The organism is Prolixibacter sp. DSM 2831, from assembly GCF_056493735.1.
Map to the genome: position 1 here is coordinate 2,998,916 of NZ_CM151379.1, position 57,671 is coordinate 3,056,586.

At 42.2% G+C, this 57,671-nt stretch carries 39 protein-coding genes (2 of these 39 running past the window's edge); 10 read left to right on the forward strand and 29 right to left on the reverse strand.

The annotated features are described in order from the left end of the window. The 6 genes from AC060N_RS12275 to AC060N_RS12300 all read left to right on the forward strand — a co-directional run. A protein-coding gene (locus AC060N_RS12275; RefSeq protein ID WP_479524047.1) for a phage integrase SAM-like domain-containing protein crosses the window boundary here: on the forward strand, positions 1–874 show its 3' portion. The gene continues 356 nt to the left of window position 1, outside the view; 874 of the gene's 1,230 nt are visible here — the last part of the coding sequence; the start codon falls outside the window, past its left edge; its stop codon occupies positions 872–874. A 48-nt stretch (positions 875–922) separates the two neighbouring features. After that, positions 923–1,678, forward strand: a complete 756-nt coding sequence (locus AC060N_RS12280) for a hypothetical protein (RefSeq protein ID WP_479524048.1) — start codon at positions 923–925, stop codon at positions 1,676–1,678. Positions 1,679–1,761: 83 nt separating this feature from the next. Continuing rightward, complete coding sequence (locus AC060N_RS12285; protein WP_479524049.1) at positions 1,762–1,929, forward strand: hypothetical protein; 168 nt, start codon at positions 1,762–1,764, stop codon at positions 1,927–1,929. A gap of 276 nt (positions 1,930–2,205) precedes the next feature. After that, complete coding sequence (locus tag AC060N_RS12290; protein ID WP_479524050.1) at positions 2,206–2,553, forward strand: MerR family transcriptional regulator; 348 nt, start codon at positions 2,206–2,208, stop codon at positions 2,551–2,553. A gap of 174 nt (positions 2,554–2,727) precedes the next feature. Continuing rightward, positions 2,728–3,429 carry a hypothetical protein gene (locus AC060N_RS12295; RefSeq protein ID WP_479524051.1) on the forward strand — a complete coding sequence of 234 codons (702 nt, stop codon included), beginning with the start codon at positions 2,728–2,730 and terminating at the stop codon, positions 3,427–3,429. Between the two features lie 24 nt (positions 3,430–3,453). Then, a complete protein-coding gene (locus AC060N_RS12300; protein ID WP_479524052.1) occupies positions 3,454–4,782 on the forward strand; it encodes a replicative DNA helicase in 1,329 nt (442 codons plus the stop codon). A 153-nt stretch (positions 4,783–4,935) separates the two neighbouring features. Here the strand turns inward: AC060N_RS12300 and AC060N_RS12305 are convergent, their stop codons facing one another. Together AC060N_RS12305 and AC060N_RS12310 are read right to left on the reverse strand one after the other, a co-directional pair. Then, on the reverse strand, positions 4,936–5,175 hold the full coding sequence (locus AC060N_RS12305; RefSeq protein WP_479524053.1) for a Rha family transcriptional regulator: 240 nt from the start codon (positions 5,173–5,175) through the stop codon (positions 4,936–4,938). 819 nt (positions 5,176–5,994) lie between these two features. Beyond that, positions 5,995–6,171 carry a hypothetical protein gene (locus AC060N_RS12310; protein WP_479524054.1) on the reverse strand — a complete coding sequence of 59 codons (177 nt, stop codon included), beginning with the start codon at positions 6,169–6,171 and terminating at the stop codon, positions 5,995–5,997. Here AC060N_RS12310 and AC060N_RS12315 point away from each other — a divergent pair. Then, a complete protein-coding gene (locus tag AC060N_RS12315; RefSeq protein ID WP_479526994.1) occupies positions 6,163–6,375 on the forward strand; it encodes a KilA-N domain-containing protein in 213 nt (70 codons plus the stop codon). The genes AC060N_RS12310 and AC060N_RS12315 overlap by 9 nt on opposite strands. A gap of 445 nt (positions 6,376–6,820) precedes the next feature. Here the strand turns inward: AC060N_RS12315 and AC060N_RS12320 are convergent, their stop codons facing one another. The 5 genes from AC060N_RS12320 to AC060N_RS12340 form a co-directional block, all read right to left on the reverse strand. Continuing rightward, positions 6,821–8,179, reverse strand: coding sequence for a restriction endonuclease subunit S (locus AC060N_RS12320; protein WP_479524055.1), 1,359 nt, complete (start codon positions 8,177–8,179; stop codon positions 6,821–6,823). Further along, on the reverse strand, positions 8,172–9,797 hold the full coding sequence (locus AC060N_RS12325) for an HsdM family class I SAM-dependent methyltransferase (protein WP_479524056.1): 1,626 nt from the start codon (positions 9,795–9,797) through the stop codon (positions 8,172–8,174). Before AC060N_RS12325 ends, AC060N_RS12320 begins: the two co-directional genes overlap by 8 nt. Continuing rightward, positions 9,794–12,892, reverse strand: coding sequence for a type I restriction endonuclease subunit R (locus AC060N_RS12330; RefSeq protein WP_479524057.1), 3,099 nt, complete (start codon positions 12,890–12,892; stop codon positions 9,794–9,796). The genes AC060N_RS12325 and AC060N_RS12330 overlap by 4 nt, the downstream gene beginning before the upstream one ends. A 370-nt stretch (positions 12,893–13,262) precedes the next feature. Next, positions 13,263–14,327: a hypothetical protein gene (locus tag AC060N_RS12335; protein WP_479524058.1), complete on the reverse strand. Its 1,065-nt coding sequence runs from the start codon at positions 14,325–14,327 to the stop codon at positions 13,263–13,265. 89 nt (positions 14,328–14,416) lie between these two features. Continuing rightward, positions 14,417–15,292 (reverse strand): hypothetical protein, encoded by an 876-nt coding sequence (locus AC060N_RS12340; protein WP_479524059.1) that lies wholly within the window; start codon positions 15,290–15,292, stop codon positions 14,417–14,419. Between the two features lie 763 nt (positions 15,293–16,055). On the opposite strand from AC060N_RS12340, the gene AC060N_RS12345 reads away from it, so the two are divergent. Together AC060N_RS12345 and AC060N_RS12350 are read left to right on the forward strand one after the other, a co-directional pair. Next, positions 16,056–17,219, forward strand: coding sequence for a M20 aminoacylase family protein (locus AC060N_RS12345; protein WP_479524060.1), 1,164 nt, complete (start codon positions 16,056–16,058; stop codon positions 17,217–17,219). Positions 17,220–17,455: 236 nt separating this feature from the next. Continuing rightward, positions 17,456–18,100, forward strand: coding sequence for a trimeric intracellular cation channel family protein (locus tag AC060N_RS12350; RefSeq protein WP_479524061.1), 645 nt, complete (start codon positions 17,456–17,458; stop codon positions 18,098–18,100). A gap of 558 nt (positions 18,101–18,658) precedes the next feature. On the opposite strand, the gene AC060N_RS12355 is transcribed toward AC060N_RS12350, so the two are convergent. The 14 genes from AC060N_RS12355 to AC060N_RS12420 all read right to left on the reverse strand — a co-directional run bounded on the left by AC060N_RS12355 (position 18,659) and on the right by AC060N_RS12420 (position 43,473). Next, the gene (locus AC060N_RS12355; protein ID WP_479524062.1) at positions 18,659–20,977 is read right to left on the reverse strand and encodes a family 20 glycosylhydrolase; all 2,319 of its coding nucleotides are present in this window, start codon (positions 20,975–20,977) and stop codon (positions 18,659–18,661) included. Positions 20,978–21,144: 167 nt separating this feature from the next. Further along, positions 21,145–22,242 carry a phosphotransferase enzyme family protein gene (locus AC060N_RS12360; RefSeq protein WP_479524063.1) on the reverse strand — a complete coding sequence of 366 codons (1,098 nt, stop codon included), beginning with the start codon at positions 22,240–22,242 and terminating at the stop codon, positions 21,145–21,147. A gap of 18 nt (positions 22,243–22,260) precedes the next feature. Then, entirely contained in the window at positions 22,261–25,443 is a 3,183-nt protein-coding gene (locus tag AC060N_RS12365; RefSeq protein WP_479524064.1) for a glycoside hydrolase family 31 protein, read from the reverse strand. Positions 25,444–25,509: 66 nt separating this feature from the next. Beyond that, entirely contained in the window at positions 25,510–27,324 is a 1,815-nt protein-coding gene (locus AC060N_RS12370; protein ID WP_479524065.1) for a glycoside hydrolase family 35 protein, read from the reverse strand. A gap of 26 nt (positions 27,325–27,350) precedes the next feature. Continuing rightward, complete coding sequence (locus AC060N_RS12375; RefSeq protein ID WP_479524066.1) at positions 27,351–28,016, reverse strand: GDSL-type esterase/lipase family protein; 666 nt, start codon at positions 28,014–28,016, stop codon at positions 27,351–27,353. An 18-nt stretch (positions 28,017–28,034) separates the two neighbouring features. Beyond that, on the reverse strand, positions 28,035–29,297 hold the full coding sequence (locus AC060N_RS12380) for an MFS transporter (protein ID WP_479524067.1): 1,263 nt from the start codon (positions 29,295–29,297) through the stop codon (positions 28,035–28,037). 55 nt (positions 29,298–29,352) lie between these two features. Next, positions 29,353–30,531: a n-acyl-d-glucosamine 2-epimerase gene (locus AC060N_RS12385; RefSeq protein ID WP_479524068.1), complete on the reverse strand. Its 1,179-nt coding sequence runs from the start codon at positions 30,529–30,531 to the stop codon at positions 29,353–29,355. A 25-nt stretch (positions 30,532–30,556) separates the two neighbouring features. Next, positions 30,557–31,729, reverse strand: a complete 1,173-nt coding sequence (locus AC060N_RS12390) for a hypothetical protein (RefSeq protein ID WP_479524069.1) — start codon at positions 31,727–31,729, stop codon at positions 30,557–30,559. Positions 31,730–31,753: 24 nt separating this feature from the next. Further along, complete coding sequence (locus tag AC060N_RS12395) at positions 31,754–32,680, reverse strand: dihydrodipicolinate synthase family protein (RefSeq protein ID WP_479524070.1); 927 nt, start codon at positions 32,678–32,680, stop codon at positions 31,754–31,756. Between the two features lie 14 nt (positions 32,681–32,694). Then, a complete protein-coding gene (locus tag AC060N_RS12400; protein ID WP_479524071.1) occupies positions 32,695–34,791 on the reverse strand; it encodes a GDSL-type esterase/lipase family protein in 2,097 nt (698 codons plus the stop codon). 21 nt (positions 34,792–34,812) lie between these two features. After that, entirely contained in the window at positions 34,813–36,909 is a 2,097-nt protein-coding gene (locus AC060N_RS12405) for a family 20 glycosylhydrolase (protein WP_479524072.1), read from the reverse strand. 11 nt (positions 36,910–36,920) lie between these two features. Further along, complete coding sequence (locus tag AC060N_RS12410) at positions 36,921–38,540, reverse strand: sialidase family protein (RefSeq protein WP_479524073.1); 1,620 nt, start codon at positions 38,538–38,540, stop codon at positions 36,921–36,923. A 175-nt stretch (positions 38,541–38,715) separates the two neighbouring features. After that, a complete protein-coding gene (locus AC060N_RS12415; protein ID WP_479524074.1) occupies positions 38,716–40,212 on the reverse strand; it encodes a RagB/SusD family nutrient uptake outer membrane protein in 1,497 nt (498 codons plus the stop codon). A gap of 24 nt (positions 40,213–40,236) precedes the next feature. Next, the gene (locus AC060N_RS12420) at positions 40,237–43,473 is read right to left on the reverse strand and encodes a SusC/RagA family TonB-linked outer membrane protein (RefSeq protein WP_479524075.1); all 3,237 of its coding nucleotides are present in this window, start codon (positions 43,471–43,473) and stop codon (positions 40,237–40,239) included. 138 nt (positions 43,474–43,611) lie between these two features. Between AC060N_RS12420 and AC060N_RS12425 the strand changes: the two genes are divergently transcribed. Continuing rightward, entirely contained in the window at positions 43,612–44,322 is a 711-nt protein-coding gene (locus AC060N_RS12425; protein ID WP_479524076.1) for a FadR/GntR family transcriptional regulator, read from the forward strand. Positions 44,323–44,562: 240 nt separating this feature from the next. Here the strand turns inward: AC060N_RS12425 and AC060N_RS12430 are convergent, their stop codons facing one another. From AC060N_RS12430 to AC060N_RS12465, 8 genes are all read right to left on the reverse strand, one after another. Continuing rightward, positions 44,563–46,548, reverse strand: coding sequence for an MGH1-like glycoside hydrolase domain-containing protein (locus AC060N_RS12430; RefSeq protein ID WP_479524077.1), 1,986 nt, complete (start codon positions 46,546–46,548; stop codon positions 44,563–44,565). A 10-nt stretch (positions 46,549–46,558) separates the two neighbouring features. Continuing rightward, positions 46,559–49,729 (reverse strand): beta-galactosidase, LacZ type, encoded by a 3,171-nt coding sequence (gene lacZ / locus AC060N_RS12435; protein ID WP_479524078.1) that lies wholly within the window; start codon positions 49,727–49,729, stop codon positions 46,559–46,561. Positions 49,730–50,109: 380 nt separating this feature from the next. Further along, positions 50,110–51,264, reverse strand: coding sequence for an ATP-NAD kinase family protein (locus AC060N_RS12440; protein WP_479524079.1), 1,155 nt, complete (start codon positions 51,262–51,264; stop codon positions 50,110–50,112). 82 nt (positions 51,265–51,346) lie between these two features. Further along, the gene (gcvPB, locus tag AC060N_RS12445) at positions 51,347–52,900 is read right to left on the reverse strand and encodes an aminomethyl-transferring glycine dehydrogenase subunit GcvPB (protein ID WP_479524080.1); all 1,554 of its coding nucleotides are present in this window, start codon (positions 52,898–52,900) and stop codon (positions 51,347–51,349) included. Positions 52,901–52,944: 44 nt separating this feature from the next. Next, positions 52,945–54,342, reverse strand: coding sequence for an aminomethyl-transferring glycine dehydrogenase subunit GcvPA (gene gcvPA / locus AC060N_RS12450; protein WP_479524081.1), 1,398 nt, complete (start codon positions 54,340–54,342; stop codon positions 52,945–52,947). Positions 54,343–54,375: 33 nt separating this feature from the next. Beyond that, on the reverse strand, positions 54,376–55,167 hold the full coding sequence (locus AC060N_RS12455) for an SDR family NAD(P)-dependent oxidoreductase (protein ID WP_479524082.1): 792 nt from the start codon (positions 55,165–55,167) through the stop codon (positions 54,376–54,378). 205 nt (positions 55,168–55,372) lie between these two features. Then, positions 55,373–56,863: a RagB/SusD family nutrient uptake outer membrane protein gene (locus tag AC060N_RS12460; RefSeq protein ID WP_479524083.1), complete on the reverse strand. Its 1,491-nt coding sequence runs from the start codon at positions 56,861–56,863 to the stop codon at positions 55,373–55,375. Positions 56,864–56,887: 24 nt separating this feature from the next. After that, positions 56,888–57,671 carry the 3' portion of a TonB-dependent receptor gene (locus AC060N_RS12465; RefSeq protein WP_479524084.1) on the reverse strand. It continues 2,594 nt past the right edge of the window, so 784 of the gene's 3,378 nt are visible here — the last part of the coding sequence; its start codon lies beyond the right edge, outside the window — the gene reads right to left on this strand; the stop codon is at positions 56,888–56,890.

A 57,671-nucleotide genomic window follows, 5' to 3' on the forward strand; every position in this document is an offset into this window, starting at 1 on the left:
GTATATTGACCGTTTGAACATGAATGTTAGAAACAAGGCTGGCATCAAAAAGGAAAACCGAACGGCACAAATCTACCAATGGACGCGTGAGACGCTGTGGGATTATACTCGGACAGACATTCCTTTCTCCGAAATCACACCTCAATTCCTGGAATCTCTTTTCATTAACCTCAGCAACCTGGGAAATTCGGTGAATACGATCTCCATTCACATGAGGAACATCCGGGCTGTTTTCAACAAAGCCTATGAGTGGGATTACCTGGAATACGGAAAATACTACCCTTTCAAAAAATACAAGATCAAGAAAGAGGAAACAGACTACCGGGACATGTCTTTGGAAGAACTCAGAAAATTTATCCAATACCAGGCTCCGGACGGTCGTCGCCAAACAGCCAAAGACTTTTTCCTCATCAATTTCATGCTCGTTGGAATTAACGTGATTGACCTCGTCCATCTCACGGAAGAGGATATCAAGAATGGACGCTTAAAATACACACGATCGAAGACCGGTCGTAAGTACAACCTTAAAATACATGACCGGGTACAACCCCTGCTGGAAAGATACAAAGGGGAATCACATTTGCTCCGTTTTATTGAGTTGAGCAACGACCATAAATACATCACCAAAACGCAGAACAAGTGGTTGAAGAAAATCGGAGAAGAATTGGAAATCGGTCCGATTACCACCTACTGGGCGCGATACACCTGGGCCAACATCGCCCGTAACGTGTGCCGGTTACCCATGGATGACATAAGACGTGCCCTGGGGCATGGTCCGAAAACAACAACCGATATCTATGTGAACGAAGATTACCGGATTATTGATGAAGCGAATGCGAAGGTAATCGAGACGGCATTCGAAGGTTTTGAATAAACCACTAAAACCGAAGAACGTAATCAACAACTCTAATTAGTCTGTTTTATGATTGAATTCTTATACTTCTTTGACTTATATCAGAACGAATCAGAACGCAAAGAGAAGGTCAATTTGCACTCGGATGAATTCTGGCATGATGTGATTCTCTTCTATTGCAAGCATGAACACGCCAGAAAGAAATTACTCAGCGGAATCAGGATATTGGCCCTTAGTGAGGATCTTGCGGGTTTTAGGGACATTGAATTGACCCTGGAAAGGAATAGATCACTAATGGGGTTAAAAACGCTCACATGTCCCAGCAAGGTCAAAAACGACTTTTGGGAAAAGTTAAATGAGGTTTTGGAAGCAGTCAAAGGCAAAGTTTTAAAGAGAGAATTCAGACAATTAAATCAAAACCAAACGCAGAATGCCTCCCAAAGCCCCATTGGGTTTACGTGTAAAATCCCGAAGCGCAAACTAACTGAGATCTATGATTTCATGACTGCCGAGAAATATATTCAGACTCCGAAAGAGAACTTTGAAAAAGTCTTTAACTCACATCCAACCGAAGCCCAAGAACCAATTATTTGGCTTATTAAAAGCGATCGCGGCCAGATGGCGGGGCGAGGTAACAAGATTGCTCTGTTTGTCTTTTTGGAATTAATGCTTGGAAAACTATCTAATGTGGACCTCAAAAAGACCGCAAGACTGTTCGTTGATAAGAAGGGACCATTCATCTCTGATAGTCTCAAGCGCCCCCAAAAAGACCGTATCAATTTTTATGGTTTTGAAGACACCATAAATTCCATATTAGATCAGTGAGAAGGTGCTCAATTATAGAATACCCTTCAGCCAATTCCTAGCTGGAATCACTGAATTTCGTTAATCCCTAAAAAACAATACCCATGAAGCCTAGTAAAAAATACAGTAAAGAATCAAGAATGAATTTCGTTCGACAGCTTATTCGATTAAAAGCAGAGGCAACCGGAAAATCCCCAAGGGAAGTTGCTGCGGAGATGGCTGAAGAACTGCGACAACGGAAGGAGCAAAGAATGAAGCTACGTCAAAATTGACAAAATCACCATCACATTTATTCCCCACCGCCGATTTCTTTCGTCAAAGAAAACTTATTAATGACATTAGGTCTTTGAATTGGTCGTTTTCCTATTAAAAACCGGGAAAAAGTGGACCACCTACAACCAACCGCAAAACACTCTTTTTCTGACTATTATATCCCTAACCAATAAAAGTAGACCACCTAAACTGGTCGACTTAATTTCGTATAAGTCTTCCCACCGGGTCAACTTCCTACAGTATTATTGTGGTGTAAATTTTAAAACACTTTTACCATGAGAAATTTTAAAACCACCACTTTCATCTCTGAAGTTGAAAAATCAATTCTCAATATTGCCAGGGAAATAGCCGGAAAAATCAAGGATTCGAAAACGAAGGAATACAACGAATATGAATTCTTTCCTGGGGAGAAAGTGAGAATAAAAAAAGGAAACCGGGACGATAAACTAGTCACTCGGAAAGAAGCTGCCAAAAACTTCTATATTGACAAGCACACATTACGAAATTGGGAACGTTTCGGAATACTTAGTAGCTTCCTGGTAAACAAAAGGCGTCGATATCCGGAGAAGGAAATCGAACAGTTAATCGCATTAATGCACGAAGGGAAAGTAGCTCCATTTTAGTAAAACCAACACACGTAGCTACCTGCTATATTGGATTTGCCCATAGCAGGTAGTTGACTTCTCCAAATTCATCTCTGCAGAGACAATTATCTCTTTTCAATATCATCATCCGCCCGGGTAAGGATGATCTATTGAATCCCTCGTTTACTTATAACCTCAAAAACAACAACATCAATGAACCAAGGATGGATAAAACTCCACAGGAGTTTATTAGGACATGATCTGTGGTTATCCGAACCATTTACCCGAGGTCAGGCGTGGGTAGACCTGCTTATGTTAGCGAATCATAAGGATGGATTTATCCGTGTAAAAGGCCGGCGGGTACCAATAAAGCGTGGCCAGGTGGGTAGCTCGCAAACAACCCTTGCACAAAGATGGCAATGGAGCAGGAAGAAAGTATCCAATTTTCTGAATGAACTCAGGAATGAAGAACAGCAAATTGAGCTCGACACCAGTTCCGCAACGACCATAGTCACAATACGAAACTATGACCGGTATCAACAAGCTGACCTGCTTCAGGAACCGCAAAAGAACAGTGAAAGAACCACAGAGGAACTGCAAAAGAACACTAACAAGAATGAAAAGAATGATAATAAAGATCATTTAGCACTGAATGTTCCCTTTGTCGATTTCTGGAACGCCTATGGAAAGCAGCAGGGAAATAAAATCCAAGCGGAAAGATTATGGACCAAACTAACTGACATTGAACGCACGAAAGCGATGGAACATATTCCTGTTTATATAGATGAAACCCCTGACACAAAGTACAGACAGAACCCGGTACGATATCTAGATGAAAAGACATGGGAAAACACTCCGCTCAGCAAAGTCAGGACATCTTCCCACAGAAATAAGCTCATTATTGAAAACTGGTAATTAATTGCATAAAATATTAAGCATATGTTTGACAAAGTACCCCCTCAGGCCCCGGAAATTGAGAAAGCTGTTCTAGGAGCAATATTACTTGAGCCAGAAAAAATCGAAGAAATCAGCGACAAACTTAAACCTGAACATTTTTACCTGCCAATACATCAACACATTTACAGAATTATACTGGAGATGCTTCAGGCCTCCAAGGCAATTGATTTAGTTACCGTAACTGAGGAATTAAAAACTAGAGGCAAATTGAATGAAATAGGCGGTCCAGTATATCTGTCAGGTTTAACCCAGAGAATTGGAACCACGTATCACTTGCCAAATCATACCAATATTGTTATTCAACGCTATCTTCAACGAACCATCATCCAAAAAGCACGAGAGACCGAAGCAAAAGCATATGATGATTCAATGTTGGAGCACCTACCTAGTTTATGGGGAGAACTGGAAGAAGAGTTCAACAATATCATCTTCGGCAATGATACAGGAACCAGTCAGGCTGATGTCCTCAGAGAAACCATTATTGAGTTGGAAGAAGATGCCCAAAAAGTCAAAGAGGGAATCGTACCTGGCATAAATACAGGATTCCCATCGCTTGATAAGCTAATAGGTGGATGGCGAAAAACGAATCTGGTTTACCTGGCTGCCAGACCAGGGATGGGGAAAACCTCCCTTGCTTTGAAGTTTGCTGTAATGGCAGCTAAGGCAGGATATCATGTTAACTTTTTCTCGTTTGAAATGAAAAAAACCGATCTGATGCGGATATTACTTTCTGCGCATTCAGATGTCAAACGAACCAACGTACGCGATGGAAATATCGAAAAAAAGAGTTGGAAGAGCTTAAACCAAGCCGCTACTGAACTTGAAAGACTCCCTATTGAATGGAATGATTATGCAGGTACAGATGTCAATCAAATTAAGTCCATCGTTCGACGTAATCGCAAAGCAAATCGCTGTGATTTGGTTATCATCGATTACCTTCAATTAATCATCCCTTCCACGGCATCCAAATTCAGGGAACAGGAAGTAGCCCAAATCAGTCGATCCCTGAAAACAATGGCCCTTGGAGAAGATCTCCCCGTCATATGCCTCGCCCAACTTAACCGGGAAGCAGACCGGGAAGAACCCAGACTATCACATCTGCGTGAATCAGGTTCATTGGAACAGGACGCAGACATTGTATTATTTCCCTGGCGCCCGGGATATATAAAAGAAGGAGCCGAGACCGAAGACAAAACTCCGATTCCTTCCAATGAAATAAAATTAATCGTTGCAAAGAACAGACGGGGCAGCTTGGGTAGTGTTAAAATCAGGGCCAATGAAGAAATGACACGTTTTGAAGAAATCTCCTAACTACCCATCAAAAAATCGCCTCACTTGACTCCTGTGTTTTCTATTATTCACACATGCACAAACATGTATACACTGAAAAACCGTAAAGCAAAGATTATCTGCAAGAAAGAAGCAACTAATTATACAATTATGTTACAGCTTTTTGAACCACTATTACAGAAGAAGCTTCGTTACACCGGTAATCTTATCGGTCATGAAATTGAAAGTCTGCATTCGGGTTAATTGGTACTCCTCGTATTTACGACCGTTTTCACCTTTGTAATCGCAGTCCCCAATTTTGGGGAGTGACAAATTCTCGTACTTTTTGTTTAGAGTGTCACAGTCTCGACAAACATGGTCGTGTCTTTTCCCTGTCAGTCGTGCAATTTCACGGCAGACAATTTTGCCACGCACTTCTCAAAGAGCTTTATCGACTCACTATCAGACGTTAGGAATATTGTCCGAGCGGACCTTGTTTTTTCAAGAGTAGGAGGCCCTGATAAAGGAACACGAATGCACAAAGATGTAGCCATGGAGTTTGCCCGATGGCCTTGGGGGAGTTTCATATATTTCACTCCTGCGTATCGGCAAAAGTCATAAAATCGAAAGTCTGCATTCGGATTAATAGGTACTCCTTGTATTTTTGACCGTTTTCACCTTTGTAATCGCAGTATCCAACTTTGGATAGTGAAAGCTCCTCTTATTTTTCTTTAAATATGCCAATATCACGTAAGACGTGATTGTGATGTTTGCCTGTCAGTCGTGAAATACGCTGGAATTTCAGCGCATTATTTATTGAGGTATTTTCCAAAGTGAGAAATCACACTTTGACTGATTTAGTGGAGGTTGCTGAAAAAGATTCCGGTACCTGGATGCACAAAGGTGTAGCAATGGAGTTTGCCCGATGGCTTTTGAGAGAGGCTCATAGCTTTCATTACTCCGCAGTTTTTTCGGTCATCAAATCGAAAGTCTGCATTCGGGTTAGTAGGAACTCTCTGTGTTTCTGTTTACCTGTGCTTGGGATAGTATAAAACGTTTCTATGATCAATGGATATTCATCAACATCAAACCTTCCGCATCCTTCTTCAATCGTCTCCTTTTTTAAATAGTTATACTGTTTGCGCTGGCCTCTGTCATATTGTACCTCTCCTCCGATGTGAGGAAGGGTCAAATTTTTGTAATGCTCATTTAATTTGTCGCAATCTTTTAAAACATTATCGTTTCTTTTCCCTGTCAGTCGTGCGATTTCACGGCAAACAATGCGGTCTTGCCCATATCAAAGAATTTTATCGACTCATTATCAGCCGCACGGGGAATTCCCCGTGCGGACCTGGCTGCATTAAAGTAAGGTGGTTCGGTTAATGATGGTATCTCGATAGTGTCAAAGTAAATGCCACTGAAATCGCTCATAATTTCGGAAGACAACCAAGTGATTGGACTAAAACCACGCAGGCAAAAGAGTTTTTGCGCATATTATCAACGTCACGGAATATTGTCCGTGACCACCTTATTTTTACAAAAACGGTGGGTGAAAACCACAATCGGGGAACCTGGATGCACAAAGGTGTAGCGATGGAGTTTGCCTGTTGGCTTTGGGGGCATGACATTTACTAATCCGGATCAGCTAAGGTCATTAAATAGAGGTCTCATTCAGGTTATTTAATACTCTTTGAATTTCTGATAGTTTTCCACATTGTATTCGCATTCCCCAATTTTGGGGAGTGGCAAATTCATGTACTTTCTGTAACAATATAGATTCCGATGAAGCTATGGGAAAATCCCATAGGTTTGGATTGGTCCAACTCTACCCGTTCGGAAGATATTCCGTGCGGCTAATTTCAAGCACATTAGGAGGACAGTTCTATAACTATTCAACAGCACTTAACACCAATCGGAATGCTCATCCAATAGCCTCAGAGCACTATCAATGAGGAAATATAATTCTACTTTTGTGGGCATAAATACCGTTTGGGGAATACCCCTAGCGGGCTGAATCAATAGCCATTCAACCCAGCTAATTAAACCAACGTAAAAAGGACAACCTGATGGCTGTCCTTTTTTAATGTTTTCCATACCCCGTTTCCGGCTCCGCGGCCATCGCCTGCCTTACGTCTTCCTCCGCCCCCGTCACCGTTACCTGCCCGTTCATCAGCATCGGCAACAACCAGTCGCGAAGAGTAGCGAGTTGTTGGTTTTGTTTTTGATTAATACTAATCAAAGTATAAGAATCGTCGAGTTGCTTATTTATGGACTTAAGTAGATTACTTAATTTATCCTTTGGTAACGCTATTCTTAATTCAAGTATGTCTGTTGGAGAAATAGATGGATATGCAGAAACTGAAAGTTCAGCAATCTGTTGCAATCTAGTAGTTACCCAATGAGAGGAAATAAATGTATATATCAAATCATTGCTTACCCCATGCTCTTTTGAACTTAATTGCACAAAACCAGTGGAGGCAATCATGTTTTCAGTTGGTTCTTTGATAATACCGAAATGGCACTGATTTGGTCTGACAGTTGAATATAAAATATCATTCTTTGAAACAATACGTTGAGCCCTGCTAGGTATCTTGTCTGTTAAGCAATTTATATATTGCAATGATGAAATACGATTTTCTGTCAAGCTACTAGTGTCCAGATATTTTATTTTAGTGAAACTTTTAGATCTTGAGATTGAATTATAATTATGCTTTAAATAGTCTTTCAATTTTTTCACTTCCCACCCCTCCGGAATCTCCCGTTTCAACTCAGCATTGTACACCATCTTTCCACCGGACGATTTGTAGGGCTTTCCTTCGAGTTCCGGTTTTCCCATGGCTGCAGCCTGTTCGGCCGAAATGGGGAAATCGAACTGTACAAACCAGTAATCGTACAGAGTTTTGGCCATCTGCTCCAACTCAGCATTGATGTGGTTGTTGAGTTCGATTTTGGTATCGAGAGATTTAAGTACTTTGGAAATTCGTCCTTGTTCTGGTATTGTAGGAAAAGGAAGCTCAAAGTATTTTAGAGTATTCTCATTTACACGCTTTCTTCCTGAAGTGCCCTCCATACAACTTATAGCTCTTTTTCGAAAAGTCGGGCTTATGGCTAAGTAATAAATAAAATCGGATATGGTCCGCGTAGTTTCCCTCAAAACGATGAATTCAGAAGAACCAAAAGCAATTTCATCTTCACCAAGAATATCTACTTGAGCCGTTTTCCCATTTTCCAGCGAAGGAGTTATTTTGGCAAGTAAAGTATCACCGTTTCTAAACTTTGGGCCACTATTATAGTTACTGATTTCAAATCCATTAATTTTTCGTTGAAACTCAGTTAACATACCCATCGGAATTTTTTTTGCCAGGGTTCCCTTTTTCAACTTTTCCGTTGGATTAAAATTAACCGCCTGACCAATCTGTAATTTCCTCCACTTATTCATACTCTAATCCCTCCACCTGCTTTCGAATTTCATTTTCCAATTCAGCCGACTCCCGAAACAGTTGATTAAGGTTGCTTTTGTAACCGTTCATTTTGGCTTCGAACTCCTCCGGAGTGATGTCAACATATTCAATTTTCACCTCGAAATATTGTCCGGCGCTGAGGGAATAGTTTTTGGTCTTGATTTCGTCATATTGAACCACCACAGAGAAGTCATCCTCCGGAACTTTCCTGTTGAAATTGCTGATGATTTTGTCTTCTTCAGCTTCAGAAAGTAATGTCTTCTGGTTTTTACCATCCTTGATGGTTTCGCCCAGGCTGGAGGCATCGATAAGCACCACGCCATCCTTATTGGTATCGTCGATAAACAGTATGGAAACATTGGTATTTGTAGTAGCAAAGATATTGCTGGGCATGGAGACTACTCCGGCCAGCATCTTTTTGTCCACCAGTTTCTGCCGTATCTTTTTGTCAATCCCACTTTGGGCGGTAACAAAACCAGTAGGAACCACCACAGCCGCTTTTCCCCCTTTTTGCAAACTGTAAATGATGTGCTGCAGGAAGAGTTGATATATAGCCATCTTGCTTTTATCCTTTGGGGGTATAGTTGGAATACCCGCAAAAAAGCGCGCGTTGTTTTCCTTCGTATCCAAATCGTCGCGAAAATCGGAAAAATCGAGTTTGAATGGTGGGTTGGAAACGATGTAATCGAACTTCGCCAGTTCCCCTTTATCATCCGTGTGGTACGGGCTCAGAATGGTGTTGCCCTGGATGATGTTTTGAATGGAGTGCACCAGGTTATTCAGGACCAGGTTCAATCGTAGCAAGGTTGACGATTTTTGTGAAATATCCTGCGAGTAAATGGTACAACTGTCCTCACCAATAGCATGTGCTAAATTCATTAATAAGGTTCCGGAACCCGCAGACGGATCATAGCAGGTCACATTCTGCACCGGTTCGTTAACCAAAATGGCCGCCATGATTTTTGCTACGGCATGGGGAGTAAAATACTCAGCATAAGTACCCCCACTGTTGCTATTATAGTCCTTAATGAGGTACTCGAAGATGGTGGCATAAAAATCGAACTTCTGATTGAAGATGTGCTCGAAACTAAAGCCGGTAAGTTTGTTGATAAGCGCCCGGCAAAAGTCATCCCGTTTGGAAGTATCAGAAATGTACTCGCTCAACCGGTCGAAGAGGGTCACTTTGGTACCCCCGGCTGTCTTTACCGAGAAAATGTCGTTGTTTCTGATGGCAATGTCGCGCAACGTATCGTCGAAGGTTTTGGCAAAATCGGGTTCGTTCTGCAGGTCGAACAGGTGCGATATGAAATGTTCGGGTTTCAGCCGGGCCGTATCGGCATTCAGCTGCATCAGCAACATCTCATAATCGTTTTCCGAATAGGTACTCAGTTCCTGTTCCCAGTTTTCCGCTTTGGCGAGCTTATCGTCCAGCTGCTTTACCTCGTAAGCAAATTTGTCGTTCAGAAATTTATACAGGAAAACCTGAGTGATGATTTTGAACTCGTTCCCGTCGTTTCCCAGTCCATAATTGGTACATACACCCTTCAGGCTATCGATTAACTGTTTGGTTCTGTTTTGAAATTCGATGGTTGTCATGCAACTACTCCGTTATATTCGTCCATATATTCTTTTACCACTAACCGGTTAATAAACCGTGAACTTTCCACATCCAGCTGAATGTGGTTTTCCGTCACAAACTTGTTAACGACCAGCCGGACCATCAGCTGTTCAAAATAGCTTTCGGCCTCTAAAATATGTGTATTTTTCAACACTGTCTCATCCGCTTCTTTCTTGATACTCTCCAACGCGTCAAAAAGTTCACTCTCCCGTTTCGAAATATTGCCCCGTTCCACCAATCGCTTATGGATACGGGCATATTTTTCATCCTGGTGGTATTTGTCGCGTAATAAATTGTTCTGCCGGTTCAGCTCTTTAATCTTCTCATGAATCTTCCGCAAACTGGCAATGTTGGCTTTCATCTCCTCCTGCGATATTTCGTTGAGCTTTTTGTTCTTAAACAAACGCTCCAGCTCTTCCTTCAAGGAAACAAAGTACGGGTCCTTTTTATCGAAATTGCCGGCCAGTGCCTCGCGTGTTTTTCGCAGGGTTTCTTTTAACTCGTCAGCAATAATCAGCTCCTCTTCCGAAATCTTGGTAAACATGAACAGCACATCCTCCAGGGCCACATTCAGCAAATTAGTGGTGTCGGCACTGCTTTCGATGTGTTCTTTCAGGTTCAGCAAATTCAGGTGGTTGCAGGCTTCGCGGTACAACACATTCACCTTTTCGAAGTCGTATTTCTCAATTAAATCGTAATGACCAAAAAGACGAATCAGGTTGTACAGGCTCCGGTAATTCTCCAGGGCCTTCTTGATGGCCTGCATCTTCCCGATGTCGCTGATTTGGCTAATCTGTTGTGAGAAGATTTCGGCATTGGTCGTATCGAAATGAAACAGAAGCTCCTTTATTTCGGCAATTTCGCCTTCAATCTCTTCTTTCGATTTAAAAAGGTTGGAATAGTGCTCCAGTTCATCCCCCAGTTCCGACTGTAACTCTTCGAAATACGCTTTGTTGGTGGCATCAAATTCTTTTCGGATATCGGCAAAATCGACCACATAGCCGTATCTGAAATCTCTGTAAGGCCGATTGACCCGTGTAAGCGTCTGCAACAGGTTGTGTTTTTTAATGACACGTCCCAGGTACAGTTTTTTGAGCCGCTTGGCATCGAAACCGGTTAGCAGCATATTGTAAACAAAAAGGAAATCGATTTTCCCGTCCTTGAAATCTTCCACCCGGGCTTTTCGCTCTTCCTGAGTGCCCTCATCGTGCAGGATTAAGGCAGCAGTTGTTGCTCTTCTGTCGTTCCTCGTTTTCGTATGATAAGGTGTTTCACTGTCGGCAGCCGCTTTTAACGCCTCTTCCTGTTGGGGAGCCTCTAAGTGAATGGTTTTAGATGCATACTTTTCGTTGAAGATGTGGTACAGTTGCCGGGCCTGTTCCGAACTATCGCAAACAACCATGCCACCAATGGTGCTGTCGTTATACGTCAACCGCCCTTTTTCAAAATCTTCAACAATGTAATCGAGCATCGGCTCCACAAATTTATGATGCGCAAAAATAACCTTCTTGTCGACATCTCCCTTCAAAACCTCCACTTCATCCAACGCTTTTTCGAGCACCATCTTGTAGTTGGTCGAAATCTCCTCGCGGATTAAACGAAGAGTGTACCCATCGGCTATGGAGGCATTGTAGTAATATTTGTGGATATAGTTCCCGAACAAAGCACGTGAGTTATAATCATCGCCCAGGAGCGGCGTTCCGGTCAATCCAATTTTAATGGAGTTCGGATCCGATTCTTTCAGGTTGGCCAGGAAACTACCTTTGGGATTGTAGCTCCGGTGAACCTCATCGAGGAAGTACACCCGCTGTATGTTAATATCGTAATCCTTCCGGGAAACCACATCCGGATCATCCTTGAACTTATGAATATTGACCACGGTAATTTCCGGCTTACCCGAATGATTGTGGATAGCCGTTGTCTTTTTGATTTCCCGGGAAAACTCATCTCTCGAATTAACAATATGCACCACCAGACCACGACTGGCAAACTCCCGCTTGGCCTGCGTCAGCAAATCCAAACGGTCTACGATAAAATAGAACTTGGGAACCACCGGTTTATCCTGTTTCTGAAAATAATCAGTCAGGTATTTCACATTATAAAACGTCAGCGCTGTTTTACCACTTCCCTGGGTATGCCATATGATTCCTTTCTTCACCCCCTCGTTTAACTTAGCCTCAATGGCCTTGGTGGCGAAAATCTGCGGATACCGCATCACGTGCTTTTCATATCCCTTGTTGCCTTTTACATAAGCGATGGAATATTGCAGCATGAACTTCAAACGTTCACGGCCAAACAACGAAGTCGAAAGCCGGTTGGTCGGGGTATTCGGGTCTTTATTAGTCAGGAACTCCGGATTGTGTTTAATGATGGGCAGATTGTTGTCTTTCAGGATAAAGTTTTCCAGCTCATCATCTTCCGGAATCAGTAGCTTATCCAGCTCCAGGTTCTCCTCCTCCCGAAAGTAATTGAAAATAGGTTGGTGATACGATGACGATGCATAGAACGCTCCCTGGATGGGGTCAGTCGATTCATCGTCGTATTCCATATTGTTGGAGAAAACCATCAACTGCGTGATATTAACAAACCGTCTGAATTTCTTGTTACTGAACCGCCTGTTGATTCGGTCTCTCTCCGCCAGAACACCTTCCCGGTTATTCGGCTTTTTCACTTCAATAAAAGCCAGCGGCATACCGTTAACCAATAAGATGATATCGGGGCGGAACTCTTCGTCACCGTTTTTGTAGGTCAGCTCAGTAACGACATGAAACGTGTTGTTGTCAAAATTCTCGAAGTCGATGAGTTTGGTTCCTGACTTTTCCGTCAGTTTTTCATAAAAAGCCTTTCCCAAATCCTCGTTGTCTAAGGTCAGGAACGTTTCCTCGGTTAGTTTGTCAATTTCGTCCTCATCAACATCTGGGTTAATTCGGGAAATACTTGTCTTGAAAATATCCGTAAAGATGTTGGTCGTTTCATCCCATTGGGCATCCTTCAACGACAGGTAGGTATAACCCAATCGGGTCAAATGGATGATGGACGGGATTTTAACTCGTGAGTCTTCGTTAAATTTCATTGGTGTAGGTCTATTCAAAAATACTTCCTAAGATACATTTTTCGAAACACAATTATGTTCCATCAAAAACAGAATTCAATTTGCCTTTCCTATTAGCTCATTGAGAAGACCTAAGGAAATAATTGACAACACATAAAAAAATGAGTTGTACACATATGTTTCAGAACGTTGTGACTGTCAATTATACGAAGCTTAGTTGAAGAAATGTGGCCCAACAAATATTCTAAACTGGATACGATTGAGAAGCTGGCTAAATATCTCGGTTTTTTATGAAAGACTACCGGTAGAAAATTTACCAGCAGTCTGTTATCGTACTGTCAAACACCAATCGGAACTAAATCAAGTCAGAAATAATACCAATCGCTATAAACTAGTTATTTAGTGTATTTTTAATATACATCAACCTTTTGAACGACTGTGGGTAATTCAGCTTAGTATTGAAATAATTATATGATATTTCTAACCTGGAACTATATTTACTTTCGTAAGGATCGATATTTTTAAAAAGCTTCATTTTACTCGCATTTAGAGAGCTTGATTTTCTAAATTTTTGCAAATATGCCCTTAATTCTTCCAAAAGCATAAATGTTGACGTTAGCCGCGTCTCGATTGGTCCGCCATATAAATACCGAAGGGGAAACTCTGACTCTTCATCCGTCCACGCGTCCCTAAACGACAACATTAAAGAAGTATTTGTAATCGCTTTCCAAAGTTCTGCAACCAAATGTTCCACGGTGAACTCCATATTATATTTACCGGATATTCCATTAATTTTGCTTTCGAACAAATAAATATTTTCTCTTTGAATTTTAGAGTTATCAATTAGCCTACACAGATCTAATAAATATCTCAATTTCCTAGCTTTATCCTCAACAATACCAAATAATTTAAGCCTCCTCTCTAAGGCTATTTGACTTGGCCTTTTTCCTTCGACCTTGGCCTCTGCCAAAATTTCGTCTCTTACAGGCATTGGAAAAGTATTTAGTTGTACTCCGTCGCTCGTAACCATCGACGCCAAGGTTTCGTCCAATCCAGGCCATGGGATAGAATTAAATTTTTCCACATCTTCTATGAAATCCTTCCCTGCTGAAGAAAAAATAGAATTAAAGGCGTCTTCATAGTGTTGCCAAAAATGAATAAATCTCTGTTCGATAGATTCCAGGTCTTGACTTATGTATAGATTATTAATCTCTTTCTTGTGTAACTTACATTTTTTTTGGAAAACCTTCAGCAAGAAATAGACTTGGAAGACAATTGAAATTGACACAATCACAAAAAATAAGGATTCATTTGATTTGCGAGGCATAGTGCTTGCATGAGCAATTAGGTTTTCACCAAATCCTATCATAGCAGCAAAAAGATTCGGTTTAAGCAAAAAAATGATTGTAAAAAATATAATAATAAAACTAAACAGATAATACTTCTTTTCTTTCATATTGAATTTTTTAACTCAGTTAAATCGCAAAGAATCAACCTGTCTCTTATATCCTTTAGCATAAAGGGGGGTAGATTCCTCAGTTAAAATCAGCGCCGCACATTAACGTTGATTTCGAGAATGTTATCAAAGATTCTTTCTGTCTTGGGAATTATGCTTTCTAATATTCTTTGGTAGGTATCAGACATATCGAATCCCTCTTCTAACTGAAAAATTGCATTTCTATTTTCTGCCAGCCATGATTTACGAAGCCTTTGAAGTAAGTCAGAATTCTCATAATGACTAGATAAAAAAACTAATGTTTCTTTTACATTCCTTAGCACCTGAATAAATCTATACTCTTCCTCCCAATAAAAAATCTGTTCAAAGATGGCAGAGCGAACAAAATAACTTGCATTTCCGCGATCAAGTAGTTCAATTATTGTGAAAAAAGGTGAAAGGCTTGAAAGTGAGCGATAAAATGCTCGGTAACTATTAAAAAAATCCTCTTCCTCAATACTATTGAAAGTGATAACCCCATACTTCTTAGGTGCAATATGATATTCGTACCCCTCCCTTATTTGAATCAAGTCCCTAAGTTTAGTAGATAAAACATCAAGGCCCTCGGTTTCTGACATAAACAACTTTCTAAAATCGATTTGATAACTTTCCTGTAATTCTCTAAACAAATCGAGTAATCTTTTATCGTCATTATATTGTTCTCGCTCGGCGAACCATCGTTTTTCATTCATAAAGTCTCGATATGACTTATATGTAAGTAACAGTAGCAAAAAACTCACAGACAAACCGACAATTATTAGCCAATATCCACCTGCAAAAATTTTTTCGGTGGAAACTCCCAAAAATGTTGTTGAAAAGTTTCTTGCCGCACTCTTTAATAGGAGGTAAAGCACAACCAGGTTAATAATTGAAAATACAAGATATTTGTATGTTGATGAAGTGAAATGAGTAAAATAACGTTTCATAAAAATTAATTGCATAGTACTTTGTATAAAAAAGCGATTAATACTTATACCACTCTAATTAACGTAACAATTATTGACTTCTTATATTTGAGACCAAAATTTTTCAATGGATATCAAATTGGTCGAGCGACCCGAGGATGCAATAACATAAATAGAAACATCTCAATTCCAGCCCCTTCTATTCCTTTGTTTTAAGCAAGAATTCCATCCAGCTTTCCATTTTCCTAAAATGAATAGTTGGGAGTGGTCAATCACATCTCAGGAAGGCTTTCAGATGGGATTTGCGTCCTCTCCTGTCGAAATCTGCCCCCAATTCGTGTAATCCTTTTAAAATCTGCGTAATCCGTATTTCCTTAATTCGTGCAATTCTGACAAAATTCTCATAGCCCCTCACTCACCCCTTCACCTTTTCTCAATTTCTCCCATTCTCATCCAAACCTCATCCTTATTCCGCTTATTCCTCCCCATCCCTTTGATGAAGTACAGCTCCCATTGTCCCCAAAGTTGATTTTCAGGGAACTGATTTTAGTGTAGGTACTTCTGAGCAGTTTTTCTCAATCCTTAAAGCAAGTAGAACATTTACGGGTGAAACAGTGTTTTTACTTTGTCAAACAATGAAATATTCTGGTCATTTGCTGAGCAGCATCATATTGCTCACGATGTTAATCGGTGAACAATTGCGGAAGCAGTTTTAAGTATTATAACTACCATTCCTAAACAGACCCAACACCTAACGTAGTAAGAACTATATAATACTTATACGATGAAAAAGCAACTATTAGATGACTTACACAACCTGGCTCCAGACATGAAGTCGTGGATGAGTCAGATGCACGAAAATCCGGAAGTTTCGATGCATGAGGAAAACACTTCACAATTTATAGCAGGTCTGTTAAAAACATTTGGCGGATACGAAATAGTTGAAGGCGTTGGTAAATACGGTATGGTAGCTACGCTAAAAGTAGGCGAAGGCAACAAAACCGTAGGCATTCGTGCTGATTTTGATGCCTTACCCATTCAGGAAGAAAACGATCTGCCCTACAAAAGTAAAATCGTTGGAACGTCGCATCTGTGCGGACACGATGGACATTCAACAATGTTATTGGGTGCGGCAAAATATCTTGCACAAACCAAAAACTTTAACGGTACCGTACGGCTTTTTTTCCAACCGGGCGAAGAAACTATGCAAGGTGGCCCTGCCATGATTAACGATGGTTTATTTCAACGTTTTCCTGTAGATGCAGTTTATGCCATGCATAACATACCCGGATTGGAATTTGGGAAGTTTTACTACCGTGAAGGGGCCACCATGTCGGCAGTAGACAATTGGGAAATTGAATTGAGGGGAAAAGGCAGCCACGGGTCGATGCCCGAGTTAGGAATAGACCCGATTGTGTGTGGTTCTTCATTGGTCATGGCGTTGCAAACCATCACCAGCCGCAATGTATCCCCCTGGAAAAATACGGTTGTCAACATAGGTTCGTTCCAGTCGGGCAATGCCGGAAATGTGGTTCCGCAAACGGCACTGCTTAAACTCAGTGTCCGCAATATGGACAACAAGGTGCGTAAAATGGTACTTGACAAAATAAGAATAATAACCAAAGCACAGGCAGAAGCGTTTAACTGTAAATATGAAATTCGTGAAGGAATTCCGGGAACGGTGTTAATGAATACACCTGAGAACACAAAATGGGCTTCTGAAGTTGCCCGGAAAACGTTTGGTGATGACCAGGTGATAACCAATGCCAATCCCCTGATGAGTAGCGAGGATTTTGCTTTTATGCTTGAAGAATGTCCGGGTAACTACGTGATGTTGGGAGGCGGAGAAGGCTTTATGGTACACCATCCTAATTATGTATTCAATCAAGACCTTTTACCTATCGGAGCAGCTTATTGGGTGAGTCTGGTTGAAGAGTATTTGAAATAGCTGTTTTAAGCTCGTCATTAAGTTTTGTTTATTAAATTGATAATCAAAAATTCGAACAATGAATTCAGGTTTACACTTTTATAAGCATTAAGTTGTTGACATTTTCCACGTTTTCCGGAAACAAAAACGAAATTTTCAACAAACGGGATAATTGAAAATGATGAATATCGGAGAAAGATAGTAGCGAGGTAAAAGCAGACTTATGATTTGAAGATTGTTTTCTAAAAGAGATTAATATGATTCACATATGTTTTAATAACTTATTCGTAGAGCATCTTCAAAATAATTTGCCGGTTATTTTAGACCACTTGGGTACTTTTGCTTTTGCAATCAGTGGAATTCGTCTTGCATCTGAAAAAAACTTCGACTGGTTTGGAGCTTATATTGTAGGGCTTGTCACTGCTATCGGAGGTGGAACAACCAGGGATATTCTGCTGAATGTAACCCCTTTTTGGATGCAAAACAGTTCATATCTTATTGTTACAGGGATTGCACTTATCGCTTTTCTTTTGTTCAGGAAACTTATTTTCAAACTAGAAACAACGCTATTTCTGTTTGATGCTATCGGGCTGGGACTTTTTACCGTTGTCGGAATCGACAAAAGTTTAGACGCTCATTTTCCGTTTTGGGTAGCCATTTTTATGGGAATGATAAGTGGGGCTGTTGGCGGTGTTATACGTGATGTAATGATAAATGAGGTGCCATTAATTCTCAGAAGAGATATTTATGCTTTAGCTTGTATTCTGGGTGGAATCGTTTTCGGAATTTGTATGTATTTTTCAATTTCACCATACTTAACCAATATCATATCGGTATTAACTGTGATAATAACTCGACTTTTAGCCGCTCATTTTCATATTCAGTTGCCTACAGTTAAGTGACGATTCCAAGCACATAAAGTAATTACTTTGGGGTAGACAGTCATATATTGCAATTAGCTTCCAGTACTTATACAACCGGTGGTGTTTGGGTCACACTTTTTGTGGGTCACTGCCCTCGCATTACAGCACTTTGCCTTTCGATAATTGGAGGTTTCAGTGCGTTTTACCGAGTGCCAGTCCATCCTTCTAATAAGCAGTCTTAGGAGCGCTGTCAAAAAGCTGTATCCTTCATAGATATCCCACAAAAATACTGTTACCCTAATAACAAATCCCCAAAAGCAATGAGAACAGAGGTATTAAAAACTTTCTTTTTATGGGTTCAATTTTTATTTCTCGACTTACCAAACACGTCTGGCCACCTTCATCCGATTCTTTTCAACACAACATGGCAACTCTGTGTATCCGCTTGTTAGTTCCTAGGTTTTACTCGATTTTATTTAAATAGATAGTTCTACCAAGCATGTGCCGATAGAACTATCCATATGCTTCGGCAGACATCAACTATTTAGTCTTATACTGATGAAACAGAACCTCTGTTTAACGGAATACACTACTTTGCTATTTCCTGTAATATACATTGACAGGGCTAAGCTTTGCTGAATTTTTATCGCCTTTCCACTCCCTAAGCTGAATACGGAAATCGGCCCAGGAAGACGGGAATCCGCCCCACACATTGTTCAGTATAGTCATCTGAATCGGATAATAACCAGCCTCCAAAGGAACAGTAATATCTGTAGGTACCGATTTCTTTATTTTACCATCGTTGTCGATCAATAATTGATTTCCAATCCGCAATTCATCCGCATTGCAATGCACCTGATATAAACCTGCCTTGTCAACTTGCAAATAACCCGATATAATTCCAGCTCCCTGAGGTTCTCCTGCAATACTCTTTCCATCGTTGTAAACAGGAATTAGTTTGAATAGCTGATTAGGCAGAGAAATAACGGTATCCTGCCAATTTTTAACACTTTCGAGCTGGCTTACGTATTTATAGTATCCTTCACCTGTATACTTCAAACGAAGCCCTTGTTGCAGATGAACAGCATGTATGGAAGGTATCGGCTCGGTTTTTATCAGGTGAATCGTCCGTACAGGACTCATTTTCCCTTGGGGCAGAACGGAACACAATTTCAACGTCGTAGTTTTTGTAACAACAATCGGCCTTGTATACGTTTTTGAATTTTGAGTCGGCGTGCTGCCATCTTCAGTATAAACAACCTGTACCGGCCGATTTGTAGTGAAGCCTAAACGCAGTGAATCGGCAAATTCCATGTGATTCAGATTCCCTTCCGGCATAGGAATGTAATACTTAATTTGATGCTCATCCAGGCGTATCTGCTGATCATCGATTCTTCGGATAAAATCCTTTACATTCTTTAAGTCAGGATGGGTCCATCCAGTTTCAGCCACAGCCAAAGCTCGGGGGAATAACTGATAGTCAAACTGGTTTGGCTGATAAAGGTATTCTGACCAAAGATTGCCTTGCAGTCCCAAAACGTGATGGCCCATTTGGGGATTAATTTCCTTTGGAATCGGATGGTAGGCATAGATCTGCTGCAACGTGGTCAGTCCTCCAATCTTTACAGGCTCGCATAGCGGGCTACCCTGATAGTGATCCAAATAGAGTGCCGATCCAGGCGTCATGATTACATCGTGTCCGGCATTGGCCGCTTCAATACCTCCCTTTTCTCCCCGCCAGGACATAATCGTGGCCGATGGAGCGATCCCTCCTTCCAGAATTTCATCCCAGCCAATTATTTTCCTACCCTTTTGTTCCAGAATCTTCTCCATCCGCTTGATGAAATAGCTTTGGAGCTCGTTCACATTTTTCAGCCCTTCCTCTTTCATTCGGGCCTGACCTTTGGGACAAGATTCCCACCGGACTTTAGGACACTCATCTCCCCCTATATGAATATATTTCGATGGAAAAAGGGCACATACTTCATCCAACACATTGGATAAAAAGGCAAATGTTGAATCGTTCCCGGCACAATAAACATTATTTTCCACGCCCCATACAGTCCGTGGCTTAAACGGACCACCAGTACAGGAATACTGAGGATATGCCGATAGTGCTGCTAATGCATGACCAGGCATTTCTATTTCAGGAATGACCACAATATGCCGGGCCGCAGCATATTTTACAATATCTTTTATCTGGTCCTGGGTATAGTATCCTTTGTATGTGTCACCGTTTGCATTCGTCCTAGAGGACCCAATTTTTGTCAATTCCGGATACCGTTTGATTTCAATACGCCATCCCTGATCATCAGTAAGGTGCCAGTGAAAACGGTTGATTTTGTACATGGCTAACACATCCAGCAACTTCTTAATGTGATCGGCTGGTAAAAAGTGCCGGCAAACATCCAGCATGATTCCCCGATAAGCGAATTGGGGACTATCATCTATACTTACACAGGGTAATACCCAGCTTGCCTTCACCAGCCTGGTGCTTTCAATTTGAGGAGGCAGTAATTGCAGCAAGGTTTGCACACCATAATACAAACCGGTCTCTGTCGCCGCCTTGATGCTAACCTGACTGGTGGTTACAGACAAACGGTAACTTTCCGAACCATGAACTGCCGTAGTATCGATTGACAGTAAGAAATCCGCACCTCTTATTGAAGTTGCTGATTTCAAATGAATTCCGGCAGCAGTTTCCAGTTTTGAAGTCAAAAGTGAAGCAGCTCCGCTCTTAGAAGGAGCCAATAGAGACATGTCGTTTTTGACAACGAAGTGCCCTTTCCGTTCTACTAAGTGATTGGGTTTTGGCACAACATTAATCGTTGAGTTGACAGCCGAATAGACCGACTGTGGGAAAATCAGACTAAAAATCCAGGTAGGAAACAGTAAAACAAGAAAAAGCTTCTTCATATCTTTTAAATTATCTTTTTACCAGAGAACATCATCTCCATTTTCTGACCTCTTGTCGGAAAGCAAGATTAGGGTGACCGCTCACTTACGCTCCGGCTATTTCAAATTAAATGAATGACTAAATTTAATGAACAAAATTCAATGTATTGTTTCATGATTAGAGGTATCTATATCTTTGCCGTGATGGTGGATTCCATCATGGCACTATTCATCTCCAGCACCTCCAGATACCGTAACTGATTTTTCGCCCGAACCATGTTATGTTCCGGATAACTAATTTTGTAATAAACATCTCCGTTTAGGTAATCGGTCAAAAAACGAACAGCCTGCTCCCAAGCCATATACCGGCAGGCAAACGCCAGGTTTTCCTTCTCTTTTTTGGTTATGAACTTGTCGGCTTCCGACAGATATCCCCGGGCAAACGCGTTATAGATATCGGCAGCAAAGTCGACCTTCGACAGGTCCGGCTCATCTTCAGCCGCCGTATTGCCAATGGTGCGGATGGCATCGCCAAAGTCATACAGGGCACTGCCCGGCATCACGGTGTCGAGATCGATGATGCAGAGCGGCCGATCCGCCTCGTCGAAAAGGATATTGTTGATCTTGGTATCGTTGTGGGTGATCCGAAGCGGCAGCTCACCGTTGTCCAGCCACACCTGCAGGCGAGTCATTCCGGCACTTCGCTCAAGTAACTGTTCGATGATTTTCGGGATCCCTCTTGCCCGGTTTTGACAGTCCGATTCGATAGCTTTTTCAAAAGCATCCAAACGACTTAGTCCATTGTGAAAATCCGGTATCGTTTCGATTAACTGTTCACCGGAAAGATCTGACAGTTGGTACTGAAAATGCCCAAATGCCTGTGCTGCCAAAAACGCCTGGTCCGGATTCTTAATGTTTTCTACACTGTGGCTCCCCGGAATATACAAAAACAACGTCCAGTAATTCCCCTGGTTGTCTTGGGCAAACAATTCGCCCTTAAGGGTACGAAGATACGTCATCACCCTGCGGTCGACATCGCTTATACCTTGTTCCTGCGTTACATTACGGATATGACCAGTGACTATCGATATGTTTTTCATCATTCCGGGAATATTTTTGAATATTCCGTGATTCTTCCGTTGCAGGATGTAGTCGGGCCGATTTGAAACGGCTGTCTTGCCCAAAAAAGTATCATTGATATGACCGTTTCCAAATGCCGTCCAATGCTCGATACGAACGTCCTTGAGAAATTTATCAACGACCTGATTTAATTGTTCATTCTTCATGACAAAATGTTTTTTCAACTAATTCCTGATGATCTCCAGCCTGGAAGTATGATCAGTAGATAAAACCGGCGTGCAGATGTGAATCAGTCCTTTCATTTGGTTTTCATCAAAATACCAGCCAGTCTTCTCCGTTCCCCCGTCGCTTCGCGTCCGTCTCTTTTTTAATTTCTTTCCGTTCAAAACCACTTTTTTAGGAACCGTGCGACTAACAATATCAAGCAAGTACGTGCGTTTTTTCTCCCTTCCATGGAAATCCCCCTTCGCAGCATTAAGCGTCACCCGGATGGAGCCGTTTCCAGTTGTTGGAGAGGAAACTTCAAATCGGGTAGTAGCATAAATTCCTTTGCGGTAGTCCCGGGTCAACCCGTCGTCTTCGTACATGGAAAAAGAACTTGTCCCATATGGGAAGATTCTCAAGGTCAATGTATCTTTCAGATGTTGCCAGTCATACATCATCGGCTGGTACATAGGAATAATAGCTCCTCCTTTGACAAACAATGGCAACTTATCCAAGGGAGCCGGATAATCCATCAGCGTTTGTTTTCCCTGGTATTTCGTTCCCTCCCAGTAGTCAAACCATTCCCCGGCAGGCAGATAAATACTGTCACGTTTTGCCTCCGATTTGAATACCGGTGCCACAAGTAAATCCTTTCCCAGTAAAAACTCATATTTGGCCCGGTTGCCCCAGGTAACTGAATCGTTAGGATATTCCAGAACAAGGCCCCGAACAGCCGGAACACCGGTTTGATGGGCAACCGCACATAAAGTATACATATACGGAGTCATCCGTTGCTTTAGTTGCAGATATTTCCGGTTAATTCTGGTAAAGGGTTCCCCGAATAACCAGGGCTGCTTATCTTTAATACCGTTTTTATTGTTGGTGGCCCAGCCGGACATGGACATAAACGCCGGGATAAAACATTTCCACTGTAAATCCCTTACATACGTTGAATCACTTCCGCCAAAGATTCCATCAACATCGCTTGTTGCACAATTCTGGGCCGACAAGCCTGAGCCAATTACAGTTGGGATATGCCAGCGAATATAATCCCAACTCCCGTTTTGATCACCCGACCACAACACGGCGTTACGCTGGCAACCAGTCCATCCGCAAACCATCCATACAAATCCCCGTGCATTGCTGTTCTGCTCGATTCCTTGATAGGCAGTTCGTGCTGCATCCATTGCAAACTTATATCCAGGTCCTACCCAGGCAACATCCAATTTACAAAGACGAGACCCGTACTGTCCTACCTCTTTGGCAATTTTACTCACCCCATTTTCTGTCCAAAGTCCCGTATAAAAACCTCTTTTATGTAATTCCTTGATAACCATCTCCAAATCGGTATATCCACAACCATAACCATCGTTGGGAATAATCCAGCCACGCGGCATATCATGTTTGATGTACTGATCTGCAATCAATGGAATAACGCTGGGGGTCAAACCATCAAATCCTGTCGTTGTCGAACCGTTCGTCGGTCCTGATTTTGCTCCCCGGTTATAGCAATTGGAGTCTCCCATGCCGAGTCCCCAACGCGGCATCAAAAAAGGTTTTCCGGTGATATCGGTGTAATCACCAAGAATATCCTTCAGGGATTTTCCAACAAAATAATAGCAGTCGAAACGACTTTCATCCTGAGATAATTTCAAGGTGTCTTTGAACGAATAAGAACCCGGGGCAAATGTGTTTCGCATAGCACCGTACCCCTTAGTACTCATATAAAAAGTAGCAGGATTGGGATTCCCTCCGTCCTTCCAATTGTAATCGATATCCAGCTTAATGGTCTTTCCACGGTGCGAAAAGCGTCCATTTTGCATTCCGCCTCCAAAGAACTGCTCTCGTGCACCTCTCTTCAAATATTGTATGGTCTCCTTACCGTAAGTGATTCCGCGGGTTTCTTCCCATACCAACGTTTTATTATCACCACGGTACAAGGAAAAATGCAGTGGTTGTTTATAGGCCCTAAGAGCAAAAAGAGGCGTTTTTATCAGGTAATAACTTTCCTGATCGCTCCAATCGGCATTTACTGTATCTGTAGGAGTATGGATAACAATCTCGTCACCGGCCGGATTGGTAAAGTCGCCATCGTAAGCCATCCAAATCCGAAATATATCGTCACGAAGAATCTGCACCCGAAAATGCGCATGGTCACAATTTATGCTGAAATGGTTACCTGACGCTTTAAATCCGGTAATATTTCCAACGCTGCAGGCTTTGGAGTAAAGCTCTCTGCGGATGGTATCATTCGATTGGCGTGCATCATCTGCCATCGCCGTATAAAAAACAACCTTGTGTAGTCCTATATTGGCCAGATCAAGACCGGGAAAAACCACCCGGACTGTATCAATAATTCCTATAGGATGTCGTCGGGATGCAGTGATGGTAGTTTCTTTTAATGGACGGTTATCAATCTTCAGAAAACATCGCACCGGTTGTGTAACGGGTTTCGCTCCCAGGTTGACCACCCGGAATACCAATGAATCGTTGGTTTGGAAAACATTACCCGTACTTTTCCTCCCTCCCATGGCCAGTGATTGTAGATCCTTTTCCGGCCCTTCAGAAAGAGCAATATCGTCAATCATCCAATACCACTGGTACATATTCCGCCACCAAAATCTCAGGTAAACTGTCTTTTCTCCGGCAGCGGCACGTGTTATATTCAGTTCCACGTTCATTGGATTCGGACAATCAGTCGCCGAACCAATGCCGTTGTGCACGTCATAGAACATCCAATTCTTTTTGTCATGACTCACACCCACCATCAAACCAGCCTTGAGCCCTCTCTTCTCCCACTCACCCCAAAAGAAATTCTGCTGAAAAGTCAGTATCACTGATGATTTATGGGAGCAATCAATAGCAGGAGTTTGAATATATGCATTCGGAACAATTCCAGCTTTTTTCCATTTCCGGATATTTTTGTCGACCCGAACTCCTGGCGCAATCTGTAAGAAATATCCACCGCTCTCGGAAGAGATAGGTGGCGCCTGATAATTTCGTCCGTATGATCCCGGATAGGGCTGGTCAGTAACAAACCAGGTCGAACTACTGTCATTCAATGCGACATTTTCCCAACCGGCAGGAAGTTTTCCGGTACTGAAATCCTCTTTCCAAAAGACATTATGTGTGCTATCCTGGCCATAAGCTATGGACAAGCAGTTAAATATAATATATATAAATACAATCGTTAGTTTTTTCATTCCTATCCCCTCGATTAGATTGATTGAAATGTGATTAGCTCGCTTATCTCACAGTTCATTAAAAAGTTACTGAAGCTTCCCCACCCCATTTATTGTTTCAGGTTTCAATGCATGCATATCGAAAAGAATAATACTATTTTCTCCTTTCTTCAGCCATGCACCAGGACAGAAGAGCCGTGTCTGAGGTCCCCGGTTCCAATACCGCCCCAGGTTATGGCCGTTTACCCATACCACACCTTTTTTCCATTTGCTCATATCCAGGTATGTATCCCCAATTTTCTTCAGAGTGAATGTGTCACGAAAAAAGATGCCCGGTCGCTTTTGACTATTATCTGAAAAATGAAGATGACGAATGTAGGTAGTATCCATCGGAAGATTATACACGTCCCAATTCATCAGCGTCATTCCATTCAACGTAACCCGGTCGGTTATCCCTTTCCTGTCGATTAGATATTGTCCGTAATTAATGCGTCCCATTCCCTCAACCAAAATATCGAGTTGTGGAAAGCGACTATCAGTTTCAGGTAGTTTTATACTGTTTTCTCCTTTGCTTCGGTCAAGCGTACCCACATAATGTCCATCGATGAACACTGTCGCATAGTCATGCAGGGATGTTATATGCAAAGTGCCGCTTTTGTGTCCGACCAGTTTGGTGCGATACAAGATATAGCCATGACTCTGACCATACATTTCCATGGGGCGTGGCTGAGCAGATTTTTTCGGTTCCGGCAGATTATCCCACAGAGAAGCCATATGACCGGGTTGTAGATTACTTATCTCAATTACAGGCGGAGTTTTGGGCACCGGCGGAAGTTTCTTTCCATTCGGCAAATAACCTGCAATCAAGCGACGAAGGGCAAAATATTTATCGGTGGGATGCCCCATTTCATTAATGGGGGCATCATAGTCATAACTCGTTATATCCGGTTGGTATTCTCCTGAACCGGTAGCATTCGCACCGGCATAAAATCCAAAATTCGTTCCACCATTAATCACATAAAAGTTAAACGACTTTTGATGGTCCATGAGCCATCGAACGTTTTTTAAGAGTTGAGTAGTATCAGTTCGTGCCCATTTTTCACCCCAGTGGGTCAACCAACCGGGATACAATTCACTGCAGAAAGAGGGCACATCCGGATTCATTTTCGTGGCCTCAGCAAATGCAGCTTCACCAGCTGCCGGATCTAATCCAATAGCTGCTCCTTCCAATGAACCGGCCTCGAGCATATAAGGAGCGGCACCGTCAGCCGTATAAAACGGCACATCAATTCCGTTTTGACGCCAAAGATCGGCAAGCCAATGAATATAGTTTTGGTCATTTCCATAACTTCCATACTCATTTTCAATCTGAACCATGAGGATAGGCCCACCGTGACTCGCCTGCAAATCTTTCACCTGTAGTGCCAGGTTCGCGATGTATCGCTTCACTGCCCGGGTATAGCGTGGGTCCATGCAGCGCACTTTAATATCAGGTATTTTAAGCAAATAGGGGGGCAAGCCGCCAAAATCCCATTCTGCACAAACATACGGCCCTGGTCGCAAGAGCACCCACATCCCCTCTTCCTGTGCTATGCGAATAAATCGGGCAATATTGTGGTTCCCTTCTGTAAAGTCGAAAACTCCTTTTTTCGGTTCCTGGTAATTCCAAAAAATATAGGCTGCGATCGTATTACATCCCATTGCTTTGGCCATCCTGATACGGTTACGCCAGTAAGCCTCAGGAATGCGGGCCGGATGCATTTCACCGGAAATGATTTGAAAGGGCTTACCGTCCAGTAGGAAGTTGTGTTTTGAAAAGGCAAATGAATGTGAAACGGACTGTCCCCGTAACGATATAAAAAGAGTTAGAATTAAACCAGTAAGTATCAATTTTCTATTCATAGGTATCGTACAAGTTTAGCTTTGAATTATTGTGCATCGACATAAGGTCGGATTAACCGGGTCCATTCCATATAACCTGCCCCGGTTAGGTGAAGACCGTCATTGGTATAGGATGGATTTAACCTGTTTTCATTTGCAAGGGCAAAATGTGAGAACAAATCGATGTAATTAAAACCGTTGTCATGGCACCAATCTTTCAATTGATGGTCGATCCATTCCACATCTTTTTCTTTGTCCACATGATTAGGAAATTTATGAAAATGGTCGTTAACCGGAAGAAGACTTTCTATATAGACGGTCGTTTTAGATGAAGCATCCCGAATCTTTTTGGCAATCATACAAATGTTGTCAAATACCTGTTCTTTTTTTACTCCTGCAGCCAGATCATTGATTCCAATCATCAAAAATACTTTGGCAGGTTTCCCTTTTGTTATATTGTCCAGCCGATATAAGACACCTTCGGTTGTATCACCGCTGATACCCCGGTTTTTCGCGTGGGAATTCCCCAACAATTCGGCCCACTCTCCACCATTCGTGATACTGTTACCCACGAAAATGATCGCGTTTGGTGTAACCGGAAGGTGTTCAAACAATGTTCGCCTCTGGTTATAATACGTTGAAAAATTGTTGCTTTGCGCAAAAGTTGTTGCGGAGAGCAGGGCAAATACCATTAATGTCAGTAGTCGTGTCATTTTTCTCAAGTTAGTACCTTAATCATCCATCTTATTGGCCACAGTAGGCCTCAACACAATCAGTTGCAGTAAAACAGCTGCTGCAACCGGGAGAGACAACAGAGCCATATCCCGTCCAAGATTTCCTGAGTCAGTCGCTTTACCCAGAAGATCAGTAATAAACGCACCGGCAAACACCCCGGTCATATTCATCAGGCCATAACCAGCAGCCCGGTGACGTGGCGAGACAAACTGGCACAAAATCGGCATGTTGTTGGTATCAAACATTCCATAGCCCACGCCAAAAAGAACAGCTCCGCCCAGAATGCTGATAAAACCAGTTCCAAATCCCAATGAAACAAGGGCCGGAATCGTCAGGCTTAAGCCAATGGCTCCGGTATAAATTCTGCCTCGCAGATTTACCTGAATCCATCTGTCTGCCAGGATTCCGCCAACCAACACACCAACAAAAGAAGATGCTGCTATGGTGATAGTAGCCAGTGGACCCGCTTTTGCCATTTCAATACCAAGGCTTTGTGAAAAAAGTGTAGGCAACCAGTTCTTCGTTGCCCAGCCAGGGAAACTAGGAGCCGCAAAGTAGAACAGAATCACCCAGAAACTGATCGTTCCTAACAGTAGACTTAGACTTTTATAGACCGACTTTAAGCCTTCATTGGTTTTATGCTTCTTCTTTGTCCCGGTTTTAAAACTTGCACTTGTTACTTTCTTATCCCGAAGGAAGAGAATCAGAATAACACTATAGGCTACACCAACAATCCCGAATGAATGAAAAGCAGTTTGCCACGAAAACAGGCTGGCTACGGTGGCACCAAATCCCCCCAAAGCTTGTCCCAGGTACAGGCCGGTCATATGAATACCGATGGCCAGTGAGCGGGTATTCCCCTGATGGTAATCGGCAATTAATGCCAAACCCGCAGGAATATACAGAGCTTCGCTAATTCCCATAATGGCCCGCAACACATACAATACCTGAAAACTGTGAGCGTAACCCATTGAAAGTGTCACGCTTGACCAGACGCCCAAACTTCCTACGATAAGCCACTTTCGGTTCACCCGGTCAGCTATCAATCCGGCTACCGGACTCATAAATCCATAGATCCAAAGAAAGACAGCCATTAATCGCCCGAAATTCTCTGCTGTTTGGAGTTCTTTTATGTCCCCCATCATCGAATCTTTCATTGTAGCCAGCATCTGTCGATCCAGGTAATTCAGCAAAGCCACCATCCATAAAAGTCCGACGACAACCCAGGGATATATTTTATTCCAGTTTATTTTTGTCATTCGAAAAGAGTTTACCAGTTCAAGAAAAACGCTTCAGTCTTATTGATACAAAGAATTATTGTCTGTCTGACGGTATTTGTTCCAGTGTTTTCCACACTTGAAACAACCCCCGAGGGACATGAAAGCATCCTTTCCATTTGCCACCTTTCAACGGCAACAGGACCTCACCTCTGCGATTAAGGTAGCCATACCATTCACCATATTCGCTGTCGGTGAAATTCGACCAGGTATAGTCATGGACCTTTTCAAACCATTGCAGACAACTTTGGTTACCTGTCAATTGGTAGCCTTTTATCAGACTGATAAGCGTCTCGAGATGTACCCACCAAAGCTTCTGGTCCCATTCAAGTTGTTGAGGAGGATAACCTTTTACGTCCAAAAAATAGAGGATACCCCCATACTGGTTATCCCACCCTTTTTCCAGAGTCCTGAGAACAATGCTGACAGCTTTATCCGCTAATTCTTTCTTTTTAAGGCGCACAGATAAATCCATAATAAACCACATGGCTTCAATGGCATGTCCGGGATTGAGCAGCCGTCCATCAAATGAATCGGAGAAACTTCCATCTGAATTGACATTTTCCAAAATCAATCCGGTATTCTGGTCATAAAAAATTACCATCACTTCGTGAACACACCGTTCAATCGTTTCCTCAACAATATCCCGCGGAAGCAACTCCTCCAGTTCAAGTGACAGGTTGCACAGTATCATGGGTAATGCAAATCCTTTCAATGGACGGGTTCCCGGAACACTCTTATTGTATTTTCCTTTCGGATTATCAATTCGTTCCAGAATCTGATAGAAAGTTTTACGGGCGATTTCCGCATACCTTTCATTTCCGGTAGCCTGAAACAACTGTCCAAACCCCATGGCTGCGAAACAATCGGAAAAGATATTGTACGGTTGAATCAACGGTTTCCCTTCCCGGGTAAGAGAAAAATACCAATTAAGTTTCCCGTCGTGACCGTTCTTTTCCATAAAACTTGCCCCCAGAAGTGCCATATTCAACCACTCCTGTTTCCGCTCCACTTTGTTATATAGCTTGGAAAACATCCATATTTGGCGGCCCTGAAGCCATACAAATTTGTCGGTGTCATACACTTTTCCTTCCCTGTCGAGACAAGTATAGTATCCGCCAAAGTTTTCGTCGGGTGAATTTGAGAGCCAAAAAGGAATTACCCTTTCCAACAACTCATCCTTATATTGACTTGCTAATGCTTCGAAATTCATCATCCTATTCTAATTTAGAGGCACTAATTCAATTTGAAGTAATCGTTCCCCGGCTGATGACTGCCGTTCGGATTCCCGGTCGCACCTCACCTCCGGGAATGATAATCTGATGATTCCACCAGAATGCGGTGGTTGTCACCTGGGTTTTTCCCGGGATCTCACCAATTTTTCTGAAACTTCCTGTCAGGGCATCATATAAATATATGTCCTTACTAAAACCAGGATGATGAGATAGGGAATTAATCTTTTGATCAATCAGTTCTTGCCTTTTTTGTGCATTTGTTTCATGGACAATTTCATCGTTGTAACGTTCCGTCTGGTTATAAATCTTCCCCTTATCACCTCCAAAAAGCAGGGCATACCTGTTGTTATAGGCCAGCCCCGTACCGGCAGACAATCCAAAAGCACTGCCTCCGGGCAATTTCAGCTCACCAACTAACATCCAAACCTTTCCCGAAGGAGAATATTTCCAGATGTGCTGAATAAATTGGGAAGTAATGCCAGATTTCCGCCTTCCGCCAAAAAGATAAATGCATTCCTCATGGCCATCAAAGAGACTCGCTGCGACCATATGTGACATGGCTTCAGGCAAATTTGGCAATTTGCCCCAACCCTGCTCCGGTTCATTTATTTTGAATGCTAAGAAGTGCTCTGTCGCACTACCGGTATCGTCGTCTCCTCCTGCCACGTAGATGGTAGAGTCAATTAATGTAGCGCCGGGGCTGGTCAGGTGATAAGGTAGCGTTGGCAAATCTTCCGTAACAACAGAATCACCTTCCACCTGAATCCGGAAAAACCGGTTGGAAAGTCCATTTTCGTCTTCACCACCAATAGCATATACAGAGTTATTTGCAGAGATGGAAGCGCTATATGCCAGTGAAAAAGGCATTTTAGTTATCAAACTCCAGTTGGCCCCATGATGTCCCATCTTCAATACATACAAATCGTTGTAATAGGTTTTTACTCCTCCTTCCCAGGGGACTTTATTCTTAAAGTTACTACCACCTGCAACAACGATGCAGTTATCGGTAACTCCCGCGATTAAACCTGACAAACCATACTGAACCTGCCCCTCAACAGGAGAAGGGATGACCGCCAGTGTATCCCATTTTATTTTTATGGGATGCTGATTGATGGTTTTATTTTCTTTACACGATTGAAAAAATAAAGCCATGATCACAATCAAATTCAAAAATCTCATTATAAACCATTTAATACACTTTTCCTACTCGGCCAATACCGAGAATAAATCGTCCATATTTAAACGCTGAACATCTCCGCGAAACCGCTCGAAATCCGATGCGCTCATATTTTTTACAGGTAACCGGAATTCTCCGCAATCAAAGTTAACATACTTCATATATGCTTTCCCTGTAGCAATGCCTCCATATTTTCCCAGTAGCCGGATCATATCGATAGATTTTTGCTGGAGTCTGCGCGCCAATTCAACATCTCCGTCGTCATATGCTTTTATTAACTTATAATAAAGTGGCGCTGCATAATTAAAGGTACTACCAACGCCTCCACGCGCTCCCAATACCAGAGCCGAGAGTAGATTTTCGTCCCTTCCCCATAGCATATCATATTTCCCATCATCAAAATTTAAACAACTAAGAAAATCCATGAAATCTTCATGGGTATACTTTATCCCGGCCAGATTAGGAATCAGAGGAGAAGCTACTTTGAGAAAGTCATACATGGAAACATTGCATCCCGTAAGCACTGGAATATGATAGAAATAAACAGGCATATCAGGCACTGACTCGGCCACTCTGGCACAAAAACCGGCTAACTGTTCAGCGCTCTCTGGTTTAAAATAAAACGGTGCCAGTAAAGCGATGGCATCAATCCCATTTTCAGATGAATGCAATGCATTATCGATACATTCCTGATAAGAAGTTCCCCCTACCAGATTGATGATTTTTACACTACCTCCTTTTTCTTTTTGCCGGGTAGCCCATCCCTCAGTTACTTTCATTCGTTCCTTCTGAGAAAGCGAAACACCTTCACCAGTCGATCCATTAATAAAAGCACCGGTAATTTGGTTAGCTTCCAGGAAATCGTAGTAGGCACTAATGCGTTCATAAACCACGTCCCCTTTCCTGTCCATAGGTACAAATGGAGCAGCAATTAAACCGTTAAGCTTTTGCATATCCTTGATATAAATTATTTTTTAATATTTATTTGAAAAGTAGGAGCTGGCAGTCTGCCTTCATTTACCAGATTCCCGTGGGAAAAAGGGTTCCAGCCATACCTGACTCCAACCAGATTATTCAATGTATCAGTAATGATAATTTGTCTGTGGCGCAACACTGCATGCATCGGATGGTATATACTGTCTACTCCTGCCACTTCAAGTCCTCTCAAGTCTTTTCCGTCGGAAGTCATCAAATCATTGCAATGCTTTAACGTCAATATCAGCTTATTTTGATAAAACCGATGTCTAAATGGAACGGGACCATCTGAACTAATCTTTCTTCCGTAAACATGGTGAAGAGCCTGTAAGTAAAACCGATGTGCAACAGGTTGTTTTCGGATATAATGAACATTGGTTGAATCTCCTACATCCATTGTCACAACCATATGAACATTAGCCATGGAATCAGCCAACTCCCTCTGCATATTCCGAAATGCGGGCCAGTCAGGTCTGTTCAGACTGGAAAGCTGTGCAAAAACAAAAGGTAAACGCTGATCATTCCAACCGTTTCGCCAGGAAGCTACCATAGCCCGGAATGCCGTGGGATAATACCAGCAATTACGCGCATTCGACTCTCCCTGATACCACAGAACACCTTTAACAGGGAAACCTATGACATGGGAAATGCCCGCTTCGTAAATATACGCAGGTTGATACGGATGTCTTTGCAACGGATTCTTGCTCAGGCTGATATTCTTTTCAGCCCGTTGTCTCACCCACTTCATTACCATGTCATTATTCTTCCAGGTATCGAGGTTGAGCACATCAACTAGAACGGGGTTAAATTCCAGTGTTTTCCGGTCGATAAATGATTCGATAGGAGCTCCACCAACTGTTATTTGGATCAATCCAACGGGGACATGAAGTTTATTTTCTAAGTCTTTTCCGAAATAATACCCAATAGCAGAAAAACCCGATGCCGACTCAGGAGTCGATGGTTGCCAATGACCATTAAAGTATTTCAGTTGGTCCATCCTCTGAAGCGAAAGTGAATCGAATTGCACGGCACGGGTTTGTAGAAAACCATGATAATTAAAAAGCCTTAGATTCGAATTTCTCGCATGCAGAACTGCTGCACTACCGTGTTGTGACTGACGAAGCATAAACTGCATATTCGATTGGCCACTTATCAACCAAACTTCACCTACCAGAATATCCGTCCAATGTACCTTCAGGGTATCATTTACCCAGATTCTCAGTGAATACGGTCCACCTGCAGGAACTTCAGGTAAAGCAATCTTCCATTTTCCTTCGGTTCCTACAGACACCTTCTGAAAATTATTGTGAAATTCAGCTTTAATCACGTCATGACAATTAGCCTTTCCAAAGAGTACGATAGGTTTTTTCTGCTGAAAAACCATGTGTTCACCAAAGACAGGAGCGAGTTGGAAACCACCAAAATTCCCATTCAGCGCCGAATAAACCGTATGAGCCATGATTAGGGCTCCTTCTGCGTTAGGATGCAATGCATCAGCAAATAAATCGGGGCGGTCGTAAAGAGGCGAATGCAAATCGATGAGTGAAACATGGCAATTGGACGCAACTTTTTTTATGCATTGTTGTACTTGCCAAAACCAATCTCTTGTGCCCGACTTAAAGCGCGGGTGACGCGAAAATATAGGCGTCATCAAACATATATACACTTTCGAAGGCCTGCCACTTCTTGTTTTAAAAGAATAAATCAAATTCTGGTAGTTGCTAATAAAATCATCCCGATAGTTTGGCCAATCACGCGGGTCAGTATCATTCAGTCCCAGATGTATCACCACAATATCAGGTTGGAATGCCAGTGCCTCCTGATATTCGGTAGTTTTTATATATGGATTATGCCCCTTACTCAAAAGTGTAGCACCACTATGCCCGAAATTTCGAACATCATAGCGGGGTCCAAGCAACAGTTGAAGTTGATGGGGGTAGTTATCCCGTTCACGATTCACAAGCTTATAGCCATAGGTTACAGAATTTCCTACACAGGCAACCCGAGTGGTCTGCGCACTGACTGGAAAACTAAGTGCAAACAACACAACCAGCCATCCAATATATTTTGCTACTTTAGGATAATACATTTTCTTTATTACTACCAGAAATTAGTTATTCATTAACTTAGCACAGAATTTCAAACCCGTTACCTCCCTTACTCCCTCTTTTGCTACTTTAACCGGAATGAACGTAAACATCCACTTCCATGAGCTTCCGTCTTCGGGTACTTTGAGTAAAACATGATTCCATCCCTTCTTAAGCATGATAAAAGTCGGAGAACGGTAATAATAATTCTCATCAGTAAAGGGTATTTCAGCTGATTTCGCCCGAAGGCCAGGATTGTTCCATTTGGGTGCAGGAATAACTCTTTTATTCACCCAAGCTATTGGATGAGTTTTTAGCCACAAGCCTTGATTGGGTAAAGGCCCTCCTCTTCTACCTCCTGAGCGTGACCAATCAAAAAATCCAATCCAGAATCCTACCGACTGCCTTTTGGGTGACCATATATTTGTTTCGGCATATACCGTTCCCTTATTTGCCTGAAAATAGGAAGGATAACCAAAAAAGTGTCGAATAAAAATGGTACCACCATAAACTGAATCAGACCAGCAGAAGTCTTTTCCCTTATAATGGTAACTCGCTTTCAAGCTGTCCTCAACCGGGAACCTTTTTGTTAGGTCGCCGCCATTGTCAAACGGTCCAATCATCCGCCAGTCAACATCCGTTTGTTTCACATAGGGAAATGGTTTCCCCTTGAAATACCGGTCACGGTGTTGAATCAATCGCTCCTCAAATTTTTGAAATAACAAAAATGCGTTACTATCATGTGGCAGTAACTTGGCGAGGTAACGAGTCCCGAAGTCAAGCGATTGTCCCTTCCAGCTAGTTTCACTATAGGTCAGCATTCCCGGATAAACCGGATTCTGACTTAAGATATCAGAAGGCTTTTGAACATTATTATCATTCCAACAGCAAAGTATTCCCCCCATTCGAAGAGAATCACCATGTGCCGATTGACAAATCCGGTCAAAATAGAGCTGACTGATACCGCCCAGAGCATCCAGATGATTGAGGTAGTTTAATCTCGAATCAATATAACGATGTCCTTTCCTAGGTTTTCCGGTACTTGACCATAATTGAGTAATAGACGTGCTATCGCCCGGTATGCCAATACCCGGTCGCCAAACAATTACCTGTCGCCCCAGTTGATGTAATCGGTAGATTAAAGCTGCGAGTAAACCGGGAGCTGGCTTTTCAAAATTATGCCAAACCTCATCGGTTCCCAGGTGGATATAAGGCATTTTGTCCAACGAGATAAGACCACATAATTCGTTCAGCAAGTCCGTCATAATAGGTTTAACACGGAGGTCACTCATTGAATCAATGGCAAATGCTTTACGAAATGCTTCACAATGTCCCGGGACATCAAACTCCGGAATGAGTGTAATATATCTCCGGTTACAGTAATCAACCAAATCGATAAATTCTTTTTGCGTATAATACTTCCCCTTCCAACGGCTCATGGAGGAGGGTGAATTGAGCTGTGGAAACTTTTTGCTCTCAAGTCTCCACCCCTCATTGTCGGTTAAGTGCAAATGAAATACATTCAACTTGTATGCAGACATCACGTCGATCTGTTCTTTCAGCAACGAAACCGGCATAAAATTTCGCCCAACATCTTGCATAAAACCGCGAATTCTGAAAGCTGGCCAATCAACTATTTGACAACCGGCAATAAACGACTTTCCATTTTCTGAAACGACTAATTGTCTTAAGGTTTGAACTCCTCTAAATAAACCTTCGCTGGTTGCAGCTCGCAGCGAAACCGAGTCTTTGGAGACATTTAAAAGATATCCTTCCTCTGAGTGGTTTTTAAGGCCAGGTATCTCTTTCGAAAGAGAAACCTGGATAAACCTTCTGTTATGTCTACCGACAGCAACACTTTCTTCTTCTCGATTTCCGTTGTTTCTTAGAATATCCATTATTTCACGGTAGGCCAGGTCTTTTTTATCCCCGTCGTATTGCAGCACATATGGTATGTTGAGTGAAAAATCACCATCATTCCAAACGAGCTTCTGCGGCAATGGAAGCAAAGCTGGTTGTTCACTACCCCCTGTACTATTTGCCCAGGCCTGCGATAATGCCAAGAATACTAATAGCAGACCAAGACCTACAGAAATACCGATATGTTGAAACCTCCTCACCGTGATTTATTTTAATTTTCGAACAATGCTTTCACTGGAATTTTCTGAAAGATCAAATCACCAGTGCCTTCATACAAAATTCCGATCGTTCTGTTATCCACCATTGTCATACAGGAATATCCGTAACCGGAATTTGCGTTTAGTTCCAACTGATATTTCAATGGCCAAGTCATTCCCTCATCAACACTCGATTTTATAGTCATATGAGCTCTTTGCGTTTTGCTGTTAGGATTACTGAAAAACAGCACTTGTTGTTTTTTCCCCTGAAACGGGACAGTAGAAGAGATCAGACTGGCCTGGCAGTTTGGTTCTGGTAAAGCAGAATTGGAGGACGGGTATCGGGTCCAGGTTTTCCCAAAATCCTTGGTGATATAAATTGCTCTTCCGTTGGTTGCGCCTTTGTTTTTTCGATTTCGGTCGTCACGCATATTCAGCATTAAACTTCCGTCCCTCAACTCAGTAACCTGCGATTCAGTCGTATTCGACTTAGCGCCGGTACCAATATGCCAGGTTTTGCCGTGGTCCCTACTGAAGATGATGGTAGAAAAACACGTATATTCCCCACCGTCAATGGCTTTTTCTCCAGTATTAACCTTGAATTGAGCCGGGAAAACCAGAACTCCGTTTCTTGTCATGATTCCCCTACCCGGCCCCTGTAGGAGCAATTGCCATTCCGGATTCTTTACCTGTTTCGTAATATTGATTGGCTTGGACCAGGTCAAGCCATCATCCGTACTTTTTACGAGTAAAAGTTGTCCTGTTTTATCGGGAGACATACCAGGCTGGGACCCTCTCCAGGCAGTCATACCACCGTGTCCGTGTAACCATAAAGCCGCGACCCAAACAGTATGCGTTGTTTGGTCGTAAAAAATACAAGGGTCTCCGGTTCCGTTCAGTTTCCTTGGTAGTCCTCCCCATCCGGCTCTGTCCATAATCACCTTCATCGGTTCCCAATGTTGACCACCATTGGTACTCCGGCTCATACCAATAGCAATATCCCCTTGCAAATCTCCGCTGGATTCATACCGGTTATCATATACAGCGATCAATGTTCCATTTGCTGTTGTAATTAAACCTGGAATGCGGTATGTGTGAACGCTATCCTCTCCGGCAGCCCGAACAATCCGAGCCAATCGAAATGCGTTATGGCTTTTAATTGCTATACTTCTCCTTAAACCCGTACCGAAAATGACCTCAATACTCTGTATTTGAAATGTTGATGTCAAGTCAGCATCTGGAGTGGCTTCAAAGTTTAGATAAAATACCTTTTTGTCCAGTGCTACCCGGTGATGAAGAGTGAGATTTACCGCTCTGTCTATAGCGCTACTACTCGCTAATTCAATTGTATCCTTATGAGCAATATATTGAAGCGATATTCTGGAAATACTGTTAATATCACTCTTCTCCGCAAAATGAATAATTACCTGCTTTATCGTGGTGGTATCAAGATCGCCGTCAGCAGAACTCCTCAACTCAACCAAATAATTATTCCTTTGATTGACAAATAAGGGGATCTGTTCTGTTGCAACCGCTATATTTTCTCCATACGAAACATCATTTTTCGTTTTCGCCGTATTCTTGCATTGAGAGAAAATTACCAATATGCTCAGGACAAGAAAGTATCGTATCATAACAATCAGTTTAATTGGTTAGGACCTATTGATCTTACTGCAACTTAACCCTTTAATTTTAATAAGGGTAACACTCAATCAAGATTTATTTGGGTGAATAGGAAGGGAACGATTAGCCGTTCCCTTCCTAAAAAGAGTCACCCAAACTCTAAATCAACTATCTAAACGTTAATAACTAGTAACCTGCAGTTTGTTCCAATTGAGGATTTCTTCCAATCATATCGGTAGTGATTGGTAATATTAATTTATACTCCTGTCCCGCAGCTAAGTAATCGTTGTTATTGATTACCCAACTGTCACCGGCACGGCGTAAGTCCCACCAACGCTTTCCTTCTCCGATGAATTCCTTCAGACGCTCATTCAATATCGCTGCTATATTCTGATCCTTTGTGCCATTTTGATAGGCATTTACTGCCGGATCATAATTACTTCCGTAAGCTCTTTTGCGTATCTGATTGATCTGTTCGGAAGGGTCTTCACCCAATAAATTTTTAGCTTCTGCCAACAATAGTACAGCATCAGCATAGCGATAAACGGGTACATCATCCACTTCTATACGCTGGCCACTTTCTATAATTCCGGAAAATTTAGTGAGAATAGATGTAACATAATGGTCAGCATTATAAGTTGGATACCCACTGCCATCATTGTATAGTCGCATAAAAGTTGCATTTCTCCTGGAATCCAATGTATCATCAAGTACTGTCAAAGTATGATCAGTAGGCCCATAACGATTGGCTCCATTTGTGATATAGGTACTCATCGAGTTGCCCTCTTCATCAAACAATGGATTAATTTCTGTTCCACGACCAGTGAATAAACTATAGAAATTAGTTGCCTGATCCTGCTCATAGTTGAATGCAAAGATGATCTCCTTGTTATTTTTATTACTGGCTTTAAAAATATCAGCGTAATTGTCCAGCAATCCCACATCGGCATTTTGCTGTAAATCAAGCAACGCTTGCTTTGCTGCCGTATAATCTGCACTACCTCCTCCAAGATGGGTGCCAGACCAAATATAGACATCTCCTTTTAAGGTCAATGTAGCTGCTTTTGACCAATAAATCCGTTTATTGTTCTGGAACGAATAATCATCTCCAAAATGAGACAGTGATTGCTCTATATCATCCTTAATCTGAGCCATGACATCGCTTTCTGATGATCTGGCTTTTCCCGTATTCGAAGGGTCGATATTCAGAAGTGGTTCAATGGTAATCGGAACCTTTCCCCAAGTTTTGAGCATAGTATAATAAATATATGCACGAATTCCATAGGCCTGGCCAAGCATATAATTCTTCTCATTCTCGTCATTGAAGGTAATATTGGGCACATTGTAAATGAAATCATTCAGGTTATGAATAAATCCATAAAAATTAGCCCAATTGGTAAAAGGAACCTGCGTTGCAGAGATTGTCTGTTGAATCAGGGTTTCATCTGCAGGGGATTCCACTGTTTTGCCTCCCCATATATCAGACCGAACTTCACCTAACTGCCAAAGTGTGTAGGCATAACTTCTGAAACGGGCATGAAGGCCTGTTTGTGCGGCCCTGGCTCCATCTTCGGAATCCCAAAATCCTTGAAATGTTAACTGACTTGTTGGTTTCAAATCCAGCTTTTTCTCACAAGAAGTCAAACCGATCAGTATAATTAAGAAATATGTTATTCTTTTCATCTGTTTCCGATTTAAAATTAGCGATTAGAATTTCACGTTCAGGCCAAGTGTATATACTCTCGGGAGAGGATAACGGCCGTTATCAATACCACCAACTTCAGGATTAGCACCGGAATACTTGGTCAAATAACCCAGGTTGGAACCGGTAAAATACACCTTGATGTGTTTGACATAGTTCTTCATAAAATCCGGATCAAAATTGTAACTTAAGGTTACCTCTCTAAGACATAGGTAGTCTCCTTTCTCCCAGAATTTACCATTTTGTCGGGCGCGATACGATTCACCGAAATTCATGTGCGGATCGGTAAAATCATATCGTGCGATATCTGTATTACGATTCTCCGGAGTCCAGGAATTGAGCACGTCGGTTGTTGAATTTTGCGCTCCCTGTACCTGGGCCAATCCTCTTACCCTGGCTTCGCTGTATATGATATGACCAAGCGCATAATCAGTTTTTACATAAAGATTGAATCCTTTATAGCTCAGGTTGGTGGTGAAGCCACCAGTTACAGACGGAGTTGTGCGTCCCATGTAAACCCGGTCCCGATAATCAATTGTATCATTGTGGTCTACGTCTACCCACCGGACATCACCGGGGTAACGCTCTTTTTCCTTACCAGCCTGGAAGTAGGCATCATAGCGGTTTGCGTCTTTATCGACGGAAGCCTGGTCAGGATAGATATAATCTTGCTGAGCAGCATAAACGGCGTCCAAACCAACACGTTTTCCTTCCTGCAAGCCTCCTACCCAGACAACTTTACCCGCTTTGGGGTCATAAACCTGGATTCCCCCCTGCCGGTTATTCTCGTTGCCGTTATCAGGTAATTTGACGACGAAATTTTTAACGGTATAGAAGGTAGCTCCCACATTCCAGTTAAATCCGTTTTTACGCCTGATGATATCTGCATTCAATTCAGCTTCAAAACCTTTATTTCTAAGGGTTCCGTTGTTAGTCAGAATACTACTAAATCCGGTCCAGTAAGGCAAAGTCAGACCTGCAATCTTATCCTTAATATCGCGCACGAAATAGTCAAGCAGAATATTCACCCGGTTATTGGCAATACCCAAATCCAAACCAGCATCAAGCGTTGTTGATCTTTCCCACCGTAAATCAAGGGTCGGAAGCGCTGTATTTCCATAACCTGTCTGTCCGTCGTAAATCCCTAGGTCACCGTAACTTCCGTATACGCCATAATTACTGAGTACGTCCACATTACCGTTCACACCATAGCTTAAACGAGGCTTAATGGTAGAAAAAATCTGGCTGATAGATGAGTTCTTGTAAAAATTCTCATTATGTATATTCCATCCAACTGAAACCCCCGGGAAAACACCATATTTATTATTTCCCAGACGGGAAGACCCATCACGCCTGATATTAAAATTGAACAAATACTTCATTTTATAATCGTACGTCAAGCGTCCGAACTGAGAAATAATTCGGTTTCCTGTATAAGTAGAACTCGGGACACCTGATGCCTCGCTACCAGCATTAAGAGTTGGAATCAAATCAGAAGGTGAATTCTTGGTTGCTGCCCAAAGATAAAACTGATCTGTATTATAGTATTCTGCTCCTAACAAAGCCGTGAGGTGATGATTTTCGGCAAACGTCTTTTTATAAGTTAGCATAGCAGTATATTGGTTGGTTACTGTTCGCGTCAGGTCAGCTGATGCTGTTCTGGAAGTAACCATCGAACCACCGCTCTGATATGCTTTATCAAATGATTGATTAACGTTATTAATTGTAAAGTAACTTCCCCGTGCGCTAAATTTTAGTTCAGGTAAAATTTGCCAATCAAGATTGACACTGGCAGTAAGCCTCTGTTCTAGATTCTTTTTAACAAATTTATCTTTGTAATACAGTGGATTTCCAAAAGAAATGTTTGTTCCAGGGTTCAAAGTCGTACTTAGACTACCGTCAGGATTATTGTTATAGATTCTTGATGTGGGAGGTTGTCCGGCAGCTCTTTGAAACACCCAGGAATAATCAGGAAGATAAGTTCCTTTTTGAGAAGAGCTGGAATATAGAATATTTGTGCTAACCCTCACATTTTTCATCACATTGTAACTGGCATTCAATTTACCGGAATATCGGGTAAATCCAGATCCCAGCACAATTCCAGCATCATCAAGGTATCCAAGTCCCAAAGAATAAGTACCTTTTTCATTTCCACCATCAAATGAGAGGTAATGATCCTGCACGTAACTGTTCTGGTAATAAAGATCAGACATGTTGTTTTCCTGGTAGATCAACTGTTTATTAGGATCCAGAGGGTCTGTCATTGTCTGCCATCCGGCGTAGTTCAAAAGATACTTGTTTTGGTCGGTCAAATACATCGTGGTAAAAGGAGAATCTGTAGTATTATTTCCAGTTCCGAAACCTCCTGAACGACCATTTAAAAAACCTGCATCAAAGTTATTACGCCCTGTGACCATCGTGTAGTTCTGCACTGCCAACCGATTGTAATAAATGTAATCATGGGCATTTAAGTATTTATAAGATTCTCTTCGACGATTGACCCCATACTTGACCGTATAGCTAATTTCAGATTTACCAACTTTCCCTTTTTTGGTGGTAACAAGGATAACACCGTTGGCTGCACGTGCACCATAAATAGCAGTAGCAGCTGCATCCTTTAGTACTTCCACAGAAGCTATATCGTCCGGATTGAGGGCATAGAATGAACTAATAACCCCGTCAACGATGACAAGTGGTGAACCCGACCCATCCCAGGAAGTCCCTCCCCGCATGACGATACTAGGTGTAGAGCCAGGTTGACCTGTAGTGTTTTGAACGCTAAGTCCTGCCACGGTACCTTGCAAAGCTGAACCTGCATTGGAAAGTGGAATACTTTCTAAATTTTTCGTGTCCATTTTAGAAACAGAGGTGGTCATCTGAGCTCTCGATTGTTCACCATATCCTACTACTACAACTTCTCCTAAAGCAGTAGTAGCTGTTTTCATGGATACATTAATCACACTGGAAGTCGACAACCGAATGGTTTGTTTTTCGTAACCAATCATTGAATATACAAGTTGGTCGCTTCCTTTTGGTACTAACAAACTGTAGTTACCCTCATAATCACTTACTGTTCCCGTGGTTGTTCCCTTAACCACAATTGTCACGCCTGGCAGTGGATCTCCACTTTTCGCATCAACAATTTTTCCAGTAATTGTTTTTTGTGCATAAGTATGACTACTCAACATCATCATCAAGACTATACTACACAAATACAATAGGTTGCGCAAGATTTTCTTCATAGATTTGAACTTTTTATTTTAAAAACCCAAACGTCTTATGTATGACATAAGACTCGTCGAAGTAAGTGAATTAATTTTTTATTTCAAAATATTTTCGAAATTTGCAGTATTAAGTAATACATATTAGTAATTCCAAATATGACGGAAAAAGATAAATCAGAACTACTAACTGCAATTGATACAAGGAGTTTAGTTGATAAAGTCGAAATGAAGCTGGTTGATTTCTTCATAAAAATGAAGCTTCAACCAGGTGACGCCATTCCCAAAGAAGTAGAATTGACCACAGCAATGGGGGTAAGCAGAACTGTAATCAGGGAATCGCTAAACCGCTTAAAAACAATGGGTATAATAGAATCCAAAAAGCACAAAGGAACGATTATCAAAAGTCCTGATCTTTCGGTGATTCTCAAAAAATCCATGATCCCTCACATTCTTGATAACAGCACTCTAAAAGACATCTTTGAACTGAGGCTGGTGATTGAAATAGGAATGGCTGATTTCATCTTTCGAAATATAACCGATGAAAAAATTACTGAACTTGAAGAAATCGTAAACAAAGAGCCGGAATTTACTAGCGACGTTTTATTTGACATTGAACATGAAATAGAATTTCACGGTAAACTGTATGAAATCACCAATAACAAGACATTAACAAAATTCCAGGAAGTACTTTTACCTGTTTTCAATTACGTATATGACAGTGGACTAATCAACAAACCTATTTCCAAGAAACACTACGTTTCTCATAAAGGATTGGTAGATGTATTAAAAAATGGTTCAGCAGATAAATTCAGGCGAGCAATGAGAAAGCATCTGGAAAATCATTTTCAAAGAATATCTGACATTTAGGTTCCTTTTAATGATGGTATTACTTTCTGAAGTAACTTTCTATAATTTGAAATAATGTAACAGAATGTAGCACAAAAAACACTTTCTCATATAGCAATATGGAGTCTGGACGAACGCATGTGCGCAAATTCAAATCTTGTCACTCTAGTAGAATTCAAAAGCCTGAAACGTCAATATGAAAGAACGCTTCAGGCTTTTTTATGTCCCAATCTGTTTCCGAACTTCAAAATATTGGTATTTCTAATTTTGAGATTCCAAGAGAAATAATAAATATGCTGCACTCCAACTAAAATGTTTTGAATTCAAAGATCGCCCGGTTTTTGGATCATAATTTTCTCCAATAGCATTTTTCAATAGAAGTCCATCTGCATTATGAAGCAACTTATATTTCAGTCTAGACGCATCTTTCGAAAAACCATAATTTTTCAAGCCTTTAATGCCCAAATAAGCCTGGTCTATCCATACCGGACCTCGCCAATACCCATTCAATGGATCAAACTCTGCATCCGATGCGTCAAGAGTTGGTAGCGGAACGTAGGTATTAAACCGTGCTGAGTCAAGCATAATTTGCCTCACACCCCTCGCCTGGGACTGGGACGCAAGTCCAGCCCAAAGGGGTAACCAACCCTCCGGACCGTATACTTTAACGAACGATTTGTCTTCTGTCCTTTTATCAAAAAAGTAATGTGCCTCTTCAGACCAGAAATATTTGGGAATGATCCCCCCAAGTCTTTGGGCTTCCGCCAAATATCGATTTTGATCTTGTATTTTTTTTAATATACCCGCAAGTTTAGACAAATATTGTTTTTCTTTTTGAAGATAAACATTCAAATCAACAGACTCCTGATTGAGTGACCATGCTGAATCGTTCACCGGCACAATTTGTGATTTGTCAAACCGGACAGCATTGTCCATTCCACTTTCCCATTTTGCTGCAATTAATGTTCCGTCAGTTGAGCCGTACTCGCAGATGCCATTCTGGTCATGATCCCGATTCATATACCACCACTGATGATATTTATTCAGTTTAGGATACATTTCTTTTACAAAAGCAGTATCTCCTGTTTGCTGAAAAACCTTCCAAACAGCCCAAGAGGCCAAAGGTGGCTTTGTATCCCTCCAATTATTCTCAGTAGAATCGAAATAGATGCAATCTGCAACCATGCCAGTCGGGCCCTGATAGTCAAACATACTACGGATACTTTCCTTAGCCAGGTCAGGAGCAAAAAGCGCCAATGCCACAGCATGTTTCCAGCTATCCCAAGCCCAAAAACCATAAAATCCTTGGTAAGCGGAGGATGGAAACACTCCTGCATGTTTAAGATCACCAGCCGGGGACCGCCAATTAGAGATCAGGGTCTCAACGCATTTGACGATTAATGAACGAGGTTCCGTTAAATGACTAAAAATTCGACTAAGGTAGCCGTTCCAGCGCTTTGAATTCTCTACCAATACTTTTAACGGTTGGCTAAGCCAATCCGCAATCAACTCTTGGTTCGAGTTTGCTTCATCATTATTAAAGAAATAAGATTGCACAAAAGATACTGTAATACTTTCACCAGATGAGAGACTGTACCTTTGTTTCGCAAACAACAGCAAACTATCTCTCTTCGTTTGAAAGCTAAAATCACTGGCAAAATCAGTCTCTAACAATGAGCTGTCTGGCAAGACAATCTTCAATTGGGTTCCTTCTTTGCTAATTTTACACCCTTTGAGCCAAATATCCCCTTTCCAGGAAAACCTGAAAGTGCTCCTTACCTTTCCAGTATTTGTCACTTTATTAAGTACAAGAGCTGAACGAGGGCCAGCAAATATCAATTTCTGAACGACTCTCAGCTCCCCTGCTTTTAACTTTTGAATTAGTTTGCCGGGAAAATAATGCAGTTCAATAGAATCGGGCGAGTAGCCCAGCACTTTACCGCTTTCATCCAACAAACGAAGATGCATCAGGCTTTTTCCGATCCACCGTCCATTCATCTTCATTAACAATGGCCCGCAAAATCCGCCTAAATACGCAGTGCTGTCTTTGGGTGGCAGTGTATACGCATGCCACGCCCCATGATCTGAAAAACCGAAAGCATTAAGATTATCCGGCGATTTTGGAACAGCCTCAATCTGTAAAACATCCGGATATTGCTCCCGAATATTTTCTTTGGGTGTTTGGGTTCCGCAACCCGAAATCAAGAGAAATATAGGTAAGAAAAAAAAGCATTTTGTAAAATTCATAACACGTTTGTTAAAAGTTTACTGGATTCTGAATCTGCTTGGCCTTATAAAACAAATTGTCCCCAGTCTCAAAGGGACAAATCCAATAGGTATAGCGGGTAGGTTCCGCTGGGATCAGGTACTCTGGATGAACCGGAGCCCCCCAGCTAGTATCGCCTCCCAATCCCATCTGCTTTTGATCAACCAACAAGGTCACCATCCCGCCGGGTTTGATTTCTCCACCATGCCTCCGTTTAATATGGTAAGGCACATAGTACAATTGTTGATAGTCGAAAGGCAAGGCATTCATGCTTAATGGCTTTTCCCCGACTACCAGAACACCATCCCCACCAGCAGAGTGCAGGGCCAACCATCTGACACCCGTTTTATTGCCTGTTTCCTGTGGTCTGACATAAGGGTGGAATTGCCCCCACAAAGAACCTTTGTAATGACCGATTGCTGCGGAGGTGTGACGATCGGAATAGTTTTCGTGTGGACCGCGGCCAAACCATTCCACGCTATCGTAGGCATAGGGCAAATTCAATTTCATTCCCATCCTTGGAATAGACGGCAAATTTCCTGAAGCAGGTCTGTAGTTTCCTTTAACCCGGATGATCCCATTGCCTGAAATTCTGTAATCCAGCTGATAGGTTCCCAACGAATCGGGCAACATAAAGAGGGAATGGATATCCACCCAGTCCACTCCGGGGACAATTTCAAAGGCTTTCAGTTTGCGGTCTCGCCCGGAATATTTCCATTGTCCGCAACGGCCAAATAAATTATTTCCCAAATCATTATCGGTCATTGCTCTCCAGAAATAAGGTTCAGGACCTGATATCATTAGTTCTTTTCCATGATAACGATATCCCTCCATCAGGCCGGTTTTCTTGTTAAACGTCGTTTCTCCTCCATCGAAATGAAGATGAACAGTTTGTCCATCGTGTGTAAGCTCTACGTTACCCGCTGTAATTTTTGGAATTTGCCCATTGTTGTGCCACGGCAGTTTGAATTGTTCCCAGGCAACCAAATGACCCGCAGGAATGAGGAAATTCGACTCCTTGGTAAAAGCATCAACACGCAAAAAATACTCTGCTCCCGGAACTAACTCAGGCCGCTTTAACCCCAAGGTTACCAGCTGTTTTTCATGTGGTTTTATCGATAACTGATCAATAGAGCCTGACTCCACCACTTCCCCTTCGCATCTAACACTCCACTGAAACTTCAGGCCCTTTAATGAACGAAAATCATACCTATTGGTAATATAAAGCTGATTTTCGGCAAAAGGCACCGCTTCAAACTTAACGGGTTGGTATACTTTCTTGACTTCATAAATGTGTGGGTGCAGGCTTCGGTCAGAAGCAACTAACCCATTCGCACAAAAATTAGAATCATTCACCACCTTGTATTCCCCAAAATCACCACCGTATGCTGCAATGGTATCCCCATCATCATCAACCTTGCGGAAGGTTTGGTCAACCCAGTCCCAAATAAAGCCCCCTTGGAACTGCCGATAATGCTCAACCAAATCCCAGTAATCCTGAAGGTTTCCCTCACTATTCCCCATCGCGTGCGCATATTCGCAAAGAATGAGAGGACGAGGTGCTGATTTCTCCAGGTACCTATAAATTTTATCAAAACGGGCATACATAGGACAATAGATATCGGTATACCACTCTTCACCTGCATCTTCACTCTGTACCATCCGGCTCCTGTCCCTAGTTTTGATCCACCTGTAAGTGGCCTCAAAATTCCGCCCTTTTCCGGTTTCGTTACCTAATGACCAAATAATCACCGAGGGGTGGTTTTTGTCCCGTTCGACCATAGCTTTTGTTCGGTCTAGAAACGCTTTTTGCCAATTTGGCTTATCCGCCAACGTTTTTCTGGGATTGTAGGGTTCGGCTCCATTGGCTTCGATATTCGCTTCATCGATCAGGTAAATCCCGTACTTGTCACACAGGTCGTACCACTTCTCCTGATTAGGATAGTGGGAACACCGCACTGCATTAATGTTAAACTCCTTCATCAGCCGGATATCCTGCAACATTAACTTATCCGTGATGTACCGACCGGTTACAGGGTCGTGCTCGTGTCTATTCACACCCCTTATAGTCACTGGCTTCCCGTTAACCAAGAATTGCCCATATTTTACTTCGACCGTTCTGAAACCAAAAGGGCGCGATATATATTCTAAAGCCTTTCCCTTTTCATTCTGAAGCTGAATGACCAACAAATAGAGATTTGGAGTTTCTGCAGTCCACTGCCTTACACCAGGGAACCTCGCTGAAAAATGTGCTTTTGAGCCCTCCTTGGAGCTTGAAAACGTACTCGAACCACTGGAAATTTCCTTATCCGTCCCAGCTTCCCTAACCGAATATTTAATTGTATAATCTCTTGAAGTTGATTGTAGGTTAGCTACTTCTACATCCAGGCCAAACCGCCCTTCCTGATATGTGCTGTCCAACCCGGCGTGGATAAAGAAATCGCGAATATGTACCCTTGGGCGTGCAAACAGGTAGACATCTCGCTCAACCCCACTGATCTTCCAATAATCCTGATCTTCCAGATAACTGCCATCACTAAATCGGTAAACCTCCACAGCCAACTGGTTCTTTCCGGGTTTTACCCAACGAGTAACGTTGAACTCAGCTGGTGTCTTACTACCCTGGCTATACCCTACTTTATGTCCATTTACCCAGACATAAAAGGCTGACCGTACCCCTCCAAAGTGCAGGAAGACCTCCTTTCCCTTCCACCTTGCGGGAAGCACGAAAGACCGTTTATATGATCCTACAGGGTTATAATCGTGTGGGATAAAAGGCTGATTGTTAGGAAAAGGATATTCTACATCTGTATAGATAGGAACACCGTATCCCTGTAACTCCCAATTTCCTGGCACCTTAATATCGTTCCACCCCGACACATCAAAACCAGTCTTGTAGAAATCTTCAGGTCTGTCAGCCGGGCGTTCAACCCAGTTAAATTTCCAAATACCGTTCAGTGAAAGGTAATTGGGCGCCTTTTTCATAATTGTGTGCGATGGATTGTATTGCCCGGGGAAAGCAAAAAAACTTGCCCTTGGGGCTTCCTTGTTAATACCGGTCACCTGGGGATTTTCCCAATCATTTACATCCTGCGCCCGAACAAAATCAATGGAAACCATCAGGACCAAGAGCATCCATTTTATACTTTTATTGATTTTCATGTCTTCTAGTTTAATTTTTCTATGTTCCGGAATCAGGAGTTTTTTAATAGCAGCCCCGCCGGAAAATTTTTAAGCACAAATAATACAGGCGCATTCAACGTCGGGCTCAATAACCCCTAGCAACAAAAATGCGCCATGCCAACACAACACTGCCACAAACAGCACCTACTGTAATGATCAACGCTTTCAACCCTATGATATCATGGTTATACACAATCTTATCATGTAAGCCCGCCTAACCGAACTTTCAGGCACAAACAATAATGCAAAAATCGACGATGTAATTAACTTGTTTTGATTTGTATCAACTGGCTTTGTTTCTAAATAAGAAGCCCGGCAGTGATACGTGCCGTCAGGATTCCAAAAATTCAGTATAATTCCTAGTCTATTTTGTATTCTAGTTCACCAGAAAAACCACTTGCTTTATAAAAACTGGCCTGATGATAACCGGTTATTACCCGATAATGACCTGAAAAAATTCTATCCAGCAAAACGTCTCCTGTATCTATCAACAATGGTTTTCCCTCAAGGGCATTCAGCTTCCCCGGCGTTGCTGCGATAATGACATTTTCTTTTCCGATCAAGGTTAACACTTGAGGACTCAATTGCTGGTTCCCACGCCCAAGCAAAAACCCTTGTCCGCCCGTAGGAGTAATGATCAACCAGACTTCCTGCCCCTGCAGGTACCTGAGTATTTCTTTTTCGCTGAGATCGGCAGCGATTAATTTTTTGTTCTTAATCAGGTCAACTCCAAGTAAAGTTCCATTAACCCCCAGTTGGTCCAAAAAAGTGCGTAAAGTCGATCCTGGTCCAACTAAGTAGTCAACATCCTTTTCCAGTTTTTCCAGCAGATCCTCAGCAATAGCCTGTTGAAAATAAATCTCTCCCGGTTGTGTTCCTGTCTTCTTGTTTTGAACGAAAGACAAGACACGGGGAATTTTCAGATATCCGTACAGCCTGGCGTTAAGTATTTCACTCCTGTACAATTCTTCGTCCAAATCTACAACCTCCGCCTCAATAAAGGTTTTTATCTCTCCTCTCAGAAAACCTTTGAGAATACTACCAGCAGCGGCCGGATGAGTGGCAAATACACCCGACTGAATTTTCACGCCAGCGGGTATGCCTAATACGGGGAGTTCCATGCCAACATTCGAACATATATCACGAGCGGTCCCATCTCCGCCAGCAAACACCAACAAATCAACTCCCTGCTTTATCATATCAGAGGCAGCCGACCGTGTGTTTTCGGCTACAGGATAAGCGGGACTTGGAACAACAACAATTGAATACTCAAATCCCAATTCCCGGACCACATCTTCTCCCATTTCTCCTGGACATGTAACAAAATGAAACTGTTCCTTTTCGTCTTTAAGTAAACTCAAAGCTTCACGGGTTCGGATATTAGTTCGGGAGACTGCACCAAGTGATATTGCTTTTTGACGAATCATTTCACCATCCGTGCCTTTTAGTCCGACACTTCCCCCCAGCCCTGCCACCGGATTAATTATCAAACCAATAGTTTTCCTTCTTTTCACTAAATCGATATTTGAGAGTAACCCTAAATACCTCTGAGATAGTGTTTATTCCCAGAGGTATTATTTTGAGAGAGAGTCAAGATTATTGCGCATGCTTTTGCAAAAAAGCCCTCCAAGTTATAGCCCACTTCTGCGGATCGTCGTCCCAACTGCTATCGATCTTATGCACAACACTCCTGTGTGGCGCTGTTTTCACTATTTCAGGATCAACGCGAGCTTCTTCCGCGATGTGTCTTAAACCATCCAGGTATTCATCCAGTTCTTCTTTTGAATAGGATTCTGTCGGCTCAATCGTGAAAGGTTCAGGCACAATAAAAGGATGGTGGCTGGACCAAAGATGAAAACCAAAATCGCACATTCGAAGCGTAAAATCGTGCGTCCCAACCCCCGTATCCCTGAACAATTTCTCCCAGGAATAACGTACTTGTTCAATCCGTCTTTTCCCTCCAGAAAATGGCGACTCTGCCCCGTCAATGGAGGTAATGTGCTTCAACAGGTAGTTGTTGTTCAGGACAGCGATTTGGCTCGAAGCCTTCAAACCATCTGCTCCAAGTGCCCTGACCCAGGCATAAGCTCTTAATATCACCGGGAACGGGCCCAAAAAGGAACGTGTTTTCCCGATGGTATTGGGAAGATTGTGTTCCAGAACGTATTTGTCTCCGTCGAATCCAACCAACGGTACAGGAAGAAAACTTTCAAGCTCCTTTGTTACCCCAAGTGCTCCGGCTGCAGGCCCACCACTTCCATGAGGACCGGAGAATGTTTTGTGAAGATTGAAAAAACAAAGATCGAAGCCTGCTTCCCTTGCCCGGGTGATCCCCATTAGCCCATTCAGGTTCGCCTGATCATACCCACAAAGGCCACCCACTTCATGAACGATTTCAGTAAATTCATCGATCCGAGGATTGAAGATTCCAATATCTTCCGGGTTTGTAATAAATAATCCGGCTGTTCGTTCAGACACCGCTTCTTTTAGCGCTTCAATGTCCGGAAAACCTTGTTCGTCGGGATAAATGGTGATGATCCTGTATCCTTTCGCAGCAGCTGCTGCGGCATCGGAAGGGTGCGAAAAAATTGTCGTGATCAACTCATTACGGTGACTATCGCCTCTTGATTCATGGTATTTCTGCATGATGGAAGCCATGACCAAAATAGCATGGGAACCGGAACTGGGCTGTAGCGTAAAGCGATCCATCCCGGATATCTCTTTCAAAAAACTTTCCATGCCATACATAATTTCGAGTGCCCCCTGAATGGTTGATTCATCCTGGTGTGGATGTATTTCTGCGGCTTTAGGACTCCGGGCAATCACCTCGTTGATCTTCGGATTGTACTTCATGGTACAGGTACCCTGCCCAATATCGACGTTCAGGTCTGCCCCCAGGTTTTGCTGGGACAGACGCAGAAAATGTTTTAATACCCGCATTTGCCCTACTTCAGGGAGTGCGGGTGCTGATGGGCGAATCATGTTTTCCGGCAGGACAGATATTCCGTCGCCGACTTCATCCCAAATCTCTTGCTCCACCTGAGGAACAACAATACCTCTTTCACCTTCAGTGCTTAGTTGGAAAATAATTTCTTCATCCCATTTTGCCTGATGAAAATTTCGCAGGTGACTATTCTTTTTTATTTCCATGTTCAATTTTTGTCTGGTAAAAACTTGCTTTCCATCCCCCCATGTTATGCCACGGCCTCAGTCAACGCCTCAACTAAACTGTCGATATCCTCTTTTGAGAGCATCTCGGTTACGCAATAAAGCGCGCAACCTTTCAATGCTGGAAAATCATCTTCCAGAGCCTTTCCCCCAAAAATCTTCTTTTGAAGCAGTACTTGGTTTATTCCAGCTACCGTTTTGCCAGTATCAAGGAAATCAACAACGAACTCTTTAAAATGTGGAGATTGGAAATGAATTGAGACACCTGGTATTTGTTCCAGCTTTTTCATGGCATAACTTGCTTTCTGTAGCAGATGCTGCCCTTGTTCATACATTCCCTTTGGCCCCATCAGCGACAAATACACTGCAGTTGATATTCCATAGAGCGCAGCTGCAGTTCCTATAAACTCTTTTCCTTTCTCCCTAACACCGAAAGAGGTACGATCATAGGCAACATCGCCAAACCCCCATTCACCTTCAACGGACGTTTTACATATCCCAAACAGCCTAGAAGGAAATTCCATCACATATTTTTCGTCGTCGCGCGTAGCGATAAAACCGCCCAGAGCCCCACCGAGATATAAATGGTTTCCTAATCCCTGTATATCTCCACAAACAATGTCTGCCCCATATCTCGAAGGGGGAGTCAAAACTCCCAATGAAACCGGATCAGTGCCTACAACGACAACTCCTCCTTGTTGGTGAACCATATCAGCTATCTGTTGTCCGTGCTCCTGAATCACTCCCAAATAAGTTGGGTTCTCAAAATAAACTCCTGCCACTCCAGGATGTAATTTTTGTCTAAGATCGTCCAGATCCAACTTCCCGGTTGTCGGATCGTGTTTCAGAGTATTGATTTTCATGACCGGCTCGCAGTAGTTTTTCAGGATTTTCATCCGGTCAGGAGAAATAGCCTCAGATACAATCATTTCGTCTCGTTGAGTAATTCTTCCCGCCATCCGGATTGAAGTGCTGGCTGCTTGCCCCCAATCATAGGTGGGGACATTGACCACATCCAGGTCCAGCAATTCCGCCATCAGGCTTTCATATTCGAATAAAGCCTGAAAACGTCCATGATCTTCATATGGCTCTCCTGCATAAGCAGTCAGGAATTCTGCACGGCCGGTTATCTCATCGCAGATTGCCGGGACATAATGCCTGGCAACACCGCCTCCTAAAAAACTGATGTTTTCTTCACATGAACTGTTCTTTGCTAAAATACGGTTGACTTCCCGTTTCAAATCCAGTTCAGAAACCAATGCATCGGGCATATTCATTTCGCCACGAAACCGTAAACGTTCTGGGATGTCTTCATAGAGTTCATCAATATCATTGATCCCAATCTCTTCCATCATGGCTGCTTTCACTCTCGGACTAGAATTCGGAATATATGGATGAACTATTTCATTTCTCTTTTTTATCATGATCGTTTTTCTTTTTTCTTTAATGACACTTAATCAAGCGATGCCTCCACCGTCAACCACCAGATGCGCCCCAGAAACCCATGATGATAGTCCACTAGCCAAGAACAAAACTGCATTACCTATATCTTCTGGGGTACCAAGTCGTGAAATAGGACGATGAGAACATTCTTCCCGATACCTATCGTTATATTCCCCTCCTAACTGTTCGCACTCACTTTTTAACATGGGTGTATCCACATCTCCGGGACAGACAGTATTGACACGAATGTTGTCTTTGCCATGGTCAATACACATAGCCCGGGTCATATTCAAGGTTCCCCCTTTCATGGCACAATAAGCAAGCGCATTCTCTCCTCCTCGCAACGACCATCCTGAACCAGTATTAATAATGCTGCCTCCACCTCCCTTTTTCATATATGGGATGATAAATTTTGAAAGCAGGTACTGTCCTTTCAGGGAAACGTCAAGCGCCAAGTCCCATTCTTCCGGTTCCAGATCAACTGCATTCTTCCGGATAGCAATACCCGCATTATTATGTAGGATGTCTATTCGCCCAAAGGTTTTGTAAGTGAGCTCGGCAGCGTTCTTGCAATCATCAGGAGAACTGACATCGCATTTAATAAAAATAGCTTTTACTCCAATCGCCTCTATTTTAGAAGTTGCTTCGAGGCCACTTTCTTCGTTAATATCCAGAAGTGCGATACTGGCCCCTGCTTCCGCAAGCCTTTTTGCCGAACCAAATCCTATACCTGATGCTGAACCCGAAACAACCGCTACTTTACCCTCTAATGAAATCGATTTGAGAATGTTATTTGTAATTGTCATGACTCTCTAATTCTAGTGATTTTTATTCGTAAAAACTGATCATACCCCCCTTCATTCACTGTTCTTTTGAACACAAAAAAGGGTTCATAATTACTTCCCAACTTGTATTAGCGAGATTTTTAAAAGGAAGCATTAAAAATCAGCCCCATTCTTCAAGAAAAAAATGGAAGCTGATTTTTCTTCTTCTATTTCTATGAAAAGTAAATTACAACGCGCTGTTGCTATTTAACTCTTTGCGAGGTATAGGGAAAAAATCGTTCGCTGCGGGATCAAAATTGGTACGACCAACAGATTCTAACGCCTCCTTTGCTTTTCCCCACCGACGTAAATCATAAAATCGAAAATTCTCGAGTGGAAATTCCAATATTCGTTCATGCTCTATTTCAGCCTTAACATCATCATAAGATGAACCAGTCATTGGTGGCATATCACCGTGAACGTCGCGAACCTGATTGATAAGAGGAATAGCTTCATCGGTCCTGTTCAACTCATTGAGAGCTTCAGCTTTCATTAACAAGACATTAGAATAGCGCATTAGTGGAATATTATACCCGGATTCTTCATCGTCGATATTTGCATAATCGGGCAGTAATTTGCGAAATACAGCTCTGCGTTCCGTAGTAAAATAATAGTCGTAATTGTGACTAAAAATCTTATTACCTGTATAAAAGTATTCATCATCAAAGATTAATGTAGCGTACATTCGTTTATCATAAGTACCTGCATTGGATGTTTTTCCTTCCTTTTTAAATTCACTAACCAGCTTGTCTGCCGGAGAAATTTCATCCCAACCGCCAATCTCCTCGGAAGCAATCCAGAACTGAAGCTCCGTATAATAATTTGCTCCATTGTCACGATCAAGCGAGAACTGAAGTTCGAAAATTGATTCGTTAGAATTTTCGTTAGTTCCATTAAACATCCCCAGGAAATCACTTTCCAACGAATAGCCGGTTACATGATTGAATGCGTCAACAGCGGCATTCAGATCCGCCTCCTTGTTGGCAGGTTCTTCATATGCACGAGTTAGATACGCCCATCCAAGATATGCCCAGGCAGCTCCGGAAGTTGCACGACCAACATGCTCTGCAGGCTGAGATTCCGGCAGGTTTGTTGCCTGTTTGAAATCCCGGATAATGGATTCCCAACAATCGGAACGTTCTGAAAGCGGTTGATCAAGTTGCTCTGCTGAATTGATATACTCTTCTCGCAGTATGATCTTCTTCCAATTCAACAATAATTTCATGTGATAATACGCTCTCAAAAAAGTAGCTTCATTAATGATCTGACTCCGGTAAGTGGCGTCCATATCAATATCTGCGACCTTCGTGATTACTTGATTACAATAGTTTAAACCGGTATAACAGATACGCCAATATTGAGCAAGCTGTGTATTAGCATCAGTATAGGTGAAGTCGTACAATCGTACCCAGTCTTCATAATTTGTAGCATCCCGACCGATGACCATCATATCTTCCCGATATGCTTCTACCGGCCACTTTATCTCTGCAAAAGACCAGGTTCCTGTTGAAAATTCAAGTTGTGAATAGGCTGCTGCCAACCCGGATTCAGCATCGCTTTGGCTTTTCCAAAAGCTTTCAGAAGTTACTTTGTCAGGTGATTCGACTGTAAGGAAATTGTCGCATGCAGCAAAAATGAATGCTACAAAAGTTAACAGAATCAGTAATATTTTTTTCATAACTTTCTATCAATTTTAGGCTACTTATAAAGTAATTTGAACCCCCATCAGGAATGACCGTGTAAATGGAAAGATATAATTATCTACTCCTGCGTTTAGCACACTTGAACGTGAAAACTCGGGATCTATTCCTGAATAATCTGTAAAGGTGAAAACATTGTTTGCACTTGCATAAACTCTTAGTTTATTAAGATGCATTCCAGAGACTAATCTTTTAGGTAGGCTATAACCTAGTTGTATCTGACGAACTTTAACAAAATTACCGTTTTCCAAGAAACGTGTACTTTCACGAGTATTGCCGTTAGGATCGCCCAAAACCGCTCTTGGCATAGTGTTACTGTGATTTTGCTCCGTCCATGCGTGAACTGTTGTAGAAAGGAAGTTACTTCCTGAACTCATCGCTTCATAAAAATAGCGGTTTCCATTGTAAATTTTTGCTCCCCAGGCACTTCCCAAAGTAGATGAAAAGTCAAGACCTTTCCAGTTAAGATTTAGTATCAGATTAGCTTCAACCTTCGGTATGCCGGATCCAGAATATGCCATATCCTCATTGTCCAAATTTCCGTCCCCATTTAAATCCCTAAAGCGAACATCCCCGGGTTTGGCGTCGGGCTGAATAACCACCTTTTGACCGTCAACCATCGTATAATGATCCTGAACTTCTTGTTCATTCTGGAAAATACCGTCCATTTGGTACAAATAAAATGCCCCAATCGGTGAGCCCACCTGGGTTTTTGTAGGAAAATGTGCATCTCCATATTTAAGACCTGTGCCGTATATTATCTGGTTATTATTGGCAAGTTCCAGA

What these genes read in the sequence shown, in the direction of transcription:
- AC060N_RS12340 (WP_479524059.1), bottom strand. Translation starts at nt 15,292, where the DNA reads ATGAAACGTTATTTTACTCATTTCACTTCATCAACATACAAATATCTT.
- gcvPA (WP_479524081.1), bottom strand. Translation starts at nt 54,342, where the DNA reads ATGATAAAAAAGAGAAATGAAATAGTTCATCCATATATTCCGAATTCT.
- AC060N_RS12285 (WP_479524049.1), top strand. Translation starts at nt 1,762, where the DNA reads ATGAAGCCTAGTAAAAAATACAGTAAAGAATCAAGAATGAATTTCGTT.
- AC060N_RS12380 (WP_479524067.1), bottom strand. Translation starts at nt 29,297, where the DNA reads ATGACAAAAATAAACTGGAATAAAATATATCCCTGGGTTGTCGTCGGA.
- AC060N_RS12460 (WP_479524083.1), bottom strand. Translation starts at nt 56,863, where the DNA reads ATGAAAAAAATATTACTGATTCTGTTAACTTTTGTAGCATTCATTTTT.
- AC060N_RS12335 (WP_479524058.1), bottom strand. Translation starts at nt 14,327, where the DNA reads ATGAAAGAAAAGAAGTATTATCTGTTTAGTTTTATTATTATATTTTTT.
- AC060N_RS12455 (WP_479524082.1), bottom strand. Translation starts at nt 55,167, where the DNA reads ATGACAATTACAAATAACATTCTCAAATCGATTTCATTAGAGGGTAAA.
- AC060N_RS12385 (WP_479524068.1), bottom strand. Translation starts at nt 30,531, where the DNA reads ATGATGAATTTCGAAGCATTAGCAAGTCAATATAAGGATGAGTTGTTG.
- AC060N_RS12365 (WP_479524064.1), bottom strand. Translation starts at nt 25,443, where the DNA reads ATGAAAAAACTAACGATTGTATTTATATATATTATATTTAACTGCTTG.
- AC060N_RS12420 (WP_479524075.1), bottom strand. Translation starts at nt 43,473, where the DNA reads ATGAAGAAAATCTTGCGCAACCTATTGTATTTGTGTAGTATAGTCTTG.
- AC060N_RS12400 (WP_479524071.1), bottom strand. Translation starts at nt 34,791, where the DNA reads ATGTATTATCCTAAAGTAGCAAAATATATTGGATGGCTGGTTGTGTTG.
- AC060N_RS12370 (WP_479524065.1), bottom strand. Translation starts at nt 27,324, where the DNA reads ATGAATAGAAAATTGATACTTACTGGTTTAATTCTAACTCTTTTTATA.
- AC060N_RS12280 (WP_479524048.1), top strand. Translation starts at nt 923, where the DNA reads ATGATTGAATTCTTATACTTCTTTGACTTATATCAGAACGAATCAGAA.
- AC060N_RS12345 (WP_479524060.1), top strand. Translation starts at nt 16,056, where the DNA reads ATGAAAAAGCAACTATTAGATGACTTACACAACCTGGCTCCAGACATG.
- AC060N_RS12390 (WP_479524069.1), bottom strand. Translation starts at nt 31,729, where the DNA reads ATGAGATTTTTGAATTTGATTGTGATCATGGCTTTATTTTTTCAATCG.
- AC060N_RS12410 (WP_479524073.1), bottom strand. Translation starts at nt 38,540, where the DNA reads ATGATACGATACTTTCTTGTCCTGAGCATATTGGTAATTTTCTCTCAA.
- AC060N_RS12415 (WP_479524074.1), bottom strand. Translation starts at nt 40,212, where the DNA reads ATGAAAAGAATAACATATTTCTTAATTATACTGATCGGTTTGACTTCT.
- AC060N_RS12430 (WP_479524077.1), bottom strand. Translation starts at nt 46,548, where the DNA reads ATGAATTTTACAAAATGCTTTTTTTTCTTACCTATATTTCTCTTGATT.
- AC060N_RS12355 (WP_479524062.1), bottom strand. Translation starts at nt 20,977, where the DNA reads ATGAAGAAGCTTTTTCTTGTTTTACTGTTTCCTACCTGGATTTTTAGT.
- AC060N_RS12295 (WP_479524051.1), top strand. Translation starts at nt 2,728, where the DNA reads ATGAACCAAGGATGGATAAAACTCCACAGGAGTTTATTAGGACATGAT.
- AC060N_RS12325 (WP_479524056.1), bottom strand. Translation starts at nt 9,797, where the DNA reads ATGACAACCATCGAATTTCAAAACAGAACCAAACAGTTAATCGATAGC.
- AC060N_RS12290 (WP_479524050.1), top strand. Translation starts at nt 2,206, where the DNA reads ATGAGAAATTTTAAAACCACCACTTTCATCTCTGAAGTTGAAAAATCA.
- AC060N_RS12360 (WP_479524063.1), bottom strand. Translation starts at nt 22,242, where the DNA reads ATGAAGAATGAACAATTAAATCAGGTCGTTGATAAATTTCTCAAGGAC.
- AC060N_RS12320 (WP_479524055.1), bottom strand. Translation starts at nt 8,179, where the DNA reads ATGAATAAGTGGAGGAAATTACAGATTGGTCAGGCGGTTAATTTTAAT.
- AC060N_RS12375 (WP_479524066.1), bottom strand. Translation starts at nt 28,016, where the DNA reads ATGACACGACTACTGACATTAATGGTATTTGCCCTGCTCTCCGCAACA.
- AC060N_RS12300 (WP_479524052.1), top strand. Translation starts at nt 3,454, where the DNA reads ATGTTTGACAAAGTACCCCCTCAGGCCCCGGAAATTGAGAAAGCTGTT.
- AC060N_RS12310 (WP_479524054.1), bottom strand. Translation starts at nt 6,171, where the DNA reads ATGAGCGATTTCAGTGGCATTTACTTTGACACTATCGAGATACCATCA.
- lacZ (WP_479524078.1), bottom strand. Translation starts at nt 49,729, where the DNA reads ATGAAAATCAATAAAAGTATAAAATGGATGCTCTTGGTCCTGATGGTT.
- AC060N_RS12395 (WP_479524070.1), bottom strand. Translation starts at nt 32,680, where the DNA reads ATGCAAAAGCTTAACGGTTTAATTGCTGCTCCATTTGTACCTATGGAC.
- AC060N_RS12350 (WP_479524061.1), top strand. Translation starts at nt 17,456, where the DNA reads ATGATTCACATATGTTTTAATAACTTATTCGTAGAGCATCTTCAAAAT.
- gcvPB (WP_479524080.1), bottom strand. Translation starts at nt 52,900, where the DNA reads ATGGAAATAAAAAAGAATAGTCACCTGCGAAATTTTCATCAGGCAAAA.
- AC060N_RS12330 (WP_479524057.1), bottom strand. Translation starts at nt 12,892, where the DNA reads ATGAAATTTAACGAAGACTCACGAGTTAAAATCCCGTCCATCATCCAT.
- AC060N_RS12425 (WP_479524076.1), top strand. Translation starts at nt 43,612, where the DNA reads ATGACGGAAAAAGATAAATCAGAACTACTAACTGCAATTGATACAAGG.